The organism is Sphingobium trunci (genome assembly GCF_022664535.1).
Classification (GTDB): Bacteria; Pseudomonadota; Alphaproteobacteria; order Sphingomonadales; family Sphingomonadaceae; genus Sphingobium.
This window is the reverse complement of sequence record NZ_JAKUJY010000002.1, coordinates 1-56,609: the sequence shown is the minus strand read 5'-3', so window position 1 is coordinate 56,609 and position 56,609 is coordinate 1. Positions and strand designations below refer to the sequence as shown.

General features: G+C 64.9%; 49 protein-coding genes, 5 tRNA genes and 1 other RNA gene (1 of these 55 running past the window's edge). 30 read left to right on the top strand and 25 right to left on the bottom strand.

Annotated elements, in window-relative coordinates:
- The 12 genes from MJ601_RS02365 to MJ601_RS02310 all read left to right on the top strand — a co-directional run.
- Positions 1–659: the 3' portion of a cysteine desulfurase family protein gene (locus MJ601_RS02365; protein WP_242122974.1), read on the top strand. Its footprint begins 373 nt before the window's first position; only the last 659 of its 1,032 coding nucleotides appear in the window; the start codon falls outside the window, past its left edge; it ends in the stop codon at positions 657–659.
- Positions 656–1,744, top strand: coding sequence for a cysteine desulfurase family protein (locus tag MJ601_RS02360; protein ID WP_242122973.1), 1,089 nt, complete (start codon positions 656–658; stop codon positions 1,742–1,744). Before MJ601_RS02365 ends, MJ601_RS02360 begins: the two co-directional genes overlap by 4 nt.
- 21 nt (positions 1,745–1,765) lie before the next feature.
- Entirely contained in the window at positions 1,766–2,101 is a 336-nt protein-coding gene (locus tag MJ601_RS02355) for a 2Fe-2S iron-sulfur cluster-binding protein (RefSeq protein ID WP_242122972.1), read from the top strand.
- Between the two features lie 15 nt (positions 2,102–2,116).
- Positions 2,117–3,034 (top strand): SGM family class A beta-lactamase, encoded by a 918-nt coding sequence (gene blaSGM, locus MJ601_RS02350; RefSeq protein ID WP_242123305.1) that lies wholly within the window; start codon positions 2,117–2,119, stop codon positions 3,032–3,034.
- A 112-nt stretch (positions 3,035–3,146) separates the two neighbouring features.
- Positions 3,147–3,244, top strand: an RNA gene (gene ffs, locus MJ601_RS02345) — signal recognition particle sRNA small type.
- 52 nt (positions 3,245–3,296) lie between these two features.
- Positions 3,297–4,907 carry a DNA polymerase III subunit gamma/tau gene (locus MJ601_RS02340; protein ID WP_242122971.1) on the top strand — a complete coding sequence of 537 codons (1,611 nt, stop codon included), beginning with the start codon at positions 3,297–3,299 and terminating at the stop codon, positions 4,905–4,907.
- Complete coding sequence (locus tag MJ601_RS02335; protein WP_242122970.1) at positions 4,904–5,227, top strand: YbaB/EbfC family nucleoid-associated protein; 324 nt, start codon at positions 4,904–4,906, stop codon at positions 5,225–5,227. Before MJ601_RS02340 ends, MJ601_RS02335 begins: the two co-directional genes overlap by 4 nt.
- 128 nt (positions 5,228–5,355) lie before the next feature.
- The gene (lon, locus tag MJ601_RS02330) at positions 5,356–7,752 is read left to right on the top strand and encodes an endopeptidase La (RefSeq protein ID WP_242122969.1); all 2,397 of its coding nucleotides are present in this window, start codon (positions 5,356–5,358) and stop codon (positions 7,750–7,752) included.
- A gap of 184 nt (positions 7,753–7,936) precedes the next feature.
- A complete protein-coding gene (locus MJ601_RS02325) occupies positions 7,937–8,209 on the top strand; it encodes an HU family DNA-binding protein (RefSeq protein ID WP_013846598.1) in 273 nt (90 codons plus the stop codon).
- 273 nt (positions 8,210–8,482) lie between these two features.
- Positions 8,483–8,559, top strand: a tRNA-His gene (locus MJ601_RS02320).
- Positions 8,560–8,626: 67 nt separating this feature from the next.
- Complete coding sequence (hisI, locus tag MJ601_RS02315) at positions 8,627–9,010, top strand: phosphoribosyl-AMP cyclohydrolase (RefSeq protein ID WP_242122968.1); 384 nt, start codon at positions 8,627–8,629, stop codon at positions 9,008–9,010.
- On the top strand, positions 8,997–9,530 hold the full coding sequence (locus tag MJ601_RS02310; RefSeq protein ID WP_242122967.1) for a hypothetical protein: 534 nt from the start codon (positions 8,997–8,999) through the stop codon (positions 9,528–9,530). The genes hisI and MJ601_RS02310 overlap by 14 nt, the downstream gene beginning before the upstream one ends.
- 46 nt (positions 9,531–9,576) lie before the next feature.
- Here MJ601_RS02310 and MJ601_RS02305 read toward each other — a convergent pair whose 3' ends face one another.
- The 4 genes from MJ601_RS02305 to MJ601_RS02290 form a co-directional block, all read right to left on the bottom strand.
- On the bottom strand, positions 9,577–10,773 hold the full coding sequence (locus MJ601_RS02305) for an MFS transporter (protein ID WP_242122966.1): 1,197 nt from the start codon (positions 10,771–10,773) through the stop codon (positions 9,577–9,579).
- Positions 10,774–10,890: 117 nt separating this feature from the next.
- Positions 10,891–11,562 (bottom strand): L,D-transpeptidase family protein, encoded by a 672-nt coding sequence (locus MJ601_RS02300; protein ID WP_242122965.1) that lies wholly within the window; start codon positions 11,560–11,562, stop codon positions 10,891–10,893.
- Positions 11,563–11,613: 51 nt separating this feature from the next.
- Positions 11,614–13,881 carry an NADP-dependent malic enzyme gene (locus MJ601_RS02295; protein WP_242122964.1) on the bottom strand — a complete coding sequence of 756 codons (2,268 nt, stop codon included), beginning with the start codon at positions 13,879–13,881 and terminating at the stop codon, positions 11,614–11,616.
- 10 nt (positions 13,882–13,891) lie between these two features.
- Complete coding sequence (locus tag MJ601_RS02290) at positions 13,892–14,815, bottom strand: LysR family transcriptional regulator (protein ID WP_242122963.1); 924 nt, start codon at positions 14,813–14,815, stop codon at positions 13,892–13,894.
- 92 nt (positions 14,816–14,907) lie between these two features.
- Here MJ601_RS02290 and MJ601_RS02285 point away from each other — a divergent pair, with 92 nt between their 5' ends.
- From MJ601_RS02285 to alaS, 3 genes are all read left to right on the top strand, one after another.
- Positions 14,908–17,001 (top strand): malate synthase G, encoded by a 2,094-nt coding sequence (locus MJ601_RS02285; RefSeq protein WP_242122962.1) that lies wholly within the window; start codon positions 14,908–14,910, stop codon positions 16,999–17,001.
- Positions 17,002–17,037: 36 nt separating this feature from the next.
- The gene (locus tag MJ601_RS02280) at positions 17,038–18,297 is read left to right on the top strand and encodes a M24 family metallopeptidase (protein WP_242122961.1); all 1,260 of its coding nucleotides are present in this window, start codon (positions 17,038–17,040) and stop codon (positions 18,295–18,297) included.
- A gap of 63 nt (positions 18,298–18,360) precedes the next feature.
- Complete coding sequence (gene alaS / locus MJ601_RS02275; protein ID WP_242122960.1) at positions 18,361–21,039, top strand: alanine--tRNA ligase; 2,679 nt, start codon at positions 18,361–18,363, stop codon at positions 21,037–21,039.
- Here the strand turns inward: alaS and MJ601_RS02270 are convergent.
- Positions 21,008–21,397 carry a hypothetical protein gene (locus tag MJ601_RS02270; protein WP_242122959.1) on the bottom strand — a complete coding sequence of 130 codons (390 nt, stop codon included), beginning with the start codon at positions 21,395–21,397 and terminating at the stop codon, positions 21,008–21,010. The genes alaS and MJ601_RS02270 overlap by 32 nt on opposite strands.
- On the opposite strand from MJ601_RS02270, the gene MJ601_RS02265 reads away from it, so the two are divergent.
- Positions 21,378–22,895 (top strand): DUF1570 domain-containing protein, encoded by a 1,518-nt coding sequence (locus MJ601_RS02265; RefSeq protein WP_242122958.1) that lies wholly within the window; start codon positions 21,378–21,380, stop codon positions 22,893–22,895. The genes MJ601_RS02270 and MJ601_RS02265 overlap by 20 nt on opposite strands.
- 189 nt (positions 22,896–23,084) lie before the next feature.
- Positions 23,085–24,023 carry a glutaminase gene (locus MJ601_RS02260; protein WP_242123304.1) on the top strand — a complete coding sequence of 313 codons (939 nt, stop codon included), beginning with the start codon at positions 23,085–23,087 and terminating at the stop codon, positions 24,021–24,023.
- Here the strand turns inward: MJ601_RS02260 and MJ601_RS02255 are convergent.
- From MJ601_RS02255 to aroA, 7 genes are all read right to left on the bottom strand, one after another.
- Positions 24,020–25,804, bottom strand: coding sequence for a cation:proton antiporter domain-containing protein (locus MJ601_RS02255; protein WP_242122957.1), 1,785 nt, complete (start codon positions 25,802–25,804; stop codon positions 24,020–24,022). The genes MJ601_RS02260 and MJ601_RS02255 overlap by 4 nt on opposite strands.
- 80 nt (positions 25,805–25,884) lie before the next feature.
- A tRNA-Leu gene (locus MJ601_RS02250) sits at positions 25,885–25,970 on the bottom strand.
- Positions 25,971–26,024: 54 nt separating this feature from the next.
- Positions 26,025–26,315, bottom strand: a complete 291-nt coding sequence (locus MJ601_RS02245; RefSeq protein ID WP_242123302.1) for an integration host factor subunit beta — start codon at positions 26,313–26,315, stop codon at positions 26,025–26,027.
- Positions 26,316–26,482: 167 nt separating this feature from the next.
- Positions 26,483–28,195: a 30S ribosomal protein S1 gene (rpsA, locus tag MJ601_RS02240; protein WP_176591181.1), complete on the bottom strand. Its 1,713-nt coding sequence runs from the start codon at positions 28,193–28,195 to the stop codon at positions 26,483–26,485.
- A 171-nt stretch (positions 28,196–28,366) separates the two neighbouring features.
- Positions 28,367–29,002 (bottom strand): (d)CMP kinase, encoded by a 636-nt coding sequence (cmk, locus tag MJ601_RS02235; RefSeq protein WP_242122956.1) that lies wholly within the window; start codon positions 29,000–29,002, stop codon positions 28,367–28,369.
- Positions 28,999–29,250, bottom strand: a complete 252-nt coding sequence (locus tag MJ601_RS02230) for a CBU_0592 family membrane protein (RefSeq protein WP_242122955.1) — start codon at positions 29,248–29,250, stop codon at positions 28,999–29,001. The genes cmk and MJ601_RS02230 overlap by 4 nt, the downstream gene beginning before the upstream one ends.
- Positions 29,247–30,587, bottom strand: a complete 1,341-nt coding sequence (aroA, locus tag MJ601_RS02225) for a 3-phosphoshikimate 1-carboxyvinyltransferase (RefSeq protein ID WP_242122954.1) — start codon at positions 30,585–30,587, stop codon at positions 29,247–29,249. Before aroA ends, MJ601_RS02230 begins: the two co-directional genes overlap by 4 nt.
- 150 nt (positions 30,588–30,737) lie before the next feature.
- Between aroA and MJ601_RS02220 the strand changes: the two genes are divergently transcribed.
- The 4 genes from MJ601_RS02220 to MJ601_RS02205 all read left to right on the top strand — a co-directional run bounded on the left by MJ601_RS02220 (position 30,738) and on the right by MJ601_RS02205 (position 33,053).
- The gene (locus tag MJ601_RS02220; RefSeq protein WP_242122953.1) at positions 30,738–31,073 is read left to right on the top strand and encodes a TIGR02300 family protein; all 336 of its coding nucleotides are present in this window, start codon (positions 30,738–30,740) and stop codon (positions 31,071–31,073) included.
- 89 nt (positions 31,074–31,162) lie between these two features.
- A tRNA-Ala gene (locus MJ601_RS02215) sits at positions 31,163–31,238 on the top strand.
- Positions 31,239–31,406: 168 nt separating this feature from the next.
- Positions 31,407–31,482 (top strand) — tRNA-Ala (locus MJ601_RS02210).
- 467 nt (positions 31,483–31,949) lie between these two features.
- On the top strand, positions 31,950–33,053 hold the full coding sequence (locus tag MJ601_RS02205; RefSeq protein WP_242122952.1) for a YncE family protein: 1,104 nt from the start codon (positions 31,950–31,952) through the stop codon (positions 33,051–33,053).
- A gap of 27 nt (positions 33,054–33,080) precedes the next feature.
- Here MJ601_RS02205 and MJ601_RS02200 read toward each other — a convergent pair whose 3' ends face one another.
- On the bottom strand, positions 33,081–35,357 hold the full coding sequence (locus MJ601_RS02200; protein WP_242122951.1) for an ATP-dependent helicase: 2,277 nt from the start codon (positions 35,355–35,357) through the stop codon (positions 33,081–33,083).
- A gap of 103 nt (positions 35,358–35,460) precedes the next feature.
- Between MJ601_RS02200 and MJ601_RS02195 the strand changes: the two genes are divergently transcribed.
- Together MJ601_RS02195 and MJ601_RS02190 are read left to right on the top strand one after the other, a co-directional pair.
- Positions 35,461–35,856: a GFA family protein gene (locus MJ601_RS02195; protein ID WP_242122950.1), complete on the top strand. Its 396-nt coding sequence runs from the start codon at positions 35,461–35,463 to the stop codon at positions 35,854–35,856.
- Positions 35,857–35,989: 133 nt separating this feature from the next.
- Positions 35,990–36,427, top strand: coding sequence for a Fe-S oxidoreductase (locus MJ601_RS02190; protein WP_491572875.1), 438 nt, complete (start codon positions 35,990–35,992; stop codon positions 36,425–36,427).
- A gap of 127 nt (positions 36,428–36,554) precedes the next feature.
- Here the strand turns inward: MJ601_RS02190 and rsmD are convergent, their stop codons facing one another.
- Both rsmD and MJ601_RS02180 read right to left on the bottom strand, forming a co-directional pair.
- Positions 36,555–37,094, bottom strand: coding sequence for a 16S rRNA (guanine(966)-N(2))-methyltransferase RsmD (rsmD, locus tag MJ601_RS02185; protein WP_242122948.1), 540 nt, complete (start codon positions 37,092–37,094; stop codon positions 36,555–36,557).
- Positions 37,091–38,005 (bottom strand): pseudouridine synthase, encoded by a 915-nt coding sequence (locus MJ601_RS02180; RefSeq protein WP_242122947.1) that lies wholly within the window; start codon positions 38,003–38,005, stop codon positions 37,091–37,093. The genes rsmD and MJ601_RS02180 overlap by 4 nt, the downstream gene beginning before the upstream one ends.
- A 160-nt stretch (positions 38,006–38,165) precedes the next feature.
- Here MJ601_RS02180 and MJ601_RS02175 point away from each other — a divergent pair, with 160 nt between their 5' ends.
- Together MJ601_RS02175 and MJ601_RS02170 are read left to right on the top strand one after the other, a co-directional pair.
- Positions 38,166–38,624 carry a response regulator gene (locus tag MJ601_RS02175; protein WP_242122946.1) on the top strand — a complete coding sequence of 153 codons (459 nt, stop codon included), beginning with the start codon at positions 38,166–38,168 and terminating at the stop codon, positions 38,622–38,624.
- 95 nt (positions 38,625–38,719) lie between these two features.
- Complete coding sequence (locus MJ601_RS02170; protein WP_242122945.1) at positions 38,720–40,036, top strand: AmpG family muropeptide MFS transporter; 1,317 nt, start codon at positions 38,720–38,722, stop codon at positions 40,034–40,036.
- Here the strand turns inward: MJ601_RS02170 and MJ601_RS02165 are convergent.
- From MJ601_RS02165 to gyrA, 9 genes are all read right to left on the bottom strand, one after another.
- A complete protein-coding gene (locus tag MJ601_RS02165; protein WP_242122944.1) occupies positions 40,021–40,461 on the bottom strand; it encodes a DUF6628 family protein in 441 nt (146 codons plus the stop codon). The genes MJ601_RS02170 and MJ601_RS02165 overlap by 16 nt on opposite strands.
- A gap of 67 nt (positions 40,462–40,528) precedes the next feature.
- Positions 40,529–41,851 (bottom strand): bifunctional folylpolyglutamate synthase/dihydrofolate synthase, encoded by a 1,323-nt coding sequence (locus MJ601_RS02160; RefSeq protein ID WP_242122943.1) that lies wholly within the window; start codon positions 41,849–41,851, stop codon positions 40,529–40,531.
- An 18-nt stretch (positions 41,852–41,869) separates the two neighbouring features.
- The gene (accD, locus tag MJ601_RS02155) at positions 41,870–42,721 is read right to left on the bottom strand and encodes an acetyl-CoA carboxylase, carboxyltransferase subunit beta (RefSeq protein WP_242122942.1); all 852 of its coding nucleotides are present in this window, start codon (positions 42,719–42,721) and stop codon (positions 41,870–41,872) included.
- Positions 42,718–43,545 (bottom strand): tryptophan synthase subunit alpha, encoded by an 828-nt coding sequence (gene trpA, locus MJ601_RS02150; protein ID WP_242122941.1) that lies wholly within the window; start codon positions 43,543–43,545, stop codon positions 42,718–42,720. Before trpA ends, accD begins: the two co-directional genes overlap by 4 nt.
- Before the next feature lie 5 nt (positions 43,546–43,550).
- Positions 43,551–44,792 (bottom strand): tryptophan synthase subunit beta, encoded by a 1,242-nt coding sequence (gene trpB / locus MJ601_RS02145; RefSeq protein ID WP_242123301.1) that lies wholly within the window; start codon positions 44,790–44,792, stop codon positions 43,551–43,553.
- 81 nt (positions 44,793–44,873) lie between these two features.
- Entirely contained in the window at positions 44,874–45,515 is a 642-nt protein-coding gene (locus tag MJ601_RS02140; protein WP_242122940.1) for a phosphoribosylanthranilate isomerase, read from the bottom strand.
- A 230-nt stretch (positions 45,516–45,745) separates the two neighbouring features.
- A complete protein-coding gene (locus MJ601_RS02135) occupies positions 45,746–46,330 on the bottom strand; it encodes a hypothetical protein (RefSeq protein ID WP_242122939.1) in 585 nt (194 codons plus the stop codon).
- Positions 46,331–46,527: 197 nt separating this feature from the next.
- Positions 46,528–46,875, bottom strand: a complete 348-nt coding sequence (locus MJ601_RS02130) for a DUF952 domain-containing protein (protein WP_242122938.1) — start codon at positions 46,873–46,875, stop codon at positions 46,528–46,530.
- The gene (gyrA, locus tag MJ601_RS02125) at positions 46,872–49,604 is read right to left on the bottom strand and encodes a DNA gyrase subunit A (protein WP_242122937.1); all 2,733 of its coding nucleotides are present in this window, start codon (positions 49,602–49,604) and stop codon (positions 46,872–46,874) included. The genes MJ601_RS02130 and gyrA overlap by 4 nt, the downstream gene beginning before the upstream one ends.
- A 258-nt stretch (positions 49,605–49,862) precedes the next feature.
- On the opposite strand from gyrA, the gene MJ601_RS02120 reads away from it, so the two are divergent.
- On the top strand, positions 49,863–51,143 hold the full coding sequence (locus MJ601_RS02120; protein WP_242122936.1) for a hypothetical protein: 1,281 nt from the start codon (positions 49,863–49,865) through the stop codon (positions 51,141–51,143).
- Between the two features lie 106 nt (positions 51,144–51,249).
- On the top strand, positions 51,250–52,524 hold the full coding sequence (locus tag MJ601_RS02115) for a tetratricopeptide repeat protein (protein ID WP_242122935.1): 1,275 nt from the start codon (positions 51,250–51,252) through the stop codon (positions 52,522–52,524).
- 106 nt (positions 52,525–52,630) lie between these two features.
- On the opposite strand, the gene MJ601_RS02110 is transcribed toward MJ601_RS02115, so the two are convergent.
- Positions 52,631–53,104 (bottom strand): Lrp/AsnC family transcriptional regulator, encoded by a 474-nt coding sequence (locus MJ601_RS02110; protein ID WP_242122934.1) that lies wholly within the window; start codon positions 53,102–53,104, stop codon positions 52,631–52,633.
- 201 nt (positions 53,105–53,305) lie between these two features.
- Here MJ601_RS02110 and MJ601_RS02105 point away from each other — a divergent pair, with 201 nt between their 5' ends.
- The 3 genes from MJ601_RS02105 (at position 53,306) to MJ601_RS02095 (ending at position 56,253) form a co-directional block, all read left to right on the top strand.
- Entirely contained in the window at positions 53,306–55,012 is a 1,707-nt protein-coding gene (locus MJ601_RS02105) for a sensor histidine kinase (RefSeq protein WP_242122933.1), read from the top strand.
- Positions 55,013–55,070: 58 nt separating this feature from the next.
- Positions 55,071–56,108, top strand: coding sequence for a polysaccharide deacetylase family protein (locus MJ601_RS02100; protein WP_242122932.1), 1,038 nt, complete (start codon positions 55,071–55,073; stop codon positions 56,106–56,108).
- Between the two features lie 69 nt (positions 56,109–56,177).
- Positions 56,178–56,253, top strand: a tRNA-Ile gene (locus tag MJ601_RS02095).
- Positions 56,254–56,609: the final 356 nt, after the last annotated feature.

Here is a 56,609-nt window from a genome sequence, read left to right as displayed (position 1 = left end):
TTCTCGCCATCCAGCACGTCAACAATGAAACTGGCGTGATCCAGCAACTTGATGCCATGGGCCGCGACGGCATCATCCTCTTCGCCGACTGCGCCCAGAGCGCCGCCAGGCTGCCGCTGCCGAACGCGGACATGATCGCGATCAGCGCCCATAAATTCGGCGGCCCTCCCGGCATAGGCGCGCTGCTCATCAACGACTTGACCCTCATCCGCCCGAGCGGCGGACAGGAACAGGGCTATCGCGCGGGCACCGAAAACCTGCCTGCCGTCCTTGCCATGGCGGCGGCGCTCGAAGCCCGCACCGACTGGCTCCCCCAGGCCGCCATCCTCCGCGCCAAGCTCGACGCCGCCATCGAACAGGCTGGCGGCGAAGTCGTCGCCCGCCATGCCCCGCGCATCCCTGCCATCGCCAGCTACCGCATGCCCGGCGTCTCGGCCCGCGTCCAGCTTATCCAGTTCGACCTTGCGGGCATTTCCGTTTCGGCGGGCAGCGCCTGTTCGTCCGGTTCGCTCAAGACCAGCCATGTCCTCCACGCCATGGGCTGGGACGAGGCGAGCGCCAGCGAAGTCATCCGCGTCAGTTTCGGCCCCGCGACCCATGAAGCCGACATCGACCGCTTCATCGCCATCTGGACCCAAATGGCCGGACGCGCCCGATGACCATCTATCTCGACTATCAGGCCACGACCCCGCTCGCGCCCGAAGCCTTTGACGCCATGGTCCCGCTCCTCCGCGACCAGTTCGCCAACCCGCACAGCCCGCATCGTCTGGGCCGCGCCGTCACCGCCCAGGTCGAGGTCGCCCGTGCCGAGGTCCTGGAACTCCTGCCGGCGGACGGCCGCCTCCTCTTCACCTCCGGCGCCACCGAGGCGCTCAACATGGCGATCCAGGGCGCTCCTCCCGGCGGCATCGTCACCATCGCCACCGAACATGCCGCCGTTCTCGACACCGTCGAAGCCATGGGCAGGGCGGGACGTGAGATCAGCATTCTCCCGGTCGGCCCGGACGGCCGTGTGGACCTCGAAACCGCCGCCAGGGCCATCCGCCCCGGCACAGCCCTGGTCGCGGCGATGCTGGTGAACAATGAGATCGGCGTCATCCAGCCCGTCGCCCAGCTTGCCGACCTCGCGCACCGGGCGGGCGCGCGGTTCCTTTGCGATGCGGTGCAGGGCTATGGCCGCGTGCCCATCCCCGCCGCATGCGACATGATCGCCGTCAGCGCCCACAAGATCCACGGCCCCAAGGGCATCGGCGCCCTCTGGCTGCGCGACGGCGTCGACCTCACTCCCATCATGCACGGCGGCGGTCAGGAAGGCGGCCTGCGCTCCGGCACGCTGTCGCCCGCCCTTTGCGCCGGTTTCGGCGCAGCCGCCCGCCTCATGCGAGAGCGGGGCGAAGCGGACCGTGCCCATGTCGAGTCACTCTGGACGGCCGCCCGCGCCCTCTTCCGCCAATGGATGCTCAACGGCAGCGCGGATCGCCGCTATCATGGCAATCTGAACCTCCGCCGGGCGGACGTGGACGGCGCAAGATTGCTCTCCGATTGCCGGAATGTCGCTTTTTCGCTCGGCAGCGCTTGCGCAAGTGGGTCCGGCAGGCCTAGCCATGTGCTGCGCGCACTTGGCCTTTCAGACGCCGAGGCGCGTGGATCGGTGCGGATCGGCTTTGGCCGGTACACGACACTGGCCGAACTGGAGGATGCTGCGGGGATATTGAATGAGGCAGCTCAAAAATGGGCGCCGTGACAGTGCGGGGAACGTTGCACCATGACAAGGGTAGTCTTCATCAGTGCCGATGGAGAACATAGGCAGGAAGTCGAGGCGCCGGCCGGGTCGGTCCTGCTCGACGTCGCTCAGGCCGCTGGCCAGCCGCTTGAAGGCACCTGCGAAGGCCAGATGGCCTGCTCCACCTGCCATGTCATCATCGACGCGGCCGACTTCCCCAAGCTCAAAAAGGCCAGCGAGGATGAGGAGGACATGCTCGACCTCGCCGCCGCCGCGACCCGTACCAGCCGCCTGTCCTGCCAGATCGTGCTGGACGAAAAGCTGGAGAGCCTGACCGTCCGCATCCCCGGCGAATTCTACAATATGCAGGGAATGTAACCTTTGCCCAAGCGCCTGATATCCGCCGCCCTGCTGCTCGCCAGCCCGGCCCTTGCGCAGGACGCCACCCCACGCCCGTCCCTGCTGCCGCCTCCGCCCCGTTACATGGTGAGCGAATCGGCGATGAAGGCGATCCGCAATCCCAAGGAGATCGAGGGCGAAACAGGCGGCCGCCTGGGCGTGGCGCTGGTCGACAGCAAGGGCGCGCTGATCCTGGGCTTCAACCGCGACGAACGCTTCGCCATGTGCTCGACCTTCAAGGCGCCCCTGGCGGCTGCCGTCCTGACGGGGGCGGAAGGCGGCAAATTCGGCCTGGATGGCCAGATCAGCTTCACCAAGGCCGATATTCTCGACTATGCCCCGGTCGTCGGGAAGAACGCCAAACGGGGCCGCATGTCGATGGAGGAACTGGCCGCCGCCGCCGTGGAGCAGAGCGACAACAGCGCCGCCAACCTGCTGCTGCCGATGATCGGCGGCCCCGAAGGCCTGACCCGATATGTCCGCGCCCATGGCGACACGGTGACGCGCCTCGACCGCAACGAACCGGCGCTCAATGAAAATGTCGAGGGCGACGAGCGCGACACCACCAGCCCAGCCGCCATGGCCGGCCTGATGAGCCGCCTGATCTTCCGGGACCTGAAACCCGAAAGCGCGAACAAGCTGCGCGGCTGGCTCGATGCCAGCACCACCGGCGGCAATCGCATCAAGGCGGGCCTGCCCAAGGGCTGGACCTCCGGCAGCAAGACCGGCACATGCGGCAACGCCTATAACGACGTCGCGCTGGTCAAGGCGCCGTCGGGCGAGGAATATATGCTCGCCATCTATCTCGATCGCCCGACGGTCGATGCGAAGGCGGCCGAAGCCGCCATCGCCGAAACGGCCCATGCAGCGCTGGATTTCGTGGACAGGGCGCAGAAAACCGGCCTCGAATGACTTCGCTCTCCGCGCCCCTTCCGTCTCCGCGCGAAAAACATGCCTTTGTCCGGAGGTACAGAGATTTGGATCGGCCCCCTTGCCATACCGTCCCCCCTTCGCCATATGCCGCGCCGGGAGTCGGGCGGACGTAGTCGTCGCGAACCTGGTCAGGTCCTGACGGAAGCAGCCACAGTGATTTCGCTGCGGGTCGTTCCGGCTCCCACCTCCACCCAGCTTTTCCGGCTTCGACAGCCTCGCCACTACCCGCTAGACTGACCCGATGTCCGATTCCCCCCAGCCCTATCGCGTGCTCGCGCGCAAATACCGCCCGCGCAATTTCCGGGAGCTGATCGGGCAGGATGCCATGGTCCAGACGCTGGGCAATGCGATCCGGCGCGGCCGCCTGGCCCATGCCTTCCTGATGACCGGCGTGCGCGGGGTGGGGAAGACCTCCACCGCCCGCCTGATCGCCAAGGCATTGAATTGCATCGGCCCGGACGGGCAGGGCGGTCCCACCATCGATCCCTGCGGCGTCTGCGAACCGTGCCGGGCGATCGCCGAGGGCCGTCACATCGACGTGGTGGAAATGGACGCCGCCAGCCATACCGGCGTCGACGATGTCCGCGAGATCATAGAGGCGGTCCGCTACGCCGCCGTTTCGGCCCGCTACAAGATCTACATCATCGACGAAGTCCACATGCTCTCGAAGAACGCGTTCAACGCACTCTTGAAGACGCTGGAGGAACCCCCGGCGCATGTGAAATTCCTGTTCGCCACCACGGAAGTGAACAAGGTTCCGGTGACGGTGCTGTCGCGCTGCCAGCGATTCGACCTGCGCCGCATCCCCGCCGAACTGCTCGCTGCCCATTTCGCTCATGTGGTGGAGGCGGAGTCGGTCGCCGCCGAACCCGATGCGCTGGCGTTGATCGCCCAGGCCGCGGAAGGTTCCGCCCGCGACGGCCTCTCGATCCTCGACCAGGCGATCGCCCACGCGGAAATGGGCGAAGGCGCGCCGCTTGTCACCGCCACGCAGGTCCGCGACATGCTGGGCCTCTCCGACAGGGGCGCGACCCGCCGCCTGCTGGGGCTGCTCCTGGAAGGCGACACCGGCGCGCTGCTGGGTGCGGTGCGCGACCAATATGCGCTGGGCGTCGAGCCGCTTTCGCTCATGCGCGGCCTGCTCGAACTGATCCACGCCGTCACGCTGGTGAAGGCGGGCCGCGATATCGCCAATCCCGGCCAGTCCGCCGAGGAACGCGAAGCGCTGGCCGACTGGGCCTCGCAGCTTGGCTTTGCCCCCCTCCACCGCCTCTGGCAATTGCTGCTCAAGGGGCATGATGAGGTCGCCAGCGCCGCGCTCCCCATCGAATCCTGCGAAATGGCGCTGCTGCGCGTGATGCATGCCGCGACCATGCCCGATCCTGGCGAAATCGCCCGCCTGCTGCGCGAAGGCGCTCCGGCTGCGGCCGCCGCGGCCCAGTCGCCCACGGCCTCGCCCGTCGGCGCGCCTGCCGCGAAACTGCCCGTCCGTTTCGAGGATCTGATCGAAGCCTTCTGGCAACGCGGCAAGGGGCAGCTTGCGCAGGAACTGCATGATTGCATCGGCCTCGTCCGCTACGCCCCGCCTGAACTGGACTATGTCCCGGCGCCGTCTCTGCCGTCCGATTTTATCGGCCGCCTGACCCCGGCGCTGCGAGAGATCACCGACACGGCCTGGCGCATCACGCCCGTCAATGGCCCTGCCGCGCCGACCCTGCTGGAACAGGAAATGCGCAAGGCGGCCGACGCCAGGGCGGAAATCATGGAAACCCCGGTGGTCAAGGCGGCGATGGCGGCCTTCCCCGATGCCGAGCTTGGCGACGAGCTCGAACAATGGAGCGCAGAAAGATGAAGGATCTGAACGAAATTCTGGGCATGGCGACCCGCGTGCAGGAGGAACTGCAAAGGGCGCAGGAAAATCTCGACAAGCTGGAAGTGGAAGGCACGGCGGGCGGCGGCCTGGTCAAGGTGCGTGCCTCGGCCAAGGGCCGCATCCTGGGCGTCGCCATCGACGACAGCCTGCTTGCCCCTACGGAAAAGCAGATGCTGGAGGATCTCATCACCGCCGCGTTCAACGACGCGCGCAAGAAGGCGGATGAGGTTTCCAGCGCCGAAATGGGCAAGACGACCGCCGGGCTGCAGCTTCCCCCCGGCTTCAAGCTCCCTTTCTGATCGTTTTTTGAAGAATCAGCCCTTATTCATCTTTCCCGATCTACAAGGGCTGATTGAACCATGCGGTGACTGTCCCCATAAAGGCGATGAACCGCATGACTGGGTGGAATGTCCGCCCCGGAGAGTGAATGACTACACAATATCCCCTGCTGCCCCTGCGCGACATCGTCGTCTTCCCGCAGATGATCGTGCCGCTGTTCGTGGGCCGCGACAAAAGCGTGTCCGCGCTCGAGGCGGCCATGGAAGGCGACAAGGAAATCTTCCTCGTGTCGCAACTCGATCCCGCAGAGGATGATCCGGGTCAGGATTCCCTCTACGACACGGGCGTGATCGCCGTGGTGCTGCAATTGCTGAAACTGCCCGACGGCACCGTTCGCGTGCTGGTCGAAGGCAAGCAGCGTGCCCGTCTCGACGGTATCGGCCATGCGAGTGGCCATATGCTCGCCGATGTGAGCGCGGTCGAGGAGCTGCCCGCCGAAGGGCCGGAAGCCGCCGCGCTGATGCGATCGGTGGCCGAGCAGTTTGAAAATTACGCCAAGCTCAACAAGAAGCTGCCGGCCGAAACGCCGGTGCAGTTGCGCGAGATCGAGGATGCGGGGCGTCTGGCCGATGCCGTGGCCGCCAACATCAACGTCAAGGTCGCCGACAAGCAGTCGCTGCTGGTCGAGGCCGACCCGGTCAAGCGGCTGGAGATGGTGTTTGCCTTCATGGAAGGCGAACTGGGCGTGCTCCAGGTCGAGAAGAAGATCCGTGGCCGCGTGAAGCGGCAGATGGAAAAGACCCAGCGCGAATATTATCTGAACGAGCAGTTGAAGGCGATCCAGCGGGAGCTGGGCAATGGCGACGGTGAGGAGGGCGACGAGCTTGCCGAACTCACCGAGAAGATCGCCAAGGCGAAACTGAGCAAGGAAGCCCGCGCCAAGGCGACGGCGGAGCTCAAGAAGCTCAAGGGCATGCAGCCCATGTCCGCCGAAGCGACGGTCGTGCGCAACTATCTGGACGTGTTGCTGGGCCTCCCCTGGGGCAAGAAAGGCAAGGTCAAGACCGACCTCAAGAAGGCGCAGGCGATCCTGGACGAGGATCATTTCGCGCTGGAGAAGGTCAAGGACCGGATCATCGAATATCTGGCCGTGCAGGCGCGCACCAACAAGCTGAAAGGCCCGATCCTGTGCCTCGTCGGCCCTCCGGGCGTCGGCAAGACCTCGCTCGGCCGGTCGATCGCCAAGGCGACGGGTCGCGAATTCGTGCGCCAGTCGCTGGGCGGCGTTCGCGACGAGGCGGAAATCCGGGGCCACAGGCGGACCTATATCGGCTCGCTGCCGGGCAAGATCGTGACCAACCTCAAGAAGGCCGGGACGATGAACCCGCTCTTCCTGCTGGATGAGATCGACAAGCTGGGCCAGGATTTCCGCGGCGATCCGGCCTCCGCGCTGCTGGAGGTGCTGGACCCGGAACAGAACAGCAAGTTCCAGGATCATTATCTGGAGATCGACGTCGATCTTTCGGACGTGATGTTCGTGACGACCGCCAACTCGTTGAATTTGCCTCAACCCTTGCTCGACCGCATGGAGATTATCCGGCTCGAAGGCTATACCGAGGATGAGAAGGTCGAGATCGCCCAGCGCCACCTGCTGCCCAAGCAGATCGATGCCCATGGGCTGAAGGAAGGCGAACTGGAGGTCACCGAGGCCGCCGTTCGCGACCTGATCCGCTATTATACGCGGGAGGCGGGCGTCCGCACGCTGGAACGCGAAGTGGCGCGTCTCGCCCGCAAGGCGCTGCGCAAGATCCTCGAAGGCGCTTATGACAAGGTGACGATCACGCCGGAAAACCTGGCCGACTATGCGGGTGTGCGGAAATTCCGCCACGGCGTGGGCGAGGAAGAGCATCAGATCGGCGCGGTGACGGGCCTGGCCTGGACCGAGGTGGGCGGCGAACTGCTGACCATCGAGGCGGTGACGGTGCCCGGCAAGGGCGCGATCAGGACCACCGGCAAGCTGGGCGAGGTCATGAACGAGTCGGTGCAGGCCGCCTTCTCCTATGTGAAGGCGCGCTCGCCCGGTTACGGGATCAAGCCTAGCATCTTCACGCGCAAGGACATCCACATCCACCTGCCCGAAGGTGCGGTGCCCAAGGATGGTCCTTCGGCGGGCATCGGCATGGTGACGACCATCGTCTCCACCCTGACCGGTATCCCCGTCCACAAGGATGTGGCGATGACCGGCGAGGTGACCCTGCGCGGCCGGGTGCTGCCGATCGGCGGCCTCAAGGAAAAGCTGCTTGCGGCGCTGCGCGGCGGCATCAAGACGGTGCTGATTCCGGCGGAGAATGAGAAGGATCTGGCCGAGATTCCCGCCAATATCCGGGAAGGGCTGGAAATCGTCCCCGTCTCCCATGTCGATGAAGTCCTGGCGCGTGCCTTGGTCACCAAGCCCGAGGCGATCGCCTGGACCGAGGAAGACGATCTGGCGGCCCAGCCGACTCCGGCGCCGGGCCGGGATGGCGAGGCCTCGATCCGCCACTGATCGCAGCGGAGGGGCTGGGGCAACGGCGTTGGACGGCTATTCAACAAGCTTTTACCATAAAATATTGTCTGAGTAGCGTCTGGCGCCGCTTTCCCTTTGACAAGGCCCGAAAGCTGGGCCTTATTGCGCCGCCTACGCCGCGATTCCTAAGTTATCCAAACAGCTAGAAGGGGGTTCCCAAGGCATGAACAAGCAGGATCTTATCGGCGCGGTCGCTGAGAGCAGCGGCCTTAGCAAGAGCGACGCCAGCAAGGCCGTCGAGGGCGTTTTCGATGCCATCACCGGCGCGCTGAAGAAGGGCGACGAAGTGCGCCTGGTCGGCTTCGGTACTTTCTCCGTTTCGCAGCGCAAGGCTTCCACCGGCCGCAATCCGCGCACGGGCGAAACCATGACCATCAAGGCTTCGGCCCAGCCGAAGTTCAAGGCTGGCAAGGGTCTGAAGGACTCGGTCAACTGAAAGGTCTGAAGGCGCTCCATGGGGGCGCCTTTTCCCGTTTTGAAGCCGGCATCGCGGTTGGCGAAAATATCATGGAGAGATGAGCGCAGCAGCAGGGTGACGAATTCCGCCCATGGCGCGCGCCGATTTCGAAAGGCAGGAAAAGGGGCGGGGGCCATGGCTTCCCGCTCCTTTCTTTTTATTTTGGCCTCATGCCTTTTTCCGCTTCAGGCCGCTTGACGGCGCGGGATGGGCCGCATATGTGGCCCTTCTCGCGGGGCGAACGCCCCTGTGGCGATCGTAGCTCAGTTGGTTAGAGCGCCGGTTTGTGGTACCGGAGGTCGCGGGTTCGGATCCCGTCGATCGCCCCATTTTCTCCTAGGCTTTCGGGCAAGAACGGGCTTCGCATGAAGCCTAGAGCGCTCTATAGCGCGGCTTATGGACGACGCGCGCGACAAGGGCCTGACCCTCAATCCCAAATATGACCGAGACGGCCTCATCACCGCGGTGGTGACCGATGTGGACAGCGGCGACGTGCTGATGGTCGCGCATATGAATGCGCAGGCGCTGAAACTCACGATCGACACCGGCCTTGCCCATTTCTGGTCCCGCAGCCGCCAGTCGCTCTGGAAGAAGGGGGAGACGTCGGGCCATATGCTGCAGGTCCGCGACATCCGCATCGATTGCGACCAGGACGCCGTCTGGGTGAAGGCCGTCCCCGCTGGCCCTACCTGCCACACCGGCGCCCCTTCCTGCTTCTTCCGCCGCATAGGCGCACAAGGCCTGATACCCGTCGATACCGGCGTCGATGCGGCGGACTAGCCTCGCCGCGCTGGTCCTGCTTGCCGCCTGCCAGCGCGAAGCCGCCACGGCGCCGGCACCGCGCGAAACCGGCGTCCAGACCAGTTCCGGCCTGGAACGCGCCGCGATCGAAACCGGCGTGATCGCGGATACCGCGAAGACCCCGGCCATCGGCCTCTATCAGCGCATCCATGAAGCGGGCCGCGATGCGCTGTGCGTCGTTCCCGCAAGGAATGGCGACTATCGTTTCGCGCTGGAGGCCAGTTTCGGTGAGGATCAGAGCTGCAAGGGCAGGGGGACGGCGCGCCGGGCAGGCGACAAGCTGATCCTCAGCTTCTCCCGCAGCGATCATTGCATCATCGTCGCCCAATATGATGGCGATCAGGTCTCGCTGCCCGGCGTCGTGGACATGAAATGCGCGGAGGTCTGCAAGGGCCGCGGATCGCTCGAAGGGGTCAGCTTCCCGCGCCTCGCCAGCGATGTCGCCTCCGCCCTTCAGGCGCGCGACAGCGCCGGTGAACCCCTTTGCGAACCCAACTGACCTTCCCCAGCCTGTGAGGGCGAGGGCAGGCGTCAGTCTTAATCCGTCACTCGCAGGCGACGGCCGCCAGCCGCATCGCGCGCTGATGCTGATGCAGGGTGAACAGGAAGATGGCCAGGCCGCCCAGTGCCAGGCCCGCCCCGATCCACCCGGTCGAGGTCAGGCCATAGCCTGCCGCGATCGCCATGCCGCCCAGCCACGGCCCCAGCGCATTGGCAAGGTTGAAGGCAGCATGGTGCGCCGCCGCCGCCAGCGTCTGCGCGTCGCCGGCCACGTCCATCAACCGCGTCTGGAGCACGCTGCCCAGCCCGCCGCCGCAGCCGATCAGGAAGATCACCAGCGACAGGCTCCAGATATTCCCCGCCATCAGCGGGAACAGCGCCAGCGACCCGGCGCTCCACAGCAGCACCAGGATCGCGGTGCGGCTCTGCGCCCGGTCGGCCGCCCAGGCGGCGACCAGATTGCCGATGGTCAGCCCCGCGCCGAAGATCGCCAGCACCACCGGCACCAGCCTTTCCGACACATGGGTCACGGTAAGCATGGTCGAGGCGACATAGGTGTAGACGGCGAACAGCCCGCCAAAGCCGATCGCGCCGGTCAGCAGGGTCAGCAGCACCTGCGGTTCCCGGAACGCCCCCAGTTCCCGCATCGGGCTGGCCTGCGGGTCGCCGGCATCGCGCGGCGCATGGAGCGCCACCAGCGTCATCGTGATCACCGCCAGCAGCGCGACGATGCCGAAGCCCCAGCGCCACCCCAGCGCCTGTCCCGTCCAGTTCGCCACCGGTACGCCGATCACGGTCGCGACGGTCAGGCCGGTCATGACCCGCGCCACCGCCAGCGCGCGCCGGTCGCTCGGCACCAGCGACGCCGCCACCAGTGCCGCCACGCCGAAATAGGCGCCATGGGGCAGCCCGCTCAGGAAGCGGAACAGCAGCAAGGTCGCATAATCGGGTGACAGGGCGCTGAGGCCATTGCCCAGAGCAAACAGCGCCATCAGCCCGATCAGCAGCGTCCGCCGGGGCAGCCGCGCGCCCAGCACGGCGATGACCGGCGCGCCCACCACGACGCCCAGCGCATAGGCGCTGATCGCATGGCCCGCCATCGGCTCGCTGATGCGCAGGTCGCTGGCGAAGAAGGGCAGCAGGCTCATCGCCGCAAATTCGGTCGTTCCAATGGCGAAGGCGCCCATTGCGAGCGCCAGAATGACAAGAGCGGGGTGAACCGCACGGCTGGCCTGCGCCATCGGCTGCTCCATGTTGCAATGCGATAGGAATGATGATCGCACATGATAGCGTTAACCGGGAAAATCAAGCCACGGACTGCATGACTTTATTGCAGGTGCGTCGATCCCGTGCGCAACTCAGGCGGCGGGCTTCGCATGGCTGGTGTCCAGCATCCTGCCATTGGTGATGACGACCAGGTCGCCAAGGCTGGCGACGCCGAACAGTTTTTTCGCGAACGGCTTGGGCACGCCGATGCAGCCATGGGTCGCATTGCCCCATTGGACGTCGCTGCCGTGGATCGCCACGCCGTCGCTGGTCAGCCGCAGCGTATAGGGCATGGGCGCGTTATTGTAGGTGCGGCTGTGATGGTCCGCATCCTTCTGCGTGATCGGGAAGGCGCCGATCGGACTGGGCTTGTCGTCCGCGCCGTAGATGATGACCGCCGACCCGATCTCATAACCCGCGCGGAAGACCGACAGGGTCTGCGCCTTGAGGTCGACGGTGATGATGACCCGCCCGGCTGCGGGTGCGCCGCTTTCGTCCCAGACATAATCGCCGTGGCGGAAAGGCCCTTCTATGGGGAGTACCCGCTTGACCATCAGCGCCTGGGGGTCGACCGCCACGGGCTGGGCGCGGGTGCGTTCCACGGGCGTGACCGGCTTCGTCGCAACCGGTGCCTTGGGGGCTGCGGCAGGTTCTGCCCTTTCCAGATCATGTCCGCGGCCGATGGACAGGCCCAGCAACAGCAGCACCGCCGCCGCGCCGCCGCCGATTGCCAGCTTCACCCCTGTCGAAACCCGTCCTGCCATGAACCGCCCTTAGCCTCCTTTGGGCGGCTCATGGCAGAAAAAGGTTAAGGTTCAGCGCTCCCGCTCCGCTTCGGCGGCGGCGATCGCGGTCAGGTTCAGGATGCCGCGCGCCGTTACGCCGGGGGTCAGAACATGGATGGGCTGCGCAAGGCCCATCAGCATCGGTCCCACGGTCGGCGAGCTGGAGGAGGCGGAAAGCGCCGTCAGCGTGATGTTCGCCGCGTCCAGATTGGGCATGACGAGCAGATTGGCCGAGCCTTCGAACCGCGAATCCGGGATCAGCCGTTCACGCAGGCCCTGGCTGAGGGCCGCGTCGGCATGCATTTCGCCATCGACCATCAGGTCCGGCGCCGCCTTCTTCACCAGCTTGAACGCCTCCCGCATCTTGCGCGCGCTGGGGGAGTGCGACGCCCCGAAATTGGAGTGGGACAGCAGCGCCACGCGCGGCGTCAACCCGAAATGCCGCAGTTCCGTGGCGCCCAGCACGGCCATTTCGGCGATCTGCTCGGGCGTCGGGTCCGGCACCATATGGGTGTCGGTGATGAACAGCGCGCCCGCGTCGAGGATCAGGCCCGACAGCGCATAGACGCGGCTATGCTCCGGCGCGCGGTCGATGACGCGCAGAACATGTTCTACCTCGCCCCAATAGTCGCTGTTGCCGCCGACCAGCGCGGCATCGACCCGCCCGGTTCGCAGCAGCATGGCGGCGGTGACGCTGGGACGGCGATAGACATGGCGGACCACTTCGGCCGAAGAGACGCCCCGGCGTGCAGCGACCGCGCGATAGGCCTCGACCAGTTCGCCCATCAGCAGATGGTCGGTTTCGGGATCGACCACTTCCACGTCGCGATCCAGGTCGAACCGCAGCCCCAGGCTGGGCAGCTTTTCGTTCAGGATGCGGCGCCGCGCGACGATCACCGGCCGGGCAATGCCTTCCGCCAGCGCATCCTGAATGGCGCGCAGCACGCGGTCGTCCTCGCCCTCGCCATAGGCGATGCGCCGCTGCACGCCGCGCGTCGCCTGGAACACCGGCAGCATCAGTTGGGATGAGCGCGTGCTCTGCTGGGTCAATTGCCGCTTGTAGGCGTCCAGATCGAGTTGCCGCTTGGCGACGCCGCTGTCCATCGCCGCCCTGGCGACGGCGGTCGCGATCTCCGCGATCAGGCGCGGGTCGAAGGGGGTGGGGATGATATAGTCCGGCCCGAACGCCAGCTTGCGCCCGCCATAGGCCTGCGCCACGCTGTCATGGGCGGGCATGCGGGCCAGGCTGGCGATGGCGTCGGCGGCGGCGGCCTTCATCGCCTCGTTGATCTCGGTCGCCCGTGCGTCCAGCGCGCCCCGGAAGATATAGGGGAAGCAGAGGACGTTGTTGACCTGATTGGGATAGTCCGACCGGCCGGTGGCGATGATGGCGTCCGGCCGGGCCTCGCGCGCCACCTCCGGACGGATTTCCGGCTCCGGATTGGCGAGCGCGAAGATCAGCGGATTGGGCGCCATCAGCGGCAGCCATTCCGGCTTCAGCACGCCCGGCGCCGACAGGCCGAGAAACAGGTTTGCGCCCGGCAACACGTCGGGCAGGGTCCGCGCATTGGTGGTGCGGGCATAGCGGGCCATGTTCGGCAACATGCCCTCGCGTTCCGCGTGGATGACGCCATCCTTGTCGGTCAGGGTGACGTTTTCGATCGGCAGGCCCATGGACACCAGCAGATCGACGCAGGCCAGCGCAGCCGCGCCCGCGCCGGAGGTGACGAGCTTCGCATCGGCCAGCGTCTTGCCCTGCAGCACCAGCGCGTTGCGCACGGCGGCGGCGACGACGATGGCGGTGCCATGCTGGTCGTCGTGGAAGACCGGGATATTCATCCGCTTCTTCAGTTCCGCCTCGATGGCGAAACATTCCGGCGCCTTGATATCCTCCAGGTTGATGCCGCCGAAGGTCGGCTCCAGCAGGGCGACGGCCTCGATGAATTTTTCCGGGTCGGTGGTGTCGACCTCGATATCGAACACGTCGATATCCGCGAATTTCTTGAAGAGGACGGCCTTGCCCTCCATCACCGGCTTCGACGCCAGCGCCCCGATCGACCCCAGCCCCAATACCGCCGTCCCGTTGGAGATCACCGCGACCAGATTGCCGCGCGCGGTATAGTCCATCGCCTTTTCGGGATCTTCGGCGATGTCGACGCAGGGCGCGGCGACGCCGGGCGAATAGGCCAGCGCCAGGTCGCGCTGGTTGACCATGCGCTTGGTCGGTTCGATCCGCAGCTTTCCGGGCTGGGGATAGCGGTGATAGTCTAGGGCGGCGCGGCGGGTGTTTTCGTCCATGGATCGGGCCTTAAAGCTGCTTTTGAGGTGGAGCAATGGTGGAGCGCTCCCAGGGCGGGCTGGGGGCGTAGAGCTGGATGAGGAAATCGACGAAGGCGGTGATGGCGAGCGGCGGATTATTCTGCGGCAGGTGCACGGCATAAAGACCGACATCCGCCGACCCCTCATGATCCGGCATGATCTGTCTTATGTCGCCGCGATCGAGCGCATCGCTGACGTCCCAGAGCGACCGCAGCGCGATGCCCGCGCCCGCCAGCGCCAACTCGCGCACCATTTCGCTGCTGTTGGTGCGGACATGGCTGACGCCCTCCACCATGATCGGGCCCTTGGGTCCGCTGAGGCGCCAGGGCAATTGCCGGTCGGCGGCGAGCAGGCGATGGTGGCGGAGATCGGCTATGCTTTGCGGCGTTCCGAACCGGTCCAGATAGGCCGGGGCGGCGCACAGGACGCGCTGGTTGGTCGCCAGCCGGTGCGCCGTCAGGCCGGGCCCCGGATCGGCAGTGATGCGGATGGCCAGGTCGGCCCGCGTCGCCAGCAGGTCGGCATAATCATCGGACAGGTCGATGCGCATCCGCACCTTGGGATGGGCGTCGAGGAACCGCTCCAGCCAGGGCGCGACATGCATGCGCCCGAAGGAAGTCGGCGCCGTGACCCGGAGCGTACCCGAAGCCTCCACCGATGCGCCGGACACGCGCCGTTCCGCCTCGTTCAGCGCGGCGATGATCTCGCGCAGATCCTCGTGAAGCCGTTCGCCGGCCGGGGTCAGCGCCAGCCGCCGGGTCGTCCGGTGAATGAGCCGGGTGCCCAGCCGCTCCTCCAGCCGGACCAGCCGCTTCGACACCATGGCGGGGGAAATGTTCAGCCGTCGACCCGCCGCCGCCATGCCGCCTTCATCGACGATGGTCGCGAACAGGTCATAGTCGGGGTCCATCATTCATTTCACCAGAGGAAAAACTGAATTTGAATAATGGCGTCTACACGGCATAATGCGTTCCGTCTATGGTGCTTCGCAAAGGAGAGCCACCCATGACCAGCATGACCGACCGCGCAGGCCTCCAGGTCGCGCAGCCACTCGCCACTTTCATCGAGGAGCGCGCGCTCCCCGGCACGGGCATCGACGCCGGCCGTTTCTGGCAGGGCACCGCCGCGATCTTCGCGCGCTTCGCCCCGGAAAACGCGGCGCTGCTCGCCCGGCGCGACGATCTTCAGGCGCGGATCGACACCTATTATGGCGACCGGGCGGGCCAGCCGATCGACACCCCCGCACTGCGCCATTTCCTGGAGGATATCGGCTATCTCGTCCCCGAACCCGCGCCCTTCCAGATCGGCAGCGAGAATGTCGATGACGAAGTCGCCCGCCTCGCCGGACCGCAACTGGTCGTCCCGATCCTCAACGCCCGCTTCCTGCTGAACGCGGCCAATGCGCGCTGGGGCAGCCTCTATGACGCGCTCTACGGCACCGACGCCATTCCCGGCACGGCGGAGGGCAGGGGGTACGACCCCCGGCGCGGCGCGCAGGTCATCGCCTGGGCCAAATCCTTCCTCGATAAAGCCGTCCCGCTCGCCAATGGTTCATGGGCGGACCTCGCCAGCGACGACATCCAGCTTGCCGACCCGGCCCAATATCGTGGCCGGAGCGAGAAGGGGCGCCTCTTCCGCCACAATGGCCTGCACATCGAAATCGTCTTCGACCGCGCCCACCCCATCGGCAGGGACGACCCGGCAGGCATAGCCGACGTCATCCTCGAATCGGCGCTCACCACCATCTGCGACCTCGAAGATTCGGTCGCCGCCGTCGATGCCGAGGACAAGGTTGCCGCCTACGCCAACTGGCTCGGCCTGATGCGGGGCGACCTCAGCGACAGGTTCGAGAAGAACGGCGCCATGATGACCCGCGCCCTCAACCCGGACCGCAGCTACATCGCGCCCGACAGCAGCCGCTTCACCCTGCCGGGCCGCAGCCTGCTCTTCGTCCGCAATGTCGGCCATCTGATGACGACGCCCGCGATCCGGCTACCCAACGGCGCGGAAGCGCCCGAAGGCATATTGGACGGCATCGTCACCAGCCTTATAGCCATGCACGACCTCCAGCGGGACGGCGGCAATAGCCGCACCGGCAGCGTCTATATCGTCAAGCCCAAGATGCACGGTCCCGAGGAAGTCGCCTTCACCAACCGCCTGTTCGACGCGATCGAGGATATGCTGGGCCTCGCCCGCCACACGCTGAAGGTCGGCGTCATGGACGAGGAGCGCCGCACCTCCGCGAACCTCGCCGCCTGTATCGAAGCCGTCCGCGACCGCATCGTCTTCATCAACACCGGCTTCCTCGACCGCACGGGTGATGAGATGCACACATCGATGCGCGCCGGACCCATGATCCGCAAGAGCGAGATGAAGAGCAGCGACTGGATCGCCGCCTATGAAGACCGCAACGTCCAGATCGGCCTCGCCTGCGGCCTGTCCGGCCGCGCCCAGATCGGTAAGGGCATGTGGGCCGCGCCGGATCGCATGGCCGACATGCTCGATCAGAAGGCCGGCCATCCGAACAGCGGCGCCAACACCGCCTGGGTTCCGTCCCCCACGGCGGCGACGCTGCACGCGACTCACTATCACCGCATCGACGTCTTCGCCCGCCAGGCCGAGCGCAAGGCCGAGGCCATCGCCCCGCTCGATCGCCTGCTGACCATCCCGGTCGCGAAAGGGCACAACTGGTCGGAAGAGGAGATCGCGCAGGAACTGGACAATAACGCCCAGGGCATCCTCGGCTATGTCGTCCGCTGGATCGATCAGGGCGTCGGCTGCTCGAAGGTTCCCGACATCCACGACATCGGCCTGATGGAGGACCGCGCCACGCTGCGCATCTCCTCGCAGCATATGGCGAACTGGCTGCTCCACGGCGTCTGCACGTCCGAACAGGTCGACGCCGCCTTCACCCGCATGGCCGCCAAGGTCGATGCCCAGAATGCGGGCGATCCGCTCTACCGGCCCATGAGCGGCCATCCGGAAAGCCTCGCCTGGCAGGCCGCCCGCGCCCTCGTCTTCGAAGGCGTCGCCCAGCCCAACGGCTATACCGAGCCGCTGCTCCACAAATATCGCGCGCTGGCCAAGGCGCTCGCCTGACTTGCCAAGGCGGGAGGGAAGGGGCACCAGAGCGCCATGTCTCTTCTCCCCCGCCGCCGGTTTCTTCGGAACGGGGCCGCCCTCACCGGCCTGCTCCTCGCCAGTCCGCGCCTTTTCGCGCAGGAACGCGCCGCCGAGTCGCTGAAGCCGATCACCGGCGACGTGATCCCCATCGGCCGCGAGGAGCGCGCCCAGCGCCTTGCCCGCGCCCAGCAAGCGATGCGCGCGCAGAATATCGGCGCGCTGATGATCGAACCGGGCGCCAGCCTCATCTATTATAGCGGCGTCCGCTGGTGGCGAAGCGAGCGCCTGACCGCCGCCATCGTCCCGGCCGAGGGTGCCCCCATCATCGTCTGCCCCTTTTTCGAGCGCCCTTCGGTGGAGGAGTCTCTCGGCATCGACGCCGAAATCCGCGTCTGGCAGGAACATGAAAGCCCCTATGCCGTCATCGCCGACTGGCTCAAGGAAAGGGGCCTCGCCACGTCCCGCATCGGCATGGAGGAAAGCGTCCGCTATTTCGCGGTCGACGGCCTGCAATCGGCGCTTCCCGATGCCCGGATCGTGCGCGATCCCGTCACCCGGTCGCTCCGCATGCGCAAGACGCCCGCGGAAATCGCCCTGATGCAGAAGGCGGCGGAGGTCACGCTCGCCGCCTATCGCTGGACCTATCCGCGCATCCAGAGAGGCATGGCGCGGCAGGACATCGCCGCGCTGATGGACGCCGCCACCACGGCGCTGGGCGGCAGGACCGAATTCAACCTCATCCTGCTCGGCGAGGCGGCGGCCTATCCCCATGGCAGCGGCAAGCCGCAGGCAGTCACTCCCGGTGAAGTCGTCCTCATGGATTGCGGCTGCACGGTCGAGGATTATCAATCCGACATCAGCCGCACTTTCGTCCACGCCGCCAGCCCCACGGCCCAGCAGCGCAAGGTCTGGAACGAGGTCGCGCAGGGCCAGAAGATCGCCTTTGCCGCCGCCAGCATCGGCACGCCTGCCGGGTCGGTCGACGATGCCGTCCGCGCTTATTATGAAAAGCGCGGCTATGGTCCCGGCTACCGGTTGCCGGGCCTTTCCCACCGCACCGGCCACGGCATCGGCATGGAGGGCCATGAGCCGGTCAACCTCGTCCATGGCGAGGGAACACCCCTTGCTCCCGGCATGTGCTTCTCCAACGAGCCCGGCCTCTACCTGCCGGGCGTCATGGGTATTCGTCTCGAAGATTGCTTCCACATGACCGACACCGGACCGGTCTGGTTTTCCCGGCCTCCCGTCTCAATCGACAATCCCATCGACTGATATTGGGATAAACGACGAAAAGCCCCGCTTGTGCGCCGGGACGCTTCCCACTAAATCGCCCCCATGACCTCGACCAACGACATTCGCCGCTCTTTCCTCGACTATTTCGGGGCCAACGGCCACACCATCGTTCCGTCCGCGCCGCTCGTGCCGCACAACGACCCGACGCTGATGTTCGTGAATGCGGGCATGGTGCCGTTCAAGAATGTCTTCACCGGCCTCGAAACCCGGCCCTACAACAAGGCGACGTCGAGCCAGAAGTCGGTCCGCGCCGGCGGCAAGCATAACGACCTCGACAATGTCGGCTATACCGCGCGTCACCACACCTTCTTCGAAATGCTGGGCAATTTCAGCTTCGGCGACTATTTCAAGGAGCAGGCGATCACCCACGCCTGGACCCTGTTGACGAAGGAATGGGGCATCCCGGCGGACAAGCTGACCGCCACCGTCTATCACACCGACGACGAAGCCTTCGACCTGTGGAAGAAGATTGCGGGCCTGCCCGAACAGCGGATCATCCGCATCCCGACCAAGGACAATTTCTGGGCGATGGGCGACAGCGGCCCCTGCGGCCCCTGCTCGGAAATCTTCTACGACCATGGCGACCATATCTGGGGCGGCCCTCCCGGAAGCCCGGAGGAGGATGGCGACCGCTTCGTCGAGATCTGGAACCTCGTCTTCATGCAATATGAGCAGGAAGCGAACGAGATCGTCTCCGAATTGCCCAAGCCCAGCATCGACACCGGCATGGGGCTGGAGCGCATCGCCGCTGTGCTTCAGGGCGTCCACGACAATTATGACACCGACACGTTCAAGGCGCTGATCGAGGAATCCGGCGCGCTGACCAGGACAGCCACCGACGGCGAGCATAAGGCCAGCCACCGCGTCATCGCGGATCATCTGCGCTCCACCAGCTTCCTGATCGCGGACGGCGTGTTGCCCGCGAATGAAGGCCGTGGCTATGTCCTGCGCCGCATCATGCGCCGCGCCATGCGCCATGCGCACATCATCGGCGCGAAGGAGCCGTTGATGCACCGCCTCGTCGGCAGCCTCGTCTCCGAAATGGGCGGCGCCTATCAGGAACTGGTCCGCGCCCAGCCGCTGATCGAGGAAACGCTGCTGCGCGAGGAAAACCGCTTCCGCCAGACTCTGGAAAAGGGTCTCAAGCTGCTCGACGAAGCCACCGGCGACCTGTCGGAAGGCGGCACGCTGCCGGGCGAAACCGCGTTCAAGCTCTACGACACCTATGGCTTCCCCTATGACCTGACCGAAGACGCGCTGCGCTCGCGCGGTCTCGGCGTCGACCGCACCGGCTTCGACAAGGCGATGGCCGAGCAGAAGGCCGCCGCCCGCGCCGCGTGGAAGGGGTCGGGCGAAAAGGCGTCGGACGAAATCTGGTTCGACATTGCCGAAAGCACCGGCAGCACCGAATTCATCGGCTATACCGCGACGGTGGGCGAGGGCGAGGTGCTTGCGCTGGTCAAGGACGGGGCGCGCGTCGATGCCGCCGGGCCGGGCGATGAGGTCATCATCATCACCAACCAGACGCCCTTCTATGGCGAAAGCGGTGGCCAGATGGGCGACGCGGGCACGATCAGCTCGCAGTCGGGCCTGGTCGCGGACGTCGAGGACACCGCCAAGCCCCTGGGCCGCCTCCACGCCCACAGGGCGAAGGTCGGCATGGGCAGCATCAAGGTCGGCGATACGGTGCATCTCAGCGTCGACACCCATCGCCGCGACCGCATCCGCGCCAACCACAGCGCCACGCACCTCCTGCACGCCGCGCTGCGGGGCGAACTGGGCGCCCATGTCACGCAGAAGGGCAGCCTGGTCGCGCCGGATCGCCTGCGCTTCGATTTCTCGCACCCAGAAGCGCTGACCCACAGCCAGATCGCCGCCATCGAAAGCCAGGTGAACGAGCAGATCCGCCACAATGAAGCCGTGACCACCCGCCTGATGACCCCGGACGATGCGATCGCGGCGGGCGCGATGGCGCTGTTCGGCGAGAAATATGGCGATGAGGTCCGCGTCCTCTCCATGGGCAAGGGCGACGGTCAGGATAATGGGCATAATTATTCGGTCGAACTGTGCGGTGGCACCCACGTCCGCGCGACCGGCGACATCGCGATCTTCAAGATCATCTCCGAAAGCGCGGTGTCCTCCGGCGTCCGCCGTATCGAGGCGCTGACGGGCGAAGCCGCGCGCCTCTGGCTTTCCGACCGGGAGGATCGCCTGCGCCAGTCGGCCGCCGCGCTCAAGACGACTCCGGAAGAGGTCCCCGTCCGCATCGCCGCGCTGGTCGAACAGAGCCGCAGGCTCGAACGCGAACTGGCCGAAGCGAAGAAGGCGCTGGCGCTTTCGGGAGCGGGCGGTGGAGGCGGTTCCGCCCCGGCCGCCGGCCCGGAGAAGGTGGGTAGCGTCAACTTCATCGGCCAGGTGATCGAAGGCCTCGACCCCAAGGAACTGCGCGGCCTGGTCGATCAGAACAAGGCGACGCTCGGCAGCGGCGTTTCCGCGGTCCTTGCCGTGGTCGACGGTCGCGCCAGCATCGCCGTCGGCGTCACCGACGACCTGAAGGACAGCATCAGTGCGGTGGACCTCGTCCGTGCAGGCGTCGAGGCGCTGGGCGGCAAGGGCGGCGGCGGCCGTCCCGACATGGCCCAGGGCGGCGGCCCCGAAGGCGCCAAGGCCCAGGCCGCGATCGAGGCGGTCAAGACCGCATTGGCAGGCGTTCCGGCGTAGGACGGGAATCAGTTGCGCTTGTAAACGGGGCAGGAACAGTTCCTTCCTCCCTCGCTTGTCCTCCGGATGGGATGGAGCAGGCTGCGCTGAATGAGGCGCAGGAATTTTGCTCTAGCATGATCCGATCAAGCTGAATCGGATCATGCTCCACTTGTCCTTGGTTTTCCGCATTTTCCGAGCCAGCAGGCGATGCCGCCTGCTTCGAAAATGCTCTATCTTTTTGCTGTTGCATCATTTTTTGCCAGGTTTCAGACTGGAGCGGCGTTCGTCGGGCTTGCTCGCCTTTGCCCACGGCACGCCAGTCATATTTTGACGCATGGAAATGATTCGGGGGGATCATGCGGCTTTTTATCGTCATCTGTCTGTTGTTCGTGCCAGCCACTGCGCGCGCTGCCTGGCTTGAGGCGTCGAGCGATCATTTCCTGGTCTATGCCGACACGCGCGAACAGGATATTCGCCTCTTTTCGCAGCAGCTCGAAAGCTATCAGGCCGCGATGGTGGCCGTCACCGGATCGCAGGATGGTCGGCCCAGCCCGTCCAACCGCCTTACCGTCTATGTGGTCAGCAACGAGGCGCAGGTGCGCAAGCTTTATGGCGAAGGCGCGCAATATATCGGCGGCTTCTACATTCCGCGCGCAGGGCAGTCGCTTGCCATAGTGCCCCGGGTTCATGCGGGCAGTGGCGAAATCGACGGTTCGATGATCACGCTGCTCCACGAATATGCGCATCATTTCCTGATCAGTTCCGGCGGAGCCCCGTTGCCACGCTGGCTGTCGGAGGGCGCGGCGGAATTTTTCTCCTCCGCCGCCTTTGTGCGCGACGGCAGCGTCGAGCTTGGCCGGCCGGCCCAGCACCGCGCCTATGAATTGTTCGAGGCGGCCGACGTGACCGCGGAGGATCTGCTGGATCCCGCCGTCTATGAAAAGCACCGTGGCAAGGGCTATGACGCCTTTTACGGAAAGAGCTGGCTGCTTTACCATTATCTGGTCTTCAACAAGGATCGGAAAGGTCAGTTGACCCGCTATTTGACCCTGCTTGCCAGAGGCAAGGACCTCCGCACGGCGGGATTGGAGGCGTTCGGCGATTTCCAGCTGCTCGAAAAGGAACTGGACACCTATCTGAAGCAACGGCGCATGGCCATGCTGAAGCTGCCGGCAGGCATCATCAGCACCGGGCCGGTTACGGTGCGTGCTTTGAGCACAGGTGCCGCGGCGATGATGCCTGTCGTCATCCGCTCCAAACGCGGCGTCGACGGTGCGGGTGCGAAGGCGCTTCTGCCCGATGCGCGTGCCGTCGCCGCCCGTTTCCCGGCCGACCCCGCCGTGCTTTCCGCGCTTGCGGAGGCGGAGCATGACGCAGGTAACGACAAGGAGGCCATTGCCGCCGCCGATGCGGCCCTTGCGCTCGATCCCGGCCAGGTCAATGCCTATGTGCAGAAGGGCCTGTCGCTGCTGCGCGTGGCGCAGGATGCGCCGGACAAGGTCGCAGCCTACAATGCCGTGCGCACGACCTTCGCGGCGCTCAATCATCTGGAAAACGACCATCCGCTGCCGCTCTTCTATTATTATGAAAGCTTCGTCCGTCAGGGCCGGGAACCTACGCCCCTGGCGCTGCAGGGGCTGCGGCGTGCCTCGGAACTGGCGCCCTTCGACCTGGGACTTCGCATGACCCTTGCCATGCAACAGTTGCGTGGGGGACAGCGCGACCAGGCGCGCCGCAACCTGGCGCCCGTTGCCTTCAATCCCCACGGCGGCCAGCTTGCGGAGGTCGCCCATATGGTGCTGCAACGGATGGACAGCGAACCGGAATGGAAGGGAAACGGGTTGCTCATTCCCGAAGATGACAGCGCGGAATGATGGGCGGTCGGGGCGCATGTCCGCACCGGTCCGGGAGATTTTTCTGTCCTATCGTTGCGGCTTCGGGCTATGTCTGAAGCGGCTCTTTGACCTGTAGGAAAATTTCGCAAAACCGCCGTTTTTGGGTAGCTCCATCGTGTCACCTATGTAACCCGGATACCGTCAACCCAGAAGCTGATCATGCACCTCATGGACCTTTCCGCCCTCCTCGCAGACATCGTCGCCCAGGCCGCGAGCCGGGAAGATCGCGGTACGGTCGCCAGCTATATTCCGGAACTGGCCAAGATCGATCCCAACCAGTTCGGCATCGCCATAGCGACCGCCGACGGACGCCTGATCGCGGGTGGAGACGCCGACACCGGTTTTTCGATCCAGTCCATCTCCAAGGTCTTCGCCCTGACCCTCGCGCTCGGGAAGGTGGGCGACCAATTGTGGCAAAGGGTGGGGCGGGAACCCTCCGGCAATGCGTTCAACTCCATCGTCCAACTGGAGCAGGAACAGGGCATTCCGCGCAATCCCTTCATCAACGCGGGCGCGATCGTCGTGGCGGACGTCAATCTCGGCGGCCACCAGCCCCGCGTCGCCATTGGTGAGATCTTGCGTTTCGTGCGCTATCTGACCGGCGATGACAGCATCGCAATCAACGAAGCGGTGGCGGCCTCCGAAACCGCCACCGGTTTCCGCAACATGGCGCTTGCCAACTATATGCGGGCGTTCGGCAATGTGCGTCATCCCGCCGACCTGGTGCTGGGCAGCTATTTCCATCAATGCGCGATCGAAATGAGCTGCCGTCAGCTCGCTCTGGCAGGCCGCTATCTGATGCTGGACGGCCGCCATCCTGACGGTGGCCGGGTGGTTTCCCCCAGCCGCGCCAAGCGGATCAACGCCCTCATGCTGACCTGCGGCCATTATGATGCTTCAGGCGATTTCGCCTTTCGCGTCGGCATACCCGGTAAATCGGGGGTCGGCGGCGGCATACTCGCCATCGTCCCCGGCCGGGCCTCGATCGCGGTCTGGTCTCCCGGCCTCAATGAAAATGGCAACAGCCAGCTTGGAACTCTGGCGCTGGAGGAACTGGCCCGGCGGACCGGCTGGTCGGTCTTCAGCGCGCCGGGCCCGGAGGGTTAGGGTATTTCATCCGCCCGCAACCGGCGGAGCTTCGGAGCCGTTTCAAGCTGGGCGGCATCCTTGATCCCCATCCGCAAATCCTCGCGCGTCTGGTGGATGGAGGCAATGACCGGTCCCATGGCGACGCCCAGATCGACCAGCGCGGTTTCCGCAAGCTGGAGCGAACTTTCCAGCGTTTCCGGCACGGCATCGCTCGCCCCAGCCTGATATAATTGGGCGGCATGATCGGTATCCCGCGCGCGCGCGATGATCGGCAGATCAGGCACCCATCCGCGGACGCGCTTGGTGACCCTGATCGACAGCACCGGATCGTCCATCGTGAGGATCAGTGCCCGGGCATGGCCCAGCCGCAATTTATCGAGCATTTCCGTCCGCGAAACATCGCCGAACAGGATCGGATATCCGTCCCTCCGTGCTTCGGCCACCACATCCGGGTCCGATTCAACGACGATGAACCGCTGCTTGTGAAAGTTGAGCAGGTCGCAAACCATCCGGCCGACCCGTCCGAAGCCGATGATGACCGCAGCGGCTTCGCTGTCGTCCTGGCTGATTTCGGCAGTCTCTTCCCCCAGCGCCATTTCCAGCCGCCGGGCGATATCATGCCCCAGCCGTGCCAGCAGCGGTGTGATGGTAAGGCCGATGGCGGTCACGATCTGCCAGAAAGCGGCGGTGGAGGGGAGGATCAACTGTGCGGCCGCTGCCGCCGACAGCACGATGAGGGTCGTTTCCGACGGACTTGCCATCAGCACGCCGACTTCCAGCGCCACGCCCTTCCTTGCCCCCGAAATATAGAGCAGGGCGGCGGTAACGATCGTCTTGGCCAGCACCACGCCCAACACGGCGAGCATGAGGTTCGGCCAGTTGGCGAGGATGACGCGTACGTCCAGGCCCATGCCGACCGTGATCAGAAAAACGCCGAGCGCCAGCCCCTTGAACGGTGCGGTCATGACCTCGACCTCGCCGTGATAATCGGTTTCGGCAATCAGCAATCCGGCCAGCAGCGCGCCGACGATCGGTGACAGTCCGGCGATGGACGTCGCCATGCTGGAAATGATGACGACGAGGAGGCTCGCGGCAAGGAATACTTCGGGGCTTTTGGTCCGTGCGGCCTGGCTGAAAATATGGGGAAGGCAGATGCGGCCCAGGACCAGCATGATGGCGATGGTGATGCCGCTTTTGACGAGCGTATCGGCCAATTCGTTCCAGGGGCCATCCGGACTCGCCGCAACCGAGGGCGCCAACGCGCCCAGCATGAAGATGATGGGGACGAGCGCCAGATCCTCGAACAACAGCATGGAAAAGGCGGCCCGCCCCACGGCGCTTTGCGTCCCCACCATCGGCAGAACGACGGCCGTTGATGAGAGCGCCAAGGCAAGGCCAAGACCGAACGCACCTGCGGGCGCCTGACCAAGCAGGTAGAGGCCAAGAGCGATGAGCGTCCCGCCGCCGAGTAATTCTGCGGCGCCTACTCCAAATACTTGTGTCCTCATCGTCCAAAGACGACGAAAGCTCAATTCCAGACCAATGGAAAAAAGAAGTAATATGACGCCGAGTTCGGCAAACGGTTCTATCGCTGATCTATTGGATATGGTGACATGGTAGAGCCAGGGATATTGATTGACCAAGGCGCCCAGTCCGGAAGGACCGACTGCCAGACCGACCAGAATGAAGCCGATCACCGGACTGATCCGGAACCGGGCAAAGCCGGGGATGACCAGTCCCGCTGCGCCAAGGATGACAAGGGAATCGCTGAAGCTTTGAGGGTTGATTGCACCGGCCATCGCCAATCATTGCGGCAAACGCGCAGGATGGCCAGCAATAATCAAATCCGGTCGAAAGGCGTGATGTCGAAAGAACACCATGGTGCGGACGGCGGGACTTGAACCCGCATTCCCAGGGGGAGGCGGATTTTAAGTCCGCTGCGTCTACCGATTTCGCCACGTCCGCTCAGGCCGTTACCCCCTGAAGGCTAACGGCCCGAAGGTCAAGGATGTGCGTGTTTCAGATCGCAGCTTTGCCGTTCAGCCTTTCCCGCATTTCCTTTCCGGGCTTGAAATAAGGCACGCGCTTGGCATCCACCGGCACCTGCTCCCCCGTGCGCGGATTTCGGCCAGTGCGTGCGTCGCGGGCGCGGGTCGTGAATGCGCCAAAGCCACGCAATTCCACGCGTCCTCCATTGGAAAGACGGTCGACAATCTCCTTGAAGAAGAGATCGACGATCCTTTCGACTTCTTGCAGGTTGAGGTTCGGATTTTCCTCAGCCAGTTTTTGGATCAGTTCCGAGCGTATCATTGGTCCTCCAGACTCCCCCTTCTGGTTCCCACTAGATTTATAATGAATCCTCAAGCATCTGACAATTAGCCAATATCGGTATGTCTTTCTCGTTATGGGAAAAGAAAAAACCCGCCGGAGACTAGCTCCGGCGGGTTCTATTACTTAAGTTAGATGTCGAAGGGGATTTAGCCTTCGCTCTTGGCCTTCAGCGCTTCGCCCAGGATGTCGCCCAGCGACGCGCCGCTGTCGGACGAGCCATACTGCGCCACAGCCTGCTTCTCTTCGGCGATCTGCATCGCCTTGACCGAGAAGGTCGGCTTCTTGGCGCGGTCGAAACCGGTGACCATGGCGTCGAACTTCTGGCCGACCTGGAAGCGTTCCGGACGCTGTTCGTCGCGGTCGCGGCCAAGATCGCTGCGCTTGATGAAGCCGGCAGCGCCGTCTTCGCCAGCCTGGACTTCCAGGCCGCCGTCGCGCACTTCCAGAACGGTCACAGTGACGATCGAGTTCTTCGACAGGCCAGCCGCAGCAGCAGCGGTGCCGCCAGCGGCCGGGCCGCCACGCTCAAGCTGCTTCATGCCCAGGCTGATGCGCTCCTTCTCGACGTCGATGTCGAGAACCACGGCCTGAACCGTCTCGCCCTTGCGGTGCAGAGCCAGCGCGTCTTCGCCCGAAATGCCCCACGCGATGTCCGACATGTGGACCATGCCGTCCACATCGCCGTCCAGGCCGATGAACAGGCCGAATTCCGTCGCGTTCTTGACTTCGCCCTCGACGGTCGAACCGATCGGGTGACGTTCGGCAAAGCTGTCCCAGGGGTTGTTCTGGGCCTGCTTGAGGCCGAGCGAGATGCGGCGCTTCTCGGGATCGACTTCCAGGACGATGACGTCGACTTCCTGGCTGGTCGAAACGATCTTGCCGGGGTGGACGTTCTTCTTGGTCCAGGACATTTCCGAAACGTGGACCAGACCTTCGATGCCCGGCTCCAGTTCGACGAACGCACCATATTCGGTGATGTTCGTGACGCGGCCCGAAAGCTTCGCGCCAACCGGATACTTGGCGGCGGCACCTTCCCACGGATCGCTTTCCAGCTGCTTCATGCCGAGGCTGATGCGCTGGGTGTCGCGGTTGATGCGGATGATCTGCACGCGGACGGTGTCGCCGATGTTGATCATCTCGTTCGGGTGGTTGATGCGCTTGTAGCTGAGGTCGGTGACGTGCAGCAGGCCATCGATACCGCCCAGATCAACGAACGCACCATAATCGGTGATGTTCTTGACGACGCCCTCGATGATCTGGCCCTCGGCCAGCGTCTGGATGAGGCCGCTGCGCTGTTCGGCGCGGGTTTCCTCCAGAATGGCGCGGCGCGACACGACGATGTTGCCGCGGCGGCGATCCATCTTGAGGATCTGGAAGGGCTGCGGAATGTCCATCAGCGGGGTGACGTCGCGCACGGGGCGGATGTCGACCTGGCTGCCAGGCAGGAACGCCACGGCGCCGTCGAGGTCGACGGTGAAGCCGCCCTTGACGCGGCCGAAGATGACGCCTTCGACGCGGGCATTTTCGGTGAACTCGGCTTCGAGCTTGTCCCAGGCGGCTTCGCGGCGAGCGCGGTCGCGCGACAGCATGGCTTCGCCATGGGCGTTTTCGACGCGGTCGACATAGACTTCGACTTCGTCGCCGACCTTCAGGTCAGCCTTCTGGCCGGGGGCGGCGAATTCGCGCAGCGGAACGCGGCCTTCCGATTTCAGGCCGACGTCGATCAGCGCCATGTCGTTTTCGATGCCGGTAACGGTGCCCTTGACGACGCGGCCTTCGAAGCCGCCATCCTCGCCACCGAGAGAATCATTGAGAAGCGCGGCGAAATCGTCGCGCGAGGGGAATGCCGTAGAGGCCATGTTTAAGTCCTTCACTCGTCATTGCTGGCCTACCGGTTGTGTCCGGTGGTCTTTCAGGCCAAACCGCCCGCACACCCGGATAGCGTACGGACATCCATTCGGCCCTGACGAGTCGACGCCCCGTGGATAAGCGAAAAGGGCGCCTGGGAATCCCCGGCACCCGGCATCGCGTCAGGCCTGTTGCCGACGTTCCAACTGGGCGTCCACCAGTGCAATGGCCTGCTGGACGGCGGCGTCTATAGTCAAATTGGAGGTATCGAGCAAGTCCGCCCCGTCCGCCATGCGCAGGGGTGCGTGATCGCGGCTCATGTCGCGGGTATCACGGGCCTGGATATCCGCGATCAGGCTGTCCATGTCTGGTTGGCCGCCATGATCGAGCGCATCCTGATAGCGCCGCTGGGCGCGGACATGGACGCTGGCGGTAACGAAGATCTTGGCGTCGGCATCGGGTGCGATGACGGTGGCGATGTCGCGGCCGTCGAGGATCGCGCCGCCGGGCTGGGTCGCGAAGTCGCGCTGGCGTTTGACCAGCGCCTGACGGACGCTCTGATGGATCGAGACGCGGGAGGCAAGCGAGCCGACGGCCTCGCTGCGCAGCGCCGGATCGTTCAGCACGGCATCGTCGAAATCGCAGGCGGCGAGCGCATCGGCTTCATGGTCGGGGTCGCCGCCGGCCTTGAGCACGGCGAGCCCGACGGCGCGGTAGAGCAGGCCGGTATCGAGAACCGGCAGGCCATAATGGCGGCCCAGCGCCCTGGCGATCGTGCCCTTGCCAGAGGCGGCGGGGCCATCGACGGCGATCATCATGCAGCTTTGCCTTTCCGCAGCGCCTTGGCGAGACCGATGAGCGCGATGAAGGCCCAGACGACTTCCAGCGCCATTGACGCAATATTGAAGTGAACCGTCAGCGAGGCAATGAGCAGCAGCGCGCCGATCAGGTTCAACAGGTTGAAAAGAATGAAGTTCAGCACCTTCGCCATGTTGCTGTAGGCATAGGCCGCGATCATCAGGCCGCTGCCGATCAGGCCAATGATGCTGGCGAAGTCGAAGATCATATCATGGCGCCCAGCGATTGCAGCAGCGCGATGAAGCCGGGGAAGCTGGTCGCGACCGGGCGCATGTCGTCGATGGTGACGCCATTTTTCGACAGGAGGCCCGCAACGGCGAAGCTCATCGCGATGCGGTGGTCGAGCTTCGTGGCGATCGGGCCGCCGCCGGGAAGCAGCGCGCCGCCGCTGCCTTCTATGGCGATGCCGTCCTCCAGTTCCTCGACCGTGACGCCGATGGCGCGCAGGCCGGTCGCCATGGTGGCGATGCGGTCCGATTCCTTGACCCGCAATTCTTCCAGCCCACGGAAGGTGCTGCGCCCCTCGGCGAAGGCGGCGGCGATGAAGGCGACGGGATATTCATCGATCATCGACGGGGCGCGGGCCGGGTCGGGTTCGACGCCCTTGAGCGCCGAGGCGGTGATGACAAGGTCGCCCACCGGCTCGCCGCCGACTTCGCGCGGATTTTCGATCACGATGTTGCCGCCCATTTCGCGCAGCAGGTCGACAAGCCCTGCGCGGGTCGTGTTGAGGCCGACATTGGTGATCGTGACCCTGGAACCGGGAACCAGCAACGCTGCGACCATCGGGAAAGCGGCGGAGGAGGGGTCGCCGGGAACGGTGATCGATTGCGGGCGGAGTTCGGCTTCGCCCTTGAGCGTGATGATGCGGGTGCCGTCGGCTTCGACTTCGACGTCGAGATCGGCGCCGAATCCCTTGAGCATCCGTTCGCTATGATCGCGGGTCGGGATCGGCTCGACGACGCGGGTGATGCCGGGGGCGTTGAGGCCAGCGAGCAGGATCGCGGATTTCACCTGCGCGGAGGCGACGGGGAGGCGATAATCCAGCGGCACGGCCGGACAGGCGCCGCGCATGGTGAGCGGAAGGCGCTCGCCGGGGCTGGTCGTGAAGCTGGCGCCCATGCGGGACAGCGGTTCGGTGACGCGGGCCATGGGGCGCTTGCTCAGGGACGCGTCGCCGATGAAGGTCGCGGTGATGCCGTGGCTGGCGACCAGGCCCATCAGCAGGCGGGTCGAGGTGCCGCTATTGCCCATGTCCAGCGCGGTTTCGGGCTGGAGCAGGCCGCCCACGCCGACGCCGTGGATGTGCCAGATGCCTTCGTCGTCCTTGCCGATGTCAGCGCCCATCGCCCGCATCGCGGCGGCGGTGGACAGCACGTCCTCGCCCTCCAGCAATCCCTCCACCCGGCTTTCGCCCACGGCCAGCGCGGAGAGCATCAGCGAACGGTGCGAAATGCTCTTGTCGCCCGGCACGGTGACGGAACCGGAGAGGGCCGGGGCGGCGGTGAAGGTCATCGGAGTCGGCTGGTCGGAAGAAGCGGTCACGGGAAATCCGTCTGTTGGGACTTGAAAAAATGCGCCCGGCTTTTGACAGGGCGGTTTCGCTATGGCAAGGCGCCGTCTCTTCGCGGGCGACCCCTGTCGTGCCGCGTAATATCTGTTTTGAGCACTCGCAAGAGAAGGAAAAGGCCGGACATGGTCAAGGCTGAATGGGGCACGAAGCGTACCTGCCCGAAATGCGCCACGCGCTTCTATGACCTGGGCAAGGATGACCCGGTTACCTGCATCAACTGCGGCACCGCCTGGGAACCGGAGCCGGTGCTGAAGTCGAAGCAGCCGCTGCCGTATGAGGAAGCGCCCAAGAAGGTCATCGAGACCGCCGATGGCGAGCTGGAGGCGGCGGACGACGATCTGGACCTGGATCTGGACGTCGATGATGACGGCGATTCGCCGGATAATGACGTGGATCTGGGCGGCGACGACGACCTGGGCGTCGATGCCGGCGGCGACGATGGCGACGACGACAATTAATTGAATTTTGTGCTTGCCAAGGAGTTCGCCGCCACCTAATGGCAGCGACCTCCGAGGCGCCGGACCCAAACGGCGCCGACACTGGAAACGGGGCCTTAGCTCAGCTGGGAGAGCGCCTGCATGGCATGCAGGAGGTCAGCGGTTCGATCCCGCTAGGCTCCACCAGTTTTTCGGGAAAAGAAAATGTCCGGGGGACATTTTTCCGAAAAACTCCCGACCGCAAGGGAGGGGTGTCGTGAGGTTATAAGTGACCTCGCATGATATATTCGGCCGACGGTGTTGTACCGGACATGGCCTGATCCATTGGGATGCGCTATGATGCGGCGCAACGATGGGGCCTTAGCTCAGCTGGGAGAGCGCCTGCATGGCATGCAGGAGGTCAGCGGTTCGATCCCGCTAGGCTCCACCAGTTTTTCCAGAATAAAGAAAATGTGCAGGGACATTCTCCCGAAAAACCTCTGACCGCAAGCGAAGTCGGCCCGACAGCTTCACTTGATATGTGTCCTTGGTCCGGATCGGATCGGGGCTTTTTCCGTTTGTGTCGTCGATCGATTTCGTCTGTAGGATTTGGGTGACATAGGTGACACTGATGCCGCACGGGAAAGGGCCATTTCCCAAGAAATGTCCTATTGCGATTTTGACGGTTCAAAGAGCTGATTCGGTCTAGCGCCGGAATGGGCCTGTAGGACAGGCAAAAGTGGCGGCGGGTTCTGGCCGGAAATTCCCGCTCAACGGGCGAACGGCAATTCAATAGTGGACCTAGGTGACGCTCGGAAAGCGGACCATGATCGGTTGTAAAAGTTATCGGCGCGTGGCACCTGTCCGGAACAGGGGATCAGACGCCCGCCCGCCCCTGCCCAAGCCGTTGGGAAGCATATGCCTGGACCCACTTTTCAGGAGATCAAGCGCTGGTGCCGGCGCATCGGATGGCCGGTTTTTGGCCGTCCGCGAGGGCAAATCATCGCCGTGCAGGGGAGGAGGGTGGTCGGCCCTTGTCTTGCCGGTGTCTGGTTGATCCTTTCATCCTGCGCATGCGAAGCATCGGCTCCGCCGATCAAGGCCACCGATCCCCATTCGCCGATCAGGCTGGGGCGAACGATAGCCCTTCCCGATACCAAGGGCCGGATCGACCATCTGGCAGTCGACCTGACGGGTCGGCGGCTGTTCGTCGCTGAAGTCGCCAACGGCACGGTCGATACAATCGACCTCAGAACGGGTGCCGTGGTCAATCGCATTTCAGGTTTGAAGGAACCGCAGGGCGTCGCATGGTTGCCGGTGCGCCAGGAATTGATCGTCGCATGCGGCGACGGCTCGGTCCACTTCTACGGCGCATCAGGTCAACGCGAAATCGCCGTCATCCCGTTGGGGGACGACGCGGACAATGTGCGCATCGATGATCGAAACGGCCAAGTGGTCGTGGGTTATGGATCCGGTGGACTCGCCACTATCGATCCTGCGAGTCACAAAGTGATCCATCGCGTAATCTTCAAAGGTCATCCCGAGAGCTTTCGGTTGATGGGGGGAAATGCCTTCGTCAACGTGCCCGGCAATGCCGCCATCCTCGCGGTCGATCGCGATCGTCAGAAGGTGACAGCCCGGTGGTCCACAGGGGTGTATCGCCTGAATTTTCCGATGGCGCTTGATCCAGCAACGCACTCGGCCGTGATCGCCTTTCGTTTTCCCGCGGTGTTGGCGCGGGTCGACATGGCAACCGGCGCCATCGTCGAGAGCCGGCCCACCTGCGGAGATTCGGATGACCTGTTCCTGGATGGTGACCGGGAAATTGTCGTCTGCGGAACCGGCCACATCCATATCGTGGAAAAGGACCGGACCGAGGCGAGAATAGAGACGGAAAAAGGCTCCCGTACCGCCCTGTTCGTCCCGGAACTCAGGACGCTCTTTCTGGCCGTTCCAGCTCGCGGCCACCAGGCCGCGATATGGGAGATGCGCGTCAGCGAGGCCCATTCATCCCGGGGATAGAGAAAGACCGGACCAGTTGGACGATCGTCACGCCGGCTGGACGAAGCTGTCCATCACGCGTTTCCGGCCTGCGGTTTCGAAGTCGATCTCCAGCTTGTTGCCTTCGATTTCCGCGACGGTGCCGTAGCCGAATTTCTGGTGGAAGACGCGCAGGCCGACGCTCATGTCGTCGCGGCCCTTGTTGCCCAGCGATACCGCAGAGGCGCGGGCTTCCACTATTCGGACAGGTTCCTTCACGAACTGGCCGCTTTGCTGGGCGCGTTGCCAGCCGGGGCCCCGGCCGGTGCCGCGCTGGACGTTGGCGAAGGGGTCCGCCCGTTCCGACCAGTTGGCGCGCCAGAGCGAGGCGCCGCCGGACATGCTGCTTTCCTCCTCCACATGTTCGGGGGGGAGTTCGCCCACGAAGCGCGAGGGGATGGAACTGGTCCACTGGCCATAGATGCGGCGATTGGCGGCGTGGAGGATGAGGCACAGCTTCCTTGCGCGGGTGATCGCGACATAGGCGAGGCGGCGTTCCTCCTCCAGCGAATTGAGGCCGCCTTCGTCCAGCGCGCGCTGGGAGGGGAAGATGCCTTCTTCCCAGCCCGCGAGGAACACGGTGTCGAACTCCAGCCCCTTGGCGGCGTGGATGGTCATGATCGTGACCTTGCGCTCGTCCTGCTGCGCCTCATTGTCCATGACGAGGCTCACATGCTCGAGGAACGCGCCGAGCGTCTCATATTCCTCCATGGCGCGGGTGAGTTCATTGAGATTTTCCAGCCGCCCGGCGCTTTCGGCGGTGCGTTCGGCCTGGAGCATGGCGGTGTAGCCGCTTTCGTCCAGGATCTGCCGGGCGAGTTCCGCATGGGGAAGCTGGCCTGAGCGGTCGCGCCAGCGGGCGAGATCGCCGATGAAGGCGCCCAGGGACCGGCGGGCCTGCGGCGTCATCTCGTCGGTGTCGAGGATGCGGGCGGCGGCAAGGGTGAGGGGAATGCCCTCCGCCCGGGCGAGGCGGTGGAGCTTTTCGACGGCCTTGTCGCCCAGGCCCCGCTTGGGGACGTTGACGATGCGTTCGAAGGCGAGGTCGTCGGCGGGCTGGTTGACGAGGCGCAGATAGGCCAGCGCGTCGCGGATTTCGGCGCGCTCATAGAAGCGGAAGCCGCCGACGATGCGATAGGGCAGGCCGATCTGGATGAAGCGGTCTTCGAATTCGCGGGTCTGGTGCTGGGCGCGCACGAGGATGGCAACCTCGTCCAGCGACTGTCCCTTGCGCTCGATCGATTCGATCTCCTCGCCGACGCGGCGGGCTTCCTCCGGGCCATCCCAGACGCCGATGATGCGGACCTTCTCGCCCACGTCGATGTCGGTCCAGAGCGTCTTGCCCAACCGGTTGCCATTTTCCGCGATCACGCCCGATGCCGCGCCCAGGATATGCGGGGTGGAGCGGTAATTCTGTTCGAGGCGGACGATCTTCGCGCCCGGGAAATCCTTTTCGAACCGCAGGATATTGGCGACTTCCGCGCCGCGCCAGCTATAGATGGACTGGTCGTCGTCACCCACGCAGCAGATATTCTTGCGCTGCTGCGCGAGCAGGCGGAGCCAGAGATACTGGCTGCTGTTGGTGTCCTGATATTCGTCCACCATGATATAGCGGAAGCGCTGCTGATAGCTTTCCAGGACGTCGCGATGGCGTTTCAATATGGTCAGAACATGCAGCAGCAAGTCACCGAAATCGCAGGCATTAACCTCCCGCAGACGAGCCTGATAGGCCGCGTAGAGCTTTTGCCCCCGGCCATTGGCATAGGCTTCGCTCTCGCCCGCGCCGATCTCCTCCGGCATCAGGCCCTTGTTCTTCCACTGGTCGATCAGGCCGCCCAACTGGCGGGCGGGCCAGCGCTTTTCGTCGATCCCCTCGGCCTGGATGAGCTGCTTCATCAGGCGGAGCTGGTCGTCGGTGTCGAGGATGGTGAAGTTGGATTGCAGCCCCACCAGTTCGGCATGGCGGCGCAGCATCTTGGCGGCGATGGCGTGGAAAGTGCCGAGCCAGGGCATGCCCTCCACCGCGGGGCCGATCATGCGGCCGACGCGTTCGCGCATCTCCCGCGCGGCCTTGTTGGTGAAGGTGACGGCCAGGATCTCCGACGGCCAGGCGCGGCGGGTGGCGATGAGATGGGCAAGGCGGGCGGTGAGGGCGGCAGTCTTGCCCGTACCCGCGCCCGCCAGGACCAGCACGGGCCCCTCGGTGGTGAGCACGGCTTCGCGCTGGGGCGCATTCAGCCCCCGAAGATAGGGAGGATCGTCTGGCGAGGGGGCGGGCAGGGTCATGGGCAACAACTAAGGGGTGAGACGTTTGGGAACAAGGGCGGGCGCCCTTGCTGCTTGCCGTGATTTATGAGAACAAAAGGAGAATCATGCAAGGAGAAAGCTCATGCACACAGGAGGATGCCATTGCGGGGCGATCCGTTACGAAGTGACGGGAGAGGCAGCGCACAGCGCCCTTTGTCATTGTTCCGACTGCCGCCGAAGCGCGGGGGCCCCGATGGTCGGCTGGGCGCTTTTCCCGGAGGGCGGGGTCAAGGTGAGCGGCGATCCCGTGCGATACCGGTCTTCGGACCATGTGGAGCGGCATTTCTGCGGCAAGTGCGGGACCGGCCTGTTCTACAGCAGCGCGACGGTCTTTCCGGGAATGATCGATATCCAGACCGCGACACTGGACGATCAATCCGCCTTTCCGCCCACCGCCCATATCCAGATGGCCGAAGCGGCGCCATGGATGGAGGGCGCGCATAAGCTGCCGAAATTCGATCGCTTTCCGGAGGAATGAAGCTGTAACGGATCATCTGGCGGCGCCTGAGCAACGTTTCATCGCCGGTGCCGGAACGTAGGCGTCACGATTCCGGTTTTTCCCTCAGCCCAAGCGGCAGAACGGGGTGAAGAACAAGGAAAGGATGATCCCGATGAAATCGATCATGTTGGCAGGCGCGGCCATGCTGGCCTTTGGCGCCGGTGTTACGGGCATTGCGGTGGCGCAGGACATGCCGGCCTCGACGCAGCCGCCTGCGACCGAAGCAGCGCCTCCGCCGCCGGATCAGGGCGCGACGCCCGCTACCCCCGCGACTCCGGCCACGCCCGCCACGCCGCCTGCCGGCGCTGACCCCAATGCCGGGCAGCCTGCGGGAGCCGTGCCGCCGGATACGGGGATGAACCCGGCCCCGGCGAACGCGCCCAAGGATCCGGCGGCGCCGGTGGGAAGTTCCAGCAATCCGGTGACGGTGGGCGGCAACATGACGCCGCCGCCGACCGAGGCGAAGGATTATCCGGTCTGCAGCAAGACCGTGCAGGACAGTTGCATCAATCCGAGCGAGGCGCGGAAATCTGTCCGTAAGCGGCGGTAATCTGTCCGCACGGGCCGGAAAGGGTGGCGATCTGCGCCGCCATACCGGCCCGGTCCCGCGCCGCGTCGGCCCGGCTGTGCTGGCCGTCAGTCCACAGGCAGGACGGATCGGTAATTCGGGGCGGCGCTTAAGCCTCCGCCCGCAGCAGGGTCAGGCGGGCCTTGCCGACGTCGCGTGACGCCTCGACGGCGAAGCCCTTGACTTCGACATCCTCGCGGCGGTCGGTTTCGATGCTGATCCAAGTCGCCGGAGCGGTCCAGCCGAGGCGGCCGAGCTTGTCGAGGGCCACCATTCCCGCGCCTGTATTGTAGGGCGGATCCATGAAGATGAGGTCCAGCGGCCGGGCCGCCGGGCCGAGCGAGAGCACGCTGGTCTGACGGATGTCGGGGCGGTGCCCAAGCTTCTCGCCATTGGCGCGGATCGCGTCGCTGGCGGCCCGGTCCTGCTCCACGAAGATGCAGCTTGCCGCGCCGCGGGACAGGGCCTCGAACCCCAGTGCGCCGGAACCGGCGAAGAAATCGCCCACGGCCAGCCCCTCGAACGATCCGATACGGCTCAACAGCATGGAGAAGAGCGTTTCGCGAGTGCGATCCGCCGTCGGACGGGTGGCGTCGCCCTTGGGTGCGACCAGCGGACGGCCGCGCCATTGGCCTGCGATGATCCTCATTTGGGCGCCTTCAGGCTCTTGCGGAAGACGATGAGGTCGTGCTGGCGGACTTCCTCGACCGCGCCGGACGCCAGTTCGCCAAGATGGAAGGGGCCATAGCTGGTGCGGATCAGGCGGTTCACCTGAAGGCCCAGATGTTCGAGGATGCGGCGGACTTCGCGGTTCTTGCCTTCGGTCAGCGTCATTTCGATCCACTGGTTGCGGCCGGTGCGGCGTTCCAGATTGGCCTCGATCCGGCCATAGCGGACGCCATCGATCTCCAGCCCGTCGAACAGGTCCTCAAGCTGCTTTTGGCTGACTTCGCCGAAGGCACGCGCCCGGTAGGTGCGGGGAACGCCGGTCGAGGGCAGTTCCATCTGCCGCTTGAACTCGCCGTCTGTGGTGAGCAGCAGCAGGCCTTCGGTCGTCATGTCGAGCCGGCCGATCGGCATGACGCGCGGCAGGTCCGCGGGCAGCCTGTCATAGATGGTGGGGCGCCCGCGCGGGTCGCGTTCCGCGGTCAGATAGCCGCTCGGCTTGTGGAACAGGAACAGCCGCGTGGGCGCGGGCGCGGCGATGGGGGTGCCGTCGACCGCGACGCCGTTCAGGGACGTCAGCAGGGTCGCGGGCGTCGTGACGGCTTCGCCGTGGAGGGTGATGCGGCCGTCCTCGATCATCCGTTCGATTTCGCGGCGCGATGCCACCCCGGCGCGGGCAAGGAGCTTGGCGATGCGCTGCGGTTCATTCTTGCCGCTGGCCGCCGCCGCCGCGCGGGCGGGGTGCGGATTGGCCGGTTTGGCGGGCGTGACCTTCGCCTTTTGGAAGGGCGGACGGGCGGGGCGCGACCCCGGCGTGGTTTTTGCGCCAGCAGGGCGCCTGGGGCCGCCGGGGCCTGACCGGCGGGGCGGTCCAGATTTTTTCGGCGGTTCCACGGATGACTTCCTTTTCAAAGCGGGGCGGCGTTCCCATATCGGAGGCGCCGGAAAATCGACGAATGATGCTGTCCCCGCGCCTGTGCGCCGGGGATGGCCGAAACCCGGCGGGGCTTGGCGCGTTGGTCGGCTGAATGGCGTAAATGGGGCGGAACGGCAAATGTTTTTCGGGCTGGTGAAAGGGGAATCCAGGGGACGAGGACGCCGCAAGGCGATCCGCAGCGTCCTGGTGGTCGAGGATGAACCGCTCGTCGCCTTCGACAATGAGCATGTGCTGGAAGTGGCGGGCTATCGCGTGGCCGCGACCGTCGATGATTATGACCATGCCATCAGCGTGATCGAGGAGGAAAGTGTCGATCTGGTGATCGCCGACGTGACGCTGCATGGCGACAAGACCGGGATCGATCTGGCACGGCATGCCGCAGGCCGGGGGGTGGCGGTGCTGTTCGTCAGCGGCGCTTGCCCCGTCGATGCGCGGGAGGTCGCTCTGGGCTGCCTCGCCAAGCCTTATGCCCCACGCGATCTGCTGCTGGCGGTGGCGGTGGTGGATGCCCTGTTGCGGGGGAAGGAACTGCCGCGTTTTCCGGAGGGATTGCATCTGTTCGAGGATGCGGCCTGATCAGGGTCGGAACCCTAACCGCATCGGGCGGCTTGCCTCCGCCGCATTTGCTCATATGGTGGCCCCCGCAGAATATTTCCGGGGGCGCATAATTTATGACCGACATCGCCAATGGCTCGGCAAGCTGGCTGGATGCGGTGAAACCCTATATCGAGAAGGCGCCCCTGGGGGCCTTTTTTCTGGGCATATCGTCGGGCTTTCCCTATGCGATGATCGGTGCGACGCTGACCACGCGGTTGGCGCAGGACGGGATCGACAAGAAGGCGGTGACGGCCTTCACCCTCGCTTTCCTCGTCTATAATCTCAAATGGCTGTGGGCCTGGGTGGTCGATGGCGTCCGGTTGCCGGTGATCGGGCGGCTGGGCCAGCGGGTTTCCTGGCTGCTGGTGGCAGGGGTGCTGGTGATGGCGGCGGTGGCCAATCTGGCGCTGGTCGATCCCTCGACCAGCCTGCTGCGGACGGCCTATGCCGCCATATTGGTCGGGATGGCCGGGGCGACCTTCGACATCGTGATCGATGCCTACCGGATCGAGACATTGCGGCCCGAACAACTGGGCGTGGGTTCGGGCATGTCGCAATATGGCTGGCGGATCGGATCGGTCGCGGCGGGCGCGCTGGCGCTGGTGCTGGCGGCGCGGATCGGGTGGCATGGGGCCTATCTCGCCTGCGCCGTCTTCGCGCTGCCCGCCATGCTGACCGGACTGGTGCTGGGTGAGCCGGAGCGGCATCGCGAGCCCACCGCCCGGCGTGGCGCCGGGGAAGTGTGGCAGTCGATCGCCGGGCCGCTGGTCGAGTTTTTCCGGCGGCGCGGGGCCTGGCTGGTGCTGCTGTTCATCCTGCTGCACAAGATCGGGGATACGCTGGCCAATCTGACCTTCCGCCTGCTGTTCGACGACATGGGCTATACCAATGACGAGATCGCCATCTACGACGTGGGGATCGGCTTCTGGGCCTATCTTATCGGCATTTTCGTGGGCGGCGTGCTCTATGCGCGCATGGGAATGAAGCGGTCGGTGCTGGTCAGCCTGTGGCTGATGGGCGTGTCCAATTTCAGCTTCGCCCTGCTGGCCGCGCTGGGCAAGAGCAATTGGGGCATGGCAGGCGCCATCGGTTTCGAGAATTTCGCGAGCGGCATTGGCGGGGTGACGGTGGTCGCCTATTTCTCGGCCTTGTGCGACCTGCGCTTCACCGCCGCGCAATATGCGCTGATTTCGGCGGCGGCGAGCATCGTCGGGCGGTTCCTGACCGGGACCACGGCAGGCGCGTTGATCGAACGGCTGGGCTATGTCGACTTCTACCTGCTGACGACCGTGATTTCGCTGCCGGGCATCATCCTCTTCTGGCTGATGATGCGCGCGGGGTTGATCGATGCCAGCGTGGGCAGTGCGGCTGAGGTTCAGCCCGCCGCGTAAAGGTCCAGTGGACGGCCGAGATCGCTGTGCGCCTGCGACACGGCTTGCAGGCAGGTGAGTGCGCCGAGAGCATGGTCGTTGCCGAGCAAGGTCGCAACCGCGTCATAGGCGGTGCGGGGGCTGCGCAGGGAACAGCTCGCCGCCTGCATCATCAGCGCCTCGTCCGTCGTCATGCGCGAGCAGCAGCAGGGCGCGATCAATATCTTGCGGCTGGAGCTGCGGGCCAGTTCCAGCATCATCGCCCGCATCAGCACCAGCGGGCGGCGATAGCTGCGGCCGAAGGCGCCCAGCATGGCGTTGGCGGCATGGGCATCGTTGACGCCCGCCGTCGCCATGCGACGCATGACATAGAGAAACAGCCGGTTGCCGTAGCCGCCGGGCAGCGAGCGGGGCTGGTCGAGGGAGGATGGCTCTGCAGGGGTCATGCGCGGATACCTTGCCTTTATCGTGGGAAGGCATGATTACGCTATTGCGAGTCAATCGCAAGTTATTTCAGTCGGGCAATTGCCCGTTCAGCCGCAAAATTTCACCGGCGAGGTAGAGCGAGCCTGCAATCAGCAACCTGGGCGCCGGGCCGGGCTGGGCAGCGATGGCCTCGATCGCCTGCTCCGGCCCGTCATGCGGGGTGCAGGGAATGCCCCACTGCTCGGCAATGGCCGCGAATCGCTCGGGCGGGTGATGGTCGTGGCCGGGCACCGGCAGTGCATGGATATGCGCGACGCGTCCGGCGAAGGGGACGAGATAGGCGTCCAGATCCTTGTTCGACAGCATGCCGATGACGAGCTGGAGCTTTCGCCCTTCCAGACGTTCCGGGGTGAAGAAGGCGGCGATGGCTTCTCCGGCGCCTGCATTATGGCCGCCGTCGAGCCAGGCTTCGGCGGCGTCCGGCAGCGAAGCGAGCAGCGGACCATGGTCCAGCCTTTGCAGGCGTGCGGGCCAGTGCGCCCAGAGCGGCGCGGCCTTGAGCGCGGCCTCGCTGACCGGCACCCTAGTCTGATGGCGCAGCATGGCGAAGGCGAGCGCTGCATTATGGACCTGATGCGCGCCGGGCAGACGGGGGAGCGGGGTTTCCAGCCGTCCCTGATCGTCGCGATAATGGAGGCGGTCGCGATAGGCCGCCGCATCCCAGCTCTCGCCCATGGCGAACCATTGGGTCCGGTTGCGGGCGGCCGCGTCCAGCATCACCGGGAAGAGCGAATCGGCATAGCGCTGCGTCACCAGCGGCGCGCCGGGCTTGGCGATGCCGGCCTTTTCGGCGGCGATCTGCTTCAGCGTGGTGCCGAGGAAGCTTTGATGGTCGATGCCGAGCTGGGCGATGCCGCAGATCACCGGCTTTTCGATCACATTGGTCGCGTCGAGGCGCCCGCCCAGCCCTACCTCGATGATGCAGGCGTCCGCCGGATGTTCGGAAAAGGCCAGGAAGGCGGCGGCGGTGGTGACCTCGAAGAAGCTGGCGCCGATCCCCTCCGCCACATCGAGGACGCGGGAGAGATAGCGGGCGAGCGCTTCGTCGGAGATCAGCTTGCCGCTGATCCTGACGCGCTCGTTGAAGCGCACCAGATGGGGGGAGGTGAAGACATGGACGGTCTTGCCGTCCGCCTCCAGCGCGGCACGCAGGAAGGCGCAGGTCGATCCCTTGCCGTTGGTGCCGGCGACATGGAAGACAGGGGGCAGCGCGCGGTGCGGGTTGCCGACGCGGTCGAGCAGCGCCGTGATGCGCTCCAGGCCCAGTATGTCGGCGCCGGGCGACAGCATCGCGAGACGATCAAGCTGGGCCTGGACGCCCGGATCGTCGGAGACGGCATGGTCGGGCATCGCGGTTTCCTGCCGTTTTCAGGCGGCGGCGCGGGGCATCAGATAGCCGATCACCCGTGCCAGCGTGTCGCGCAGCTCGCTCCGGTGCACGACCATGTCCAGCATGCCGTGGTCGAGCAGATATTCGGCGCGCTGGAATCCGTCGGGCAGCTTTTCGCGAATGGTGTTTTCGATGACGCGCTGGCCCGCGAAGCCGATCAGGGCATTGGGCTCCGCGATCTGGATGTCGCCCAGCATCGCATAGCTCGCCGTGACGCCGCCGGTGGTGGGATCGGTCAGGACGACGATATAGGGCAGGCCCGCCGCGTGCAGCTTCCGGATCGCGACGGTCGAGCGGGGCATCTGCATGAGGGAGAGAATGCCCTCCTGCATGCGCGCGCCGCCCGCCGCCGTGAAGATCACATAGGGGCATTTATGGGCGATGGCTTCGTTGATGCCCTGGATGAAGGCGGCGCCGACGCCCATGCCCATCGATCCGCCCATATAGGCGAAATTCTGTACGCCCATGACCAGCGGAACGTCATCGATCGCGCCGCGCGCGTTGATGAGCGCGTCCTGATCGCCGGTGGCGGCGCGGGCGGCCTTGATGCGGTCGGGATAGCGTTTCGAATCGCGGAATTTGAGCGGGTCTTCCTGCACCTGCGGGGTGGGCAGCAGGATGAAACCGGCGTCCAATATATGTTCGAAGCGCTCCGACGGGCCGATGCGGCCATGATGGTCGCAACGGGGGCAGACCGAGAGATTGTCCTCCCATTCCTTGATGAAGATCATCTCCGCGCAGGACGGGCATTTGTGCCACAGCGTTTCGGCCGTGGTTTCCTTCTTGGCGATGAAGGGCAGGGCGTTTCGGACGCGGTTGATCCAGCTCATGCAGCGGTCTCCCGGAAATGAGGGCTGTTGGCGTTGAGGGCGCCGCGAAGGGTGGCGACGAAATCCCGGACGAAGGGCGCGGCGGCATCGCCATGCGATCCGACGATGTCGACAATGGCCGAACCCACCACCACGCCGTCGGCGACGCGGCCGATGGCGGCGGCCTGCTCGGCGGAACGCACGCCAAAGCCGACCGCGATGGGCAGGTTGGTGGCGGCCTTGAGCTTTGCCACCGCCTGTTCGACGGCGGCCTGCGCGGCCTGCTGCTTGCCGGTGATGCCCGCGACGGCGACATGGTAGAGGAAGCCGCTCGCCCCGTTCAGCACGGTGGGCAGGCGGGCCGCATCGGTGGTCGGCGTGGCGAGGCGGATGAGGTGGATGCCCGCCGCGCGCAGGGCAGGGCCGATTTCGGCGTCCTCCTCCGGCGGGACATCGACGCAGATGACGCCGTCGACGCCCGCGGCCCTGCACTGGTCGGCGAACCATTGGGAACCGCGCACCAGCATCGGATTGGCATAGCCCATCAGCACCAGCGGCGTTTCGGGGTGACGCAAGCGGAAGGCGGTGGCGAGGGCGAAGATGTCCTTCGTCTTCGTGCCGGAACCCAGGCTGCGCAGATTGGCGAGCTCGATCGCCGGGCCGTCGGCCATGGGATCGGTGAAGGGCATGCCCAGTTCGATGACGTCCGCGCCGCCCTCAACCAATGCGTCGAGAATGGCGGGCGTCGCGGCGACGGTCGGGTCGCCTGCCGTGACGAAGGTGATGAGCGCGGCGCGGCCCGCATTGCTGCAGGCGGCGAAGCGGGCGGAGAGGCGGTCGGTCATGGAGGTCATATTTCCACACCCAGGGCGCTGGCGACGGTGAAGATGTCCTTGTCGCCACGGCCGGAGAGATTGACGATCAGGATCTGGTCGGCATCGAGCGTGGGCGCGACCTTTTCCGCGCTGGCGATCGCATGGGCGGATTCGAGCGCCGGGATGATGCCTTCGAGCGCGGAGAGCTTCTGGAAGCTCGCCAGCGCCTCGTCGTCGGTGATCGGCATATATTGGACGCGGCCGATTTCATGCAGCCAGCTATGTTCGGGACCGATGCCGGGATAGTCGAGGCCGGCGGAAATGCTGTGCGCTTCGGTGATCTGGCCGTCCTCATCCTGAAGCAGATAGGTGCGGTTGCCGTGCAGCACGCCCGACTTGCCGCCCGCAAGGGAGGCTGCGTGCTTGCCGGCCAGGCCTTCGCCCGCCGCTTCGACGCCGATCATCTTGACCTCCGCGTCGTCGAGGAAGGGGTGGAACAGGCCGATGGCGTTGGAGCCGCCGCCGACCGGAGCGATCAGCATGTCGGGCAGGCGGCCCTCGATCTCCAATATCTGTTCGCGCGCTTCCTTGCCGATGATCGACTGGAAGTCGCGGACCAGTTCAGGATAGGGGTGCGGGCCAGCGGCGGTGCCGATGATGTAGAAGGTATCGTGGACGTTCGAGACCCAGTGGCGCAGGGCGTCGTTCATCGCGTCCTTCAGCGTCTGCGAACCGGAGACGACGGGAATGACCTCCGCGCCGAGCAGCTTCATGCGGAAGACGTTGGGCTTCTGCCGCTCGACATCCTTGGCGCCCATGAAGATCTTGCATTCCATGCCGAACAGGGCGGCGACGGTCGCGGTGGCGACGCCATGCTGGCCCGCGCCGGTTTCGGCGATGACCTTCCTCTTGCCCATGCGGCGGGCGAGCAGCGCCTGGCCGATGCAATTGTTGATCTTGTGCGCGCCGGTGTGGTTCAGCTCCTCGCGCTTCAGGTAGATTTTCGCGCCCTTGCCCGGTTCGGCCCCGGCGCGCAGGGCTTCGGTCAGGCGCCCGGCGTAATAAAGCGGGTTGGGGCGACCGACATAGCTGCGCAGCAATTGGGTGAACTCGGCGTCGAAGGCAGGGTCCTGCCGGGCTTCCCTGTAGACCTTTTCCAGTTCAAGGATGAGCGGCATCAGCGTTTCGGCGACGTAGCGGCCGCCGAAAGCGCCGAAATGGCCGGACGCGTCGGGCTGCGATCGCAGGCTGTTGGGCAGGGATATGGTGTCGGTCATCGGATCAGTCTCGTCAGGCAATAGGTTCACTTCTTGGGTGCAAGGGAAGTGATCAACGCCATCGTGTGCCGGTTAGCTGCCTCATGAGGACGCCGCATTGCAGAAGGCCATGATCTTGTCCACACTCTTGATGCCTGGCGCGCTTTCCACGCCGGAGGAAACATCGACCAGCGGGGCGCCGGTGATGCGGAGGGCCTCGGCGACATTGTCGACGCCAAGACCGCCCGACAGCCCCCATGGCATGGGTATGGGAACGCCGCGCAGCAGCGTCCAGTCGAAGCGCAGGCCCATGCCGCCGGGAAGCGCCGCACCTTCCGGCGTCTTGGCGTCGAAGAGAAGGAGGTCGGCGGCGCCGCCATAGGCCTTTGCGGCGTCAATGTCGGCGCCGGTCTTGACGGAGATGGCCTTCCAGACGGGGATGGCGAAGCGGGTCCGGATGGCGGCTGTGCGCTCGGGGCTTTCCTTGCCGTGGAGCTGGAGTGCGGTGAGGGCGCCCGTGGCAGCGAGTTCCGCCAGGGTTTCGTCGTTGGGATCGACAAGGACGGCGACGCGCCCGACATGCGAAGGCACCGGGGCGGCCAGGGCGCGAAGCTGGTCCGCTTCGACATGACGGGGGCTTTTGGGGAAATGGACGAAACCCAGATGCGCCGCGCCTGCCTGCACGGCGGCGCCTACCGTGTCCGGCGTCGAAAGGCCGCAAATCTTGATGGCGAGTCGGGACATGCGGGCGCTTTAGGCGGTTGATGCGCTCAGGTCCATGTCGTGCAGGGCCAGCCATAGATGGGCATGGTCTGGCGCCTATTCGCCGCGGATCAGATGGGATGGGTGCGACTATTAGGTAAACGGCGGGAAGATTGAGAGGATGGAGAGCAGGGAATAACTGCTTTCCGACCGATTTTATTTTTGTTGAGCCGGAGGCGGGTTCCGAAACCTGACATAGGAACCAATGCCGGCTATTTCCGGCGGGTCTTCAAAATTCTCCGAATGGTCCCGGCCTCACTGCTGTCAGCGTCGTAGATAAAGGCCCTTGAGCATGGCGCCTGTAGAAGAGTTAAAGCATTAAGGTCGGGGCTAGGCCAGATTGTCGCACTTGGACCGCGCAACGGAGGGCTGGCTGAGTTCGGCCGGCGCAGCGCGATAAGATAGCGTCCTGCGCCCATCTTCTCCGGTTCCCCGAACGTCGAATTATTCCATGTGACTGATAGCTTACTCGGCGCGTGGCCGATGAGAACCTGTTCCACCTGAATGTCGAAACGCGCGTAATCAGACAGCAAGCCTTGCGTGGGATCCTCATAAGTCTTGCGCATCGGAGCGGACAGATTGGGCGTTGCGAGCATCCGCTTGCGAAACGCTTCGTCGCGGATGATCCGATAATTATCTATGCGACCGATCACGACGACATCGGCATAAATTACGTCCTCGAATTTCGGAGAAACGAACGTCCGGCAAGCATCGGCTGAGCCGGGAAAAACTGCCACTGCTGCCGCTGCCGCCATAATCCAGTGGGAAGTTGATCCATGCCGCTTGAAATGCCACATCGGCGTCAGCCTATCGATAGTTGTTGCGATCGATAGAGTAGAGCGGCGCAGTTTAACGGCCCCTTTCCATCCCCGCATTTCCAAAGCCGGAATGGCAACTGACTACCCATCATCCCCGCGTTCGCGGGAAAGACCGAAATGGGTGGCAATGGGAGATGGGATGAGCTTTGTTTGTCTTTGCTTGAGCCGAATAGAGTTCAAAATCCCGCGGGAAACAGATGCATGCCCCGTTCGTCCAGCCGCAGGACGACCTTGCCTGCGACGGCGCTCAGCGGCAGGTCGCCATAAAGGTGGGGGAACAGCGCGCCGCCGCGTGATTCTTCCCATTTGATCGCTTCGCCGAAGGGGGCGAGGTCGATCATCAGCATCACCAGATTGTCCTGGCCAGCGAAATGCTTCGCGGCGGTTTCGGCCGCCTGCTCGCGGGTGGACATGTGGATATAGCCGTCAGCCAGATCGACGGGCGCGCCCTTGAACACGCCGTCGGTCCTGAGCTGCTCATACTGATCTTTCGTCAGGATCTTGTAGGCGAAGAGGTCGGTCACTCCCCGGTCAGGTCCGGATCGGCTTCGGGGCTGACATCAGGGCCGGTCTCGAGGCCCGCCGGGGTGCTCACCTCCGTCTCTTCGTCGCTTTCCTCGATCTTCGCGGCGCTGACGACATGTTCGTCGTCCGATACGTTGAAGAGACGCACGCCCGCCGAGTTGCGGCCGATGACGCGCAGGGAATCGAGGCCCATGCGGATCAGCTTCGCCTGGTCGGTGACGAGCATCAACTGGTCGCCCTGCGTCGCAGGGAAGCTGGCGACGACCGGGCCGTTGCGGCCGATATTGTCGATATTGGTGATGCCCTGACCGCCGCGTCCGGTGCGGCGATAGTCATAGGCGGAGGACAGCTTGCCATAGCCGTTGGCGCAGACGGTGAGAATGAACTGCTCCTTGGCCTGCAATTCAGCGAAGCGTTCCTCGCTCATCTGCGGCGAACCTTCCTTCTCCGGCTTCCACGGAGCGAAGCGGAGATAGTCGTCGCGTTCTTCCTGGCTGGCGCCCGCGCGATGAAGGACGGAGAGCGAGATGACCTCGTCATCGCCCTTGAGCGTCATGCCGCGCACGCCGGTCGATGTGCGGCTCTGGAATTCGCGCACGTCGGTCGCCTGGAAGCGGATCGCCTTGCCCTGGCGGGTGGCGAGCAGCACGTCATCCTCTTCGGAAAGCAGCGCCACGCCGATCAGGCGGTCGGTGCTTTCATCGTCGAAGCGCATGGCGATCTTGCCGTTCGACGGGATGTTGGCGAAGGCGTCCATGCTGTTGCGGCGGACCGTGCCGTTCGCGGTGGCGAACATGACATGCAGGTCCTTCCAGCTTTCCTCATCCTCCGGCAGCGGCAGGACGGTCTGGATCGTCTCGCCGGGGCCGAGCGGGAGCAAGTTCACCATCGGGCGGCCGCGCGTCGCCGGGCCGCCCTCGGGCAGGCGCCAGACCTTGAGGCGATAGACCTTGCCCGCCGTCGAGAAGAACAGGACCGGCGTGTGGGTGGAGGTCACGAACAGTTCGGTGATCGCATCCTCATCCTTGGTGGTCATGCCGGAGCGGCCCTTGCCGCCGCGCGCCTGGGCACGGAAGCTTTCAAGCGGGGTGCGCTTGATATAGCCCTGCACGGTGACGGTGACGACCATCTCCTCGCGCTCGATCAGATCCTCATCCTCGATGCCATCGGCGGCGGCGGTGATCTCCGACAGGCGCGGGGTGGCGAAATCGCGCTCGATCGCCTCGAATTCCTCACGCATGACGGCGTAGAGCTTGCGCCGGTCGCCGAGGATGGCGAGATATTCGGTGATGGCGGCGGCCAGTTCAGCCAGTTCATTGCCGATCTCGTCGCGGCCCAGCGCGGTGAGGCGGTGCAGGCGCAGGTCGAGTATGGCGCGGACCTGCGTGTCGGACAGGCGATAGGTGTCGCCGGTGGCTTCCGTCTCGATCGCTTCCACCAGCTTCAGATAGGGGGCGATCTCCGCCACGGGCCAGTCGCGGGCGAGCAGGGTTTCGCGCGCCTCGGCCGGGCTGGCCGAGCCGCGGATGATGCGGACGACTTCATCGAGGTTGGTGACCGCGATGACCAAGCCCAGCAGGATATGCGCGCGGTCGCGGGCCTTGTTGAGTTCATATTTGGTGCGGCGGGTGATGACCTCTTCGCGGAAGCGGACGAAGGCCTCGATAATGTCGCGGATGTTGAGCAGTTCCGGGCGGCCGCCGCGAATGGCGAGCATATTGGCCGGGAAGCTCGACTGGGCGGGGGTGTTGCGCCAGAGCTGGTTGAGCACGACTTCCGGCGTGGCGTCGCGCTTCAGGTCCATGACGATGCGCACGCCCTCGCGGCTCGATTCGTCGCGAATGTCGCTGATGCCCTCGATCCGCTTGTCCTTGGCAGCTTCAGCGATCTTTTCGACCAGGCCGTTCTTGCCGACCTGATAGGGGATGGCGGTCAGGACGATGGAGCGGCGGTCGCCGCGCCCTTCCTCGACCACATGGCGCGCGCGCATGATGATCGAGCCGCGCCCGGTATGATAGGCGCTGCGGGCGCCGGACTGGCCGAGGATCAGCGGCGCGGTGGGGAAATCGGGGCCGGGGACGATCTGGATCAGCTCGTCCACCGTGATGCCTGTATTGTCGATATAGGCGAGGCAGGCGCGGATCACTTCGCCCAGATTATGGGGCGGAATGTTGGTCGCCATGCCGACCGCGATCCCGCCGGCGCCGTTCACCAGCAGGTTGGGGAAGCGCGCGGGCAGGACCTGCGGTTCGCTTTCCGAGGCGTCATAATTGGGCTGGAAATCGACGGTATCCTTGTCGAGATCGTCCAGCAGGGCGTTCGTCACCTTGGCCAGGCGCGCTTCCGTATAACGCATGGCAGCCGGCGGATCGGGGTCCATCGAACCGAAATTCCCCTGGCCGTCGATCAGCGGCACGCGCATCGACCAGTCCTGGGTCATGCGCGCCAGCGCGTCATAAATGGCCGTGTCGCCATGGGGGTGATATTTACCGATCACGTCGCCGACGATGCGCGCCGACTTGCGATAGGGCTTGTTGTAGGTGAAGCCCGATTCATGGGCCGAGAAGAGAATGCGGCGATGCACGGGCTTCAGGCCGTCGCGCACGTCAGGCAGGGCGCGGGCAACGATAACCGACATGGCATAGTCGAGATAGCTCGCCTTCATCTCCTCCACGATGGAGATGGGGCTGATGTCCGAAGGGTCGGCGAGGGCAGTCTCGTCGGTCAATGCGATTCTCTTTTTGGATGAAAAGGCTGTGTTGCCGCATCACTAGCGGAGCGAAACAATATTGTCACCCCTCGCGCGCACGTACGCGCGCGCGAAAGGCCAAGCTGTATGAAGCGCAGGATGGCCAGAGCGGCAGAATGCGGGGAAGGGGCTGACAGGCGGTCAACTGGTGCATATAGGCTGTTCAAACGTTATTCACGCGCTGACCCCTAATCGGCGTCAAACAAGGCCGCCTGTCCCCCGGGCGCAGAGGAGAAGATGAACATGCGTTTTGTTACCCCCGTTGCGCTCGCGCTGACCCTTGCGCTCGCCGGTGGCGCCGTTTCGGCCCCGGCATTCGCGGCCAAGAAGGAAGAGAAGAAGGGCAACGCGCCCAAGCTGAATGTCTCGCCCGATGTGATCAAGGCGCTGCAGGCCGCGCAGGCCGCCGCCGAAAAGCAGGATTTCGCGGGCGCCAAGGCGGCGCTGGCCGACGCCGACAGCAAGGCCAAGTCGAACGACGACAAATATCAGATCGGCGCGATCAAGCTGAACACCTCGATCGGCGCCAAGGACGCCGCGTTGCAGAGCGAGGCGCTGACGCAGATGCTGGACAGCGGGCTGACGCCGCCGGAACAGCTCGGCCAGTTTAATGCCGTGGCCGCCGACCAGGCGCTGCAGGGGAAGAATTACGATCTGGCGATCACGCGTGCCAAGGCTGCTGCCGCTGCCGGGTACAAGCCGGAAGCGGTCAATGTGACGCTGGCGCAGGCCTATTTCGGCAAGGCCGGGACGAGCAGCCCTTCGATCGAGCCGCAGCGCAGCCTCAACCAGCAGGGCCTCGCCGCGCTGAAGGCAGCGGCCGAAGCGACCAAGGCGGCCGGCGGCCAGGTGCCCGCGCAATGGTATCAGATCGGCGTCGGCCGCGCGGCCCAGGCGAAGCTGCCGGAAGTCACCGAATGGGCGACCATGGCCTATTCGGCAGCGCCCAGCGGTGAAAATCTGCGCACGCTGATCCGCCTGTTCCAGCAGGCCAATCCTACCATCTCCAACCGCGAGAATCTGGACGTGCTGCGCCTGATGGCGGCGTCGGGAGGCCTGGTGGTCGCGCAGGACTATCTGGAATATGCCGAAATGGCGTCGAAGACCGGCATCTATGGCGAAGTGAAGACCGCTATCGATTCCGGCCGCAGCAAGGGTGTGCTGAACGCGAGCCAGGGCGGCGATCTGTACCAGCCGGCCGCGGCGAAGATTGCGGGCGACAAAGGGTCGCTCGGTTCGGCAGAGGCGGACGCGAAGAAGGCCGCCAACGGCAAGATCGCGGCGGCGACGGCGGACGCCTATCTGGGCTATGGCGACTATGCCAAGGCGGTGGCGATGTTCGAGCTGGCCAAGCAGAAGGGCGGGGTCGACGCCGACGAGATCAACACCCGCATCGGCATTGCCAAGGCGCTGGGCGGCGACAATGCGTCGGCCAAGGCCGCTTTCCAGTCGGTACAGGCCGGTTCGCGCAAGAAGATCGCCGACCTGTGGCTGGCCTATCTCGCCACCAAGGCCTGATATCCTGGCGGATCTGGGCGTGCCGTTGTTCAGGGGCGGCGCGCCTTTCCATCTTCGGACATGATGAAAGGGCTGGCGATGCCGGCCGACAAGGGGAATGGCTCATATGGCCGGCTTGCGACATTCGATTGTGACATTGGGGCTGCTGGCGGGCGGAGGCATGCTCGCCTTCACGCCGGCAATGGCGAAGAAGCCGGTGGCGGCAGGGCCGGTGATCGAGATGTCGGACAGTTTTCGGGCGGCAACGCAGGCGGCGGACAGCGCCATCAAGGCTGGCGACATCGCGACCGCGCAATCGCAGATTTCCGGGCTGATGCCGGTCAGCGATTTCGAAAATTACGTGGCGGCAGGGCTGCGGTTCGAACTGGCGGTGCGCAAGGTGGACCGGCAGGCGGAGCGTGTAGCGCTGAACGACATGTTCAAGACTTCCTCGGTGCCCAAGGGGGACATGCCGCGCCTGCGTTACATCGCGGGCTATCTGTCGTTCATCGTCGGCAATTATGAGGATGCCACGGCACAGCTCGATTATGCCAAGACGCTGGGCTATGATCCGATCGACGCGACCATGCTGCGAGCGGATATAGCGCTGCGCCGGAACAAGGCGAAGGAGGCGCGCGGTTTCGTGCAGGAGGCCCTGGCCCGGCAGCGGGCAGCGGGGCAGCCGATCCCGGCCGCCTGGTACGACCGGGCGATCTCCATGGCCTATGCGGCGGGGGATTGGTCAGAGGTCGGCGCGCTGTATCGCGAACGGCTGAGCCATTATGATTCGGCCGGGGAATGGCGGACGGCGCTGGCCAATTATCTGACGGCGCCGGGCATGGATGCGCAGGTCCAGCTCGACCTCTATCGCCTGCAGGCCGCCAACGGCGCCATGGCGAGCGAGCGGGACTATCAGGCCTATGCCCAGCTCGCGGAAAAGACCGGTTATAGCGCCGAGACCAAGGCGATTATCGAGGCGGGACGGGCCGCGGGCAAGCTGACCCCGACCCAGGCGGTGACCGCGAGCCTCATGAAGAGCGCGACGCCCAAGGCGGTGAAGGAGATTGCCGGACTGCCCGCCGCGGCCAAGAAGGCGGCGACGGCCAAGGACGGGGCCGCCGCGATGACGGTGGCGGATACCTATTTCTCGCTGGGGCAATATCCGCAGGCGGCCGAGCAATATCGGCTGGCGCTCTCCAAGGGCGGGGTCGATACGGGCAAGGGCAATGCGCGGCTGGGCGTGGCGCTCGCCCGTTCGGGTGACCTGACGGGAGCCAAGGCCGCGCTTGGTCAGGTGACCAGCGGCAACTGGGCCAACGTCGCGGGATTCTGGTCGGTATGGGTGGACCAGCAGAGCCGCAAGACGGCGTTCAAGCACGTGGCCGTGCCGCCCGCGAGCTGATTCAACAGGCGATTTATGGCCCGGTTGGGGCCATTCCCCTCTCGCTTGCGGGAGGGGAGAAGCAATGCCCGCCTTCTACCTGCAACAGTCGATCCTGCCGGAAGAATCAAACCGGCAGGGGAACGCCCGGCATGTTTTTCGATGTGCGGATGGTGAGGGAGGTCTTGACGCTCACCACATTGGGTGCAGGCGTCAGCTTGGACGTCAGGAACTGCTGGAAGCTCTGAAGATCCTTCGCCACCACCTTCAGGATGAAGTCGATTTCGCCGTTCAGCATGTAGCATTCCCTGACTTCGGGCAGGGTGGCGATATGATCTTCGAACGCCTTGAGGTCGGCTTCGGCCTGGCTCTTCAGGCTGACCATGGCGAACACCGTGATGGTATAGCCCAGCATCGATGGATTCACCACCGCATGGTAGGAACTGATCGCGCCGCTTTCCTCCAGCGCGCGGACCCGGCGCAGGCAGGGAGGAGCCGTCAGCCCCACCTTGCGGGCCAGCTCCACATTGGTCATCCTGCCGTCATCCTGCAACTCGCCCAGGATCTGGAGGTCGATGTCGTCAATATTGGGGCCGGCCATTATTCTGCTTATTTCCTGTCCTGTTAACGGGTCGTTATCATAATAATATTTCAGCGCAATGCAATTGTCCCACTATGCGACGTTTGCATAAGAACCCACATGCGCCTCTTTCCCTTTGGGCTGCGAAGCATTATCCCTGTGTAACGATATCCCCGGCCGATGGTTTTTGGCGCTGCGCCGGGGCCAGAATGAGGAATTTGAGTGCGCTTCAACGATCTCATGCAAACGGTTCTGGCTGCCGACAACCGGAGCGGCCTGGGCGCCGTGACGCTGTGGCGGCAATGCGTGGATCTGCTGGCGCAGAATGACCGGCATGACCGGGCGGTGATGTCGGATGCCGAACGCGCGGCGTTGCTGGACCGCATGTCGGCGTTGCGGCCGAAATTGTCGGAAACGCAGCGGATCGCGACCGTGGTGGAGCTGGGCGGGCGGCTGCGCTCGCCAACCCTGGTCGAATTTTTCGCAAGCGACCGGCCCTCCATCGCTGCGGCGGCCATGTCGCGCGCGAAATTGCCGGACGAGGCCTGGGTGGAGATGTTGCCCCGGCTGACGCCAACGGCGCGCGGGGTGCTGCGGGCGCGGCGCGATCTGGGCGCGGCGACGGCGCAGGGGCTGGAGGCCTTTGGCGCGGCGGATCTGGTGCTGACCACCGATCGTGAGGACGCCTTTGTCGAGGATATGGTCCTGACCGAAGCGATGATCGCCCCGGTCGAGGTCCAGCAGGAGGCGCAAGCCGATCCGGCGGAGGAAGAGGCCGGGGATCGCAGCCAGATTCGCAACCTGGTCGATCGGATCGCCCGCTTCACCAGCGCGCGCCGGGCGGGAGAGCCGATCGAGGCGCCCGCGCGTGACGCGGCCGCGGGACCGCGGACCTTTGCCTTCGAGACGGATGGGACCGGCGCCATCGTCTGGATCGACCAGGGGCCGCGGGCGGCATTGATCGGCCTGACGCTGAGTGAAACGGCGCTGGAGGGCGGCAGCGGGCCGGATGGGCATGTCGCGGGTGCCTTCATGCGGCGCAGCGGCTTTCAAAATGGCCGTTATACCATCGCCGGCGGGACGATGGCGGGCGAATGGCGATTATCGGCCATCCCCTTTTTCGATCCCCGGTCGGGACGGTTTCAGGGCTATCGCGGGCAGGCGCGGCGGCCCTATCTGCATGAGGTGGCGGCTGAACCCCGGACGGAACCGGTCTCGATCGCTGGTCTTTCCGCCGATTCGATCCGCCAATTGGTGCATGAACTGCGCACGCCGCTGAACGCCATCTTGGGTTTCGCCGAGATTATCGAGCAGGAATTGTTCGGGCCTGCGGGTGTCGAATATCGCGATATGGCCGGAAAGATCGCGGTCGATGCCCGGCATTTGCTGGCGGCCTTCGACGATCTTGACCTGGCGGCGCGGGTTTCGCGCGGCGAGGGCAATCAGCCGCCGAGAGCCGTCGATCCGGCCTTGCTGGTCACGCAGGTGTCGGCCCGTTTCCGCGACCAGGCCGAAGGTGCGGAGATCGACATCGCCATGGCGCATAGCCTGCCGATGGTGCGGATCGATCCGGTGCAGGGAGAGCGGATGATCCAGCATCTGCTGCGAACGCTGATATCGTTGGCGCCCGCGGGCGAGGTGCTGACCGGCTCCTGCTGGTATCAACCCGATGGTGCGGAGGGCAGGGTGGTGCTGGCGCTGGACCGGCCTTCGACACTGGCGGGGATGGAGGAGGAGCGCCTTCTCGATCCCGGCTATATGCCGGATGGGAATTGGGCTGACGGGCCATTGCTGGGCCTGGGCTTTTCCCTGCGGCTCATCCGCAGCCTGGCGGCGGGATGCGGCGGGGCGCTGGAGATCGAGCCGGGACGGTTCCTGCTTGCCGTGCCTGCCATTGCCGAGACGGAAGGCGCGGTGGGCAGCGCCTGAGTTTCGGAGCGCACCCCAAGGCAACCCTCTCTCAACCAAATCCGTATAGGGAGGCTGGATGACCAAGCAATCCCACGACGGTAGCCTGCTTCGCCCGCCCGCGGCAGGGGATATGATCGCGATCGATCCGGCGTTCGGGACGCGCTTCATGCTGTTCGTCGATACCGAGGAGGAATTCGACTGGAACGCGCCTTTCAGCCGCACCGGTCATGGCGTGACGGCCTTGAAGGGCATGGAGCGCGGCCAGGCCTTTTTCGCGGCGGCGGGGGTGAAGCCGGTCTATGTGACGGATTATCCCGTGGTCGACAGCGATGCCGCGGCCGACATGATGGGCCGTTGGCTGGCGGACGGGACGGCCGATATCGGCGCGCATCTCCACCCCTGGGTCACTCCGCCATATGTCGAGGAGGTGACGGCGGCGAACAGCTATGTCGGCTTTCTGCCGGAAGCGGTGGAGCGGGCGAAGCTGGAATTTTTGTGCCAGCGGATCGCCGAACGGTTCGGGCGCAGGCCGATCGCCTACCGGGCGGGGCGTTATGGCGTCGGGCCGAACAGCGCGCGTCTGCTGGAAGAGGCGGGATTTCGCCTCGACAGTTCGGTGCGCAGCCGGTTCGATTACAGCGCGCAGCATGGGCCGGATTTTCAGGGATTGCCGATCAGTCCCTACTGGGCGGCGCCCGGCCGGTCGCTTGTCGAACTGCCGTTGTCGACGGCGTTTGTCGGGCTTTTGCGGGGCGGTGGGGAGCGGCTCTATCGCAAGGCGCACGGAATGGGGGCGATGGCGGGTGCCCTGGCGCGGGCACGGCTGTTGAGCCGGGTGCCGCTGACGCCGGAGGGCATAACCGCCCGCGAAGCGATTCAGGCGATCGATGCGCTGATCGAGGAGGGGGCCCGGCTGTTGAACTTCAGTTTCCATTCGCCGACTCTGGAACCGGGGCATACGCCCTATGTGCGGACGGAGGCGGACAGGAGCGCCTTTTACCACTGGTGGGATGTTGTGCTGGCGCATCTGGCACGCCGCAACGTACTGCCCGCGACGCTCGATCAACTGCTTGCCGCGATTCCCCTGCGCGGACGGGCTTGCCAAGCCGCCTGATGCTGCCTATCCGGGCGGAAGCATGAAGCGCCGCGATCATCGGCTGCGTTCCGGGATCGCTTCACGGTGGGGCCTGTAGCTCAATGGTTAGAGCTGGCCGCTCATAACGGCTAGGTTGCGGGTTCGAGTCCTGCCGGGCCCACCAACCGTTGGTTTTCAATGACTTAGCTGCGGCTTGAGGCGATCTGTCTCACACTTTGTCTCACAGTTTCAGAGGCATGATTTTCCCTGCTTCGTTTGCTTGTGCGGGCCGGCACAAGCCCACAAGCCTCAGATCGATTACGAAAAAAATTCTGCGACGGCTTTGCGCCGGTTCCATCCATGCGACTCGTGTGCGTGGTGACACACATCCTCTTGTGCCGTTTGCCATGCGCCCCCTTCGTGACCCTATAGGCCCTCCCACGTCGAATCACCGGCGGGGAGTTAACACCATGAAAATCGATCAGAATACGGCGCGCGGACTTGAGGCTTGGGCCATGCTGCTGCTCCATGCGGGGTGGG

Excerpts from the sequence above, each read along its gene's own strand:
- MJ601_RS02175 (WP_242122946.1), top strand. The coding sequence starts at position 38,166 with ATGTTTTTCGGGCTGGTGAAAGGGGAATCCAGGGGACGAGGACGCCGC.
- trpA (WP_242122941.1), bottom strand. The coding sequence starts at position 43,545 with ATGACCGACCGCCTCTCCGCCCGCTTCGCCGCCTGCAGCAATGCGGGC.
- MJ601_RS02195 (WP_242122950.1), top strand. The coding sequence starts at position 35,461 with ATGCACACAGGAGGATGCCATTGCGGGGCGATCCGTTACGAAGTGACG.
- rsmD (WP_242122948.1), bottom strand. The coding sequence starts at position 37,094 with ATGAGGATCATCGCAGGCCAATGGCGCGGCCGTCCGCTGGTCGCACCC.
- MJ601_RS02100 (WP_242122932.1), top strand. The coding sequence starts at position 55,071 with ATGACCAAGCAATCCCACGACGGTAGCCTGCTTCGCCCGCCCGCGGCA.
- MJ601_RS02295 (WP_242122964.1), bottom strand. The coding sequence starts at position 13,881 with ATGGACGAAAACACCCGCCGCGCCGCCCTAGACTATCACCGCTATCCC.
- trpB (WP_242123301.1), bottom strand. The coding sequence starts at position 44,792 with ATGACCGACACCATATCCCTGCCCAACAGCCTGCGATCGCAGCCCGAC.
- MJ601_RS02200 (WP_242122951.1), bottom strand. The coding sequence starts at position 35,357 with ATGACCCTGCCCGCCCCCTCGCCAGACGATCCTCCCTATCTTCGGGGG.
- MJ601_RS02220 (WP_242122953.1), top strand. The coding sequence starts at position 30,738 with ATGGTCAAGGCTGAATGGGGCACGAAGCGTACCTGCCCGAAATGCGCC.
- lon (WP_242122969.1), top strand. The coding sequence starts at position 5,356 with ATGACTACACAATATCCCCTGCTGCCCCTGCGCGACATCGTCGTCTTC.
- MJ601_RS02305 (WP_242122966.1), bottom strand. The coding sequence starts at position 10,773 with ATGGCGCAGGCCAGCCGTGCGGTTCACCCCGCTCTTGTCATTCTGGCG.
- cmk (WP_242122956.1), bottom strand. The coding sequence starts at position 29,002 with ATGATGATCGCCGTCGATGGCCCCGCCGCCTCTGGCAAGGGCACGATC.
- hisI (WP_242122968.1), top strand. The coding sequence starts at position 8,627 with ATGGACGACGCGCGCGACAAGGGCCTGACCCTCAATCCCAAATATGAC.
- MJ601_RS02205 (WP_242122952.1), top strand. The coding sequence starts at position 31,950 with ATGCCTGGACCCACTTTTCAGGAGATCAAGCGCTGGTGCCGGCGCATC.
- MJ601_RS02140 (WP_242122940.1), bottom strand. The coding sequence starts at position 45,515 with ATGTCCCGACTCGCCATCAAGATTTGCGGCCTTTCGACGCCGGACACG.
- MJ601_RS02270 (WP_242122959.1), bottom strand. The coding sequence starts at position 21,397 with ATGACGATAAAAAGCCGCATGATCCCCCCGAATCATTTCCATGCGTCA.
- MJ601_RS02355 (WP_242122972.1), top strand. The coding sequence starts at position 1,766 with ATGACAAGGGTAGTCTTCATCAGTGCCGATGGAGAACATAGGCAGGAA.
- MJ601_RS02340 (WP_242122971.1), top strand. The coding sequence starts at position 3,297 with ATGTCCGATTCCCCCCAGCCCTATCGCGTGCTCGCGCGCAAATACCGC.
- MJ601_RS02230 (WP_242122955.1), bottom strand. The coding sequence starts at position 29,250 with ATGATCTTCGACTTCGCCAGCATCATTGGCCTGATCGGCAGCGGCCTG.
- MJ601_RS02360 (WP_242122973.1), top strand. The coding sequence starts at position 656 with ATGACCATCTATCTCGACTATCAGGCCACGACCCCGCTCGCGCCCGAA.
- MJ601_RS02335 (WP_242122970.1), top strand. The coding sequence starts at position 4,904 with ATGAAGGATCTGAACGAAATTCTGGGCATGGCGACCCGCGTGCAGGAG.
- MJ601_RS02260 (WP_242123304.1), top strand. The coding sequence starts at position 23,085 with ATGGACCTTTCCGCCCTCCTCGCAGACATCGTCGCCCAGGCCGCGAGC.
- MJ601_RS02165 (WP_242122944.1), bottom strand. The coding sequence starts at position 40,461 with ATGACCCCTGCAGAGCCATCCTCCCTCGACCAGCCCCGCTCGCTGCCC.
- MJ601_RS02280 (WP_242122961.1), top strand. The coding sequence starts at position 17,038 with ATGTCTCTTCTCCCCCGCCGCCGGTTTCTTCGGAACGGGGCCGCCCTC.
- MJ601_RS02285 (WP_242122962.1), top strand. The coding sequence starts at position 14,908 with ATGACCAGCATGACCGACCGCGCAGGCCTCCAGGTCGCGCAGCCACTC.
- MJ601_RS02300 (WP_242122965.1), bottom strand. The coding sequence starts at position 11,562 with ATGGCAGGACGGGTTTCGACAGGGGTGAAGCTGGCAATCGGCGGCGGC.
- MJ601_RS02190 (WP_491572875.1), top strand. The coding sequence starts at position 35,990 with ATGAAATCGATCATGTTGGCAGGCGCGGCCATGCTGGCCTTTGGCGCC.
- MJ601_RS02325 (WP_013846598.1), top strand. The coding sequence starts at position 7,937 with ATGAACAAGCAGGATCTTATCGGCGCGGTCGCTGAGAGCAGCGGCCTT.
- MJ601_RS02120 (WP_242122936.1), top strand. The coding sequence starts at position 49,863 with ATGAACATGCGTTTTGTTACCCCCGTTGCGCTCGCGCTGACCCTTGCG.
- alaS (WP_242122960.1), top strand. The coding sequence starts at position 18,361 with ATGACCTCGACCAACGACATTCGCCGCTCTTTCCTCGACTATTTCGGG.
- MJ601_RS02310 (WP_242122967.1), top strand. The coding sequence starts at position 8,997 with ATGCGGCGGACTAGCCTCGCCGCGCTGGTCCTGCTTGCCGCCTGCCAG.
- MJ601_RS02170 (WP_242122945.1), top strand. The coding sequence starts at position 38,720 with ATGACCGACATCGCCAATGGCTCGGCAAGCTGGCTGGATGCGGTGAAA.
- rpsA (WP_176591181.1), bottom strand. The coding sequence starts at position 28,195 with ATGGCCTCTACGGCATTCCCCTCGCGCGACGATTTCGCCGCGCTTCTC.
- MJ601_RS02290 (WP_242122963.1), bottom strand. The coding sequence starts at position 14,815 with ATGATGGACCCCGACTATGACCTGTTCGCGACCATCGTCGATGAAGGC.
- MJ601_RS02160 (WP_242122943.1), bottom strand. The coding sequence starts at position 41,851 with ATGCCCGACCATGCCGTCTCCGACGATCCGGGCGTCCAGGCCCAGCTT.
- MJ601_RS02265 (WP_242122958.1), top strand. The coding sequence starts at position 21,378 with ATGCGGCTTTTTATCGTCATCTGTCTGTTGTTCGTGCCAGCCACTGCG.
- MJ601_RS02110 (WP_242122934.1), bottom strand. The coding sequence starts at position 53,104 with ATGGCCGGCCCCAATATTGACGACATCGACCTCCAGATCCTGGGCGAG.
- MJ601_RS02245 (WP_242123302.1), bottom strand. The coding sequence starts at position 26,315 with ATGATACGCTCGGAACTGATCCAAAAACTGGCTGAGGAAAATCCGAAC.
- MJ601_RS02115 (WP_242122935.1), top strand. The coding sequence starts at position 51,250 with ATGGCCGGCTTGCGACATTCGATTGTGACATTGGGGCTGCTGGCGGGC.
- accD (WP_242122942.1), bottom strand. The coding sequence starts at position 42,721 with ATGAGCTGGATCAACCGCGTCCGAAACGCCCTGCCCTTCATCGCCAAG.
- MJ601_RS02255 (WP_242122957.1), bottom strand. The coding sequence starts at position 25,804 with ATGGCCGGTGCAATCAACCCTCAAAGCTTCAGCGATTCCCTTGTCATC.
- MJ601_RS02135 (WP_242122939.1), bottom strand. The coding sequence starts at position 46,330 with ATGTGGCATTTCAAGCGGCATGGATCAACTTCCCACTGGATTATGGCG.